The sequence below is a fragment of the Acrocarpospora macrocephala genome, from assembly GCF_009687865.1.
GTDB lineage: Bacteria > Actinomycetota > Actinomycetes > Streptosporangiales > Streptosporangiaceae > Acrocarpospora > Acrocarpospora macrocephala.
Genome location: NZ_BLAE01000003.1, coordinates 297,921 through 352,435, shown reverse-complemented (window position 1 = coordinate 352,435; position 54,515 = coordinate 297,921). Strand labels below are relative to the sequence as shown.

43 protein-coding genes and 1 pseudogene are annotated in these 54,515 nt (G+C 69.5%); 19 read left to right on the top strand and 25 right to left on the bottom strand.

Annotation, left to right across the window (positions count from 1 at the left end; all coding sequences use genetic code 11):
• Positions 1-183: hypothetical protein (locus Amac_RS53475; protein ID WP_218040821.1), on the top strand; the 183-nt coding region annotated here is incomplete at its 5' end.
• A gap of 585 nt (positions 184-768) precedes the next feature.
• Here Amac_RS53475 and Amac_RS01555 read toward each other — a convergent pair.
• A complete protein-coding gene (locus Amac_RS01555; RefSeq protein ID WP_155352430.1) occupies positions 769-1,434 on the bottom strand; it encodes an NAD(P)-dependent oxidoreductase in 666 nt (221 codons plus the stop codon).
• A gap of 62 nt (positions 1,435-1,496) precedes the next feature.
• Between Amac_RS01555 and Amac_RS01550 the strand changes: the two genes are divergently transcribed.
• Positions 1,497-1,874, top strand: coding sequence for a winged helix-turn-helix transcriptional regulator (locus tag Amac_RS01550; RefSeq protein ID WP_155352429.1), 378 nt, complete (start codon positions 1,497-1,499; stop codon positions 1,872-1,874).
• Positions 1,875-1,990: 116 nt separating this feature from the next.
• On the opposite strand, the gene Amac_RS01545 is transcribed toward Amac_RS01550, so the two are convergent.
• The 3 genes from Amac_RS01545 to Amac_RS01535 all read right to left on the bottom strand — a co-directional run bounded on the left by Amac_RS01545 (position 1,991) and on the right by Amac_RS01535 (position 4,170).
• Positions 1,991-2,734, bottom strand: coding sequence for a class I SAM-dependent DNA methyltransferase (locus Amac_RS01545; protein ID WP_155352428.1), 744 nt, complete (start codon positions 2,732-2,734; stop codon positions 1,991-1,993).
• 221 nt (positions 2,735-2,955) lie between these two features.
• The gene (locus tag Amac_RS01540) at positions 2,956-3,465 is read right to left on the bottom strand and encodes a DinB family protein (protein ID WP_155352427.1); all 510 of its coding nucleotides are present in this window, start codon (positions 3,463-3,465) and stop codon (positions 2,956-2,958) included.
• A gap of 42 nt (positions 3,466-3,507) precedes the next feature.
• Entirely contained in the window at positions 3,508-4,170 is a 663-nt protein-coding gene (locus tag Amac_RS01535; protein WP_155352426.1) for a class I SAM-dependent methyltransferase, read from the bottom strand.
• Positions 4,171-4,294: 124 nt separating this feature from the next.
• On the opposite strand from Amac_RS01535, the gene Amac_RS01530 reads away from it, so the two are divergent.
• Positions 4,295-4,873 carry a helix-turn-helix domain-containing protein gene (locus Amac_RS01530; RefSeq protein ID WP_155352425.1) on the top strand — a complete coding sequence of 193 codons (579 nt, stop codon included), beginning with the start codon at positions 4,295-4,297 and terminating at the stop codon, positions 4,871-4,873.
• A gap of 266 nt (positions 4,874-5,139) precedes the next feature.
• On the opposite strand, the pseudogene Amac_RS01525 reads toward Amac_RS01530, so the two are convergent.
• Positions 5,140-5,649 (bottom strand): annotated as a pseudogene (locus tag Amac_RS01525) (UDP binding domain-containing protein); the annotation flags it as partial.
• 233 nt (positions 5,650-5,882) lie between these two features.
• On the bottom strand, positions 5,883-6,545 hold the full coding sequence (locus Amac_RS01520) for an NAD(P)-dependent oxidoreductase (protein ID WP_155352424.1): 663 nt from the start codon (positions 6,543-6,545) through the stop codon (positions 5,883-5,885).
• Positions 6,546-6,607: 62 nt separating this feature from the next.
• Here Amac_RS01520 and Amac_RS01515 point away from each other — a divergent pair, with 62 nt between their 5' ends.
• Both Amac_RS01515 and Amac_RS01510 read left to right on the top strand, forming a co-directional pair.
• On the top strand, positions 6,608-7,054 hold the full coding sequence (locus Amac_RS01515; protein ID WP_155352423.1) for a winged helix-turn-helix transcriptional regulator: 447 nt from the start codon (positions 6,608-6,610) through the stop codon (positions 7,052-7,054).
• 52 nt (positions 7,055-7,106) lie between these two features.
• Positions 7,107-8,627, top strand: a complete 1,521-nt coding sequence (locus Amac_RS01510) for an SDR family oxidoreductase (RefSeq protein WP_155352422.1) — start codon at positions 7,107-7,109, stop codon at positions 8,625-8,627.
• Positions 8,628-8,693: 66 nt separating this feature from the next.
• Here the strand turns inward: Amac_RS01510 and Amac_RS01505 are convergent, their stop codons facing one another.
• Both Amac_RS01505 and Amac_RS01500 read right to left on the bottom strand, forming a co-directional pair.
• Positions 8,694-15,254 carry a polymorphic toxin-type HINT domain-containing protein gene (locus Amac_RS01505; protein WP_155352421.1) on the bottom strand — a complete coding sequence of 2,187 codons (6,561 nt, stop codon included), beginning with the start codon at positions 15,252-15,254 and terminating at the stop codon, positions 8,694-8,696.
• Between the two features lie 30 nt (positions 15,255-15,284).
• Positions 15,285-18,167, bottom strand: a complete 2,883-nt coding sequence (locus tag Amac_RS01500; RefSeq protein ID WP_170322255.1) for an RICIN domain-containing protein — start codon at positions 18,165-18,167, stop codon at positions 15,285-15,287.
• Between the two features lie 161 nt (positions 18,168-18,328).
• On the opposite strand from Amac_RS01500, the gene Amac_RS01495 reads away from it, so the two are divergent.
• The gene (locus tag Amac_RS01495; RefSeq protein WP_155352419.1) at positions 18,329-22,519 is read left to right on the top strand and encodes an nSTAND1 domain-containing NTPase; all 4,191 of its coding nucleotides are present in this window, start codon (positions 18,329-18,331) and stop codon (positions 22,517-22,519) included.
• Here the strand turns inward: Amac_RS01495 and Amac_RS01490 are convergent, their stop codons facing one another.
• From Amac_RS01490 to Amac_RS01470, 5 genes are read right to left on the bottom strand one after another with little or no spacing between them, the layout of a single operon-like run.
• Positions 22,520-23,851, bottom strand: a complete 1,332-nt coding sequence (locus Amac_RS01490; protein WP_155352418.1) for a UDP-glucose dehydrogenase family protein — start codon at positions 23,849-23,851, stop codon at positions 22,520-22,522.
• A gap of 38 nt (positions 23,852-23,889) precedes the next feature.
• On the bottom strand, positions 23,890-25,059 hold the full coding sequence (locus Amac_RS01485) for a NosD domain-containing protein (protein WP_155352417.1): 1,170 nt from the start codon (positions 25,057-25,059) through the stop codon (positions 23,890-23,892).
• A 3-nt stretch (positions 25,060-25,062) separates the two neighbouring features.
• Entirely contained in the window at positions 25,063-27,000 is a 1,938-nt protein-coding gene (locus Amac_RS01480) for a right-handed parallel beta-helix repeat-containing protein (protein WP_155352416.1), read from the bottom strand.
• Entirely contained in the window at positions 26,997-28,970 is a 1,974-nt protein-coding gene (locus Amac_RS01475) for a right-handed parallel beta-helix repeat-containing protein (protein ID WP_155352415.1), read from the bottom strand. The genes Amac_RS01480 and Amac_RS01475 overlap by 4 nt, the downstream gene beginning before the upstream one ends.
• Position 28,971: 1 nt before the next feature.
• The gene (locus Amac_RS01470) at positions 28,972-30,234 is read right to left on the bottom strand and encodes a glycosyltransferase family 2 protein (RefSeq protein ID WP_218040820.1); all 1,263 of its coding nucleotides are present in this window, start codon (positions 30,232-30,234) and stop codon (positions 28,972-28,974) included.
• A gap of 485 nt (positions 30,235-30,719) precedes the next feature.
• Here Amac_RS01470 and Amac_RS01465 point away from each other — a divergent pair, with 485 nt between their 5' ends.
• The 3 genes from Amac_RS01465 to Amac_RS55805 are packed head-to-tail and all read left to right on the top strand — an operon-like array spanning position 30,720 to position 32,752.
• A complete protein-coding gene (locus Amac_RS01465; RefSeq protein ID WP_155352413.1) occupies positions 30,720-31,622 on the top strand; it encodes an ADP-ribosylglycohydrolase family protein in 903 nt (300 codons plus the stop codon).
• A 42-nt stretch (positions 31,623-31,664) separates the two neighbouring features.
• The gene (locus Amac_RS01460) at positions 31,665-32,234 is read left to right on the top strand and encodes a DUF4291 domain-containing protein (protein WP_155352412.1); all 570 of its coding nucleotides are present in this window, start codon (positions 31,665-31,667) and stop codon (positions 32,232-32,234) included.
• Positions 32,231-32,752, top strand: coding sequence for a hypothetical protein (locus tag Amac_RS55805; RefSeq protein ID WP_155352411.1), 522 nt, complete (start codon positions 32,231-32,233; stop codon positions 32,750-32,752). The genes Amac_RS01460 and Amac_RS55805 overlap by 4 nt, the downstream gene beginning before the upstream one ends.
• Before the next feature lie 29 nt (positions 32,753-32,781).
• On the opposite strand, the gene Amac_RS55800 is transcribed toward Amac_RS55805, so the two are convergent.
• Both Amac_RS55800 and Amac_RS01445 read right to left on the bottom strand, forming a co-directional pair.
• Positions 32,782-32,994, bottom strand: a complete 213-nt coding sequence (locus tag Amac_RS55800; RefSeq protein ID WP_373869792.1) for a carbamoyltransferase C-terminal domain-containing protein — start codon at positions 32,992-32,994, stop codon at positions 32,782-32,784.
• Positions 32,995-32,996: 2 nt separating this feature from the next.
• Positions 32,997-33,188, bottom strand: coding sequence for a hypothetical protein (locus Amac_RS01445; protein ID WP_155352410.1), 192 nt, complete (start codon positions 33,186-33,188; stop codon positions 32,997-32,999).
• A gap of 101 nt (positions 33,189-33,289) precedes the next feature.
• Here Amac_RS01445 and Amac_RS01440 point away from each other — a divergent pair, with 101 nt between their 5' ends.
• From Amac_RS01440 to Amac_RS01410, 7 genes are all read left to right on the top strand, one after another.
• Positions 33,290-35,350, top strand: coding sequence for a M6 family metalloprotease domain-containing protein (locus Amac_RS01440; RefSeq protein WP_218040819.1), 2,061 nt, complete (start codon positions 33,290-33,292; stop codon positions 35,348-35,350).
• 140 nt (positions 35,351-35,490) lie between these two features.
• Positions 35,491-35,934, top strand: a complete 444-nt coding sequence (locus tag Amac_RS01435) for a hypothetical protein (protein WP_155352409.1) — start codon at positions 35,491-35,493, stop codon at positions 35,932-35,934.
• 144 nt (positions 35,935-36,078) lie between these two features.
• Positions 36,079-36,669, top strand: coding sequence for an RNA polymerase sigma factor (locus tag Amac_RS01430; protein ID WP_307729685.1), 591 nt, complete (start codon positions 36,079-36,081; stop codon positions 36,667-36,669).
• Positions 36,662-37,666: a CU044_5270 family protein gene (locus tag Amac_RS01425; protein ID WP_155352408.1), complete on the top strand. Its 1,005-nt coding sequence runs from the start codon at positions 36,662-36,664 to the stop codon at positions 37,664-37,666. Before Amac_RS01430 ends, Amac_RS01425 begins: the two co-directional genes overlap by 8 nt.
• A 390-nt stretch (positions 37,667-38,056) precedes the next feature.
• Positions 38,057-39,595, top strand: coding sequence for a heparinase II/III domain-containing protein (locus Amac_RS01420; protein WP_246268001.1), 1,539 nt, complete (start codon positions 38,057-38,059; stop codon positions 39,593-39,595).
• A 34-nt stretch (positions 39,596-39,629) separates the two neighbouring features.
• Complete coding sequence (locus Amac_RS01415; RefSeq protein ID WP_155352406.1) at positions 39,630-39,935, top strand: hypothetical protein; 306 nt, start codon at positions 39,630-39,632, stop codon at positions 39,933-39,935.
• 279 nt (positions 39,936-40,214) lie between these two features.
• On the top strand, positions 40,215-40,736 hold the full coding sequence (locus Amac_RS01410; protein WP_155352405.1) for an XdhC family protein: 522 nt from the start codon (positions 40,215-40,217) through the stop codon (positions 40,734-40,736).
• A 29-nt stretch (positions 40,737-40,765) separates the two neighbouring features.
• Here the strand turns inward: Amac_RS01410 and Amac_RS01405 are convergent, their stop codons facing one another.
• Entirely contained in the window at positions 40,766-41,623 is an 858-nt protein-coding gene (locus tag Amac_RS01405) for a helix-turn-helix transcriptional regulator (protein ID WP_155352404.1), read from the bottom strand.
• Between the two features lie 86 nt (positions 41,624-41,709).
• Between Amac_RS01405 and Amac_RS01400 the strand changes: the two genes are divergently transcribed.
• Positions 41,710-42,495, top strand: coding sequence for an SDR family NAD(P)-dependent oxidoreductase (locus Amac_RS01400; protein WP_155352403.1), 786 nt, complete (start codon positions 41,710-41,712; stop codon positions 42,493-42,495).
• Positions 42,496-42,602: 107 nt separating this feature from the next.
• On the opposite strand, the gene Amac_RS01395 is transcribed toward Amac_RS01400, so the two are convergent.
• From Amac_RS01395 to Amac_RS53465, 4 genes are read right to left on the bottom strand one after another with little or no spacing between them, the layout of a single operon-like run.
• Positions 42,603-43,235: a hypothetical protein gene (locus tag Amac_RS01395; protein WP_155352402.1), complete on the bottom strand. Its 633-nt coding sequence runs from the start codon at positions 43,233-43,235 to the stop codon at positions 42,603-42,605.
• Positions 43,232-43,420, bottom strand: coding sequence for a hypothetical protein (locus Amac_RS01390; RefSeq protein WP_155352401.1), 189 nt, complete (start codon positions 43,418-43,420; stop codon positions 43,232-43,234). Before Amac_RS01390 ends, Amac_RS01395 begins: the two co-directional genes overlap by 4 nt.
• Positions 43,421-43,472: 52 nt before the next feature.
• Complete coding sequence (locus tag Amac_RS01385) at positions 43,473-44,735, bottom strand: phytase (protein WP_170322254.1); 1,263 nt, start codon at positions 44,733-44,735, stop codon at positions 43,473-43,475.
• 5 nt (positions 44,736-44,740) lie between these two features.
• Positions 44,741-44,911 (bottom strand): hypothetical protein, encoded by a 171-nt coding sequence (locus Amac_RS53465; protein ID WP_170322253.1) that lies wholly within the window; start codon positions 44,909-44,911, stop codon positions 44,741-44,743.
• A gap of 326 nt (positions 44,912-45,237) precedes the next feature.
• On the opposite strand from Amac_RS53465, the gene Amac_RS01380 reads away from it, so the two are divergent.
• The gene (locus tag Amac_RS01380) at positions 45,238-46,104 is read left to right on the top strand and encodes a class I SAM-dependent methyltransferase (protein WP_155352399.1); all 867 of its coding nucleotides are present in this window, start codon (positions 45,238-45,240) and stop codon (positions 46,102-46,104) included.
• A 24-nt stretch (positions 46,105-46,128) separates the two neighbouring features.
• Here Amac_RS01380 and Amac_RS01375 read toward each other — a convergent pair whose 3' ends face one another.
• The 5 genes from Amac_RS01375 to pstC form a co-directional block, all read right to left on the bottom strand.
• Positions 46,129-48,483, bottom strand: coding sequence for an Ig-like domain-containing protein (locus tag Amac_RS01375; RefSeq protein WP_155352398.1), 2,355 nt, complete (start codon positions 48,481-48,483; stop codon positions 46,129-46,131).
• 10 nt (positions 48,484-48,493) lie between these two features.
• Entirely contained in the window at positions 48,494-50,419 is a 1,926-nt protein-coding gene (locus Amac_RS01370; protein ID WP_155352397.1) for a phosphate ABC transporter substrate-binding protein PstS, read from the bottom strand.
• Positions 50,416-51,201 (bottom strand): phosphate ABC transporter ATP-binding protein, encoded by a 786-nt coding sequence (locus Amac_RS01365; RefSeq protein WP_218040828.1) that lies wholly within the window; start codon positions 51,199-51,201, stop codon positions 50,416-50,418. Before Amac_RS01365 ends, Amac_RS01370 begins: the two co-directional genes overlap by 4 nt.
• Positions 51,202-51,263: 62 nt before the next feature.
• A complete protein-coding gene (pstA, locus tag Amac_RS01360) occupies positions 51,264-52,352 on the bottom strand; it encodes a phosphate ABC transporter permease PstA (RefSeq protein ID WP_170322252.1) in 1,089 nt (362 codons plus the stop codon).
• Between the two features lie 64 nt (positions 52,353-52,416).
• Positions 52,417-53,502, bottom strand: a complete 1,086-nt coding sequence (gene pstC / locus Amac_RS01355; protein WP_218040818.1) for a phosphate ABC transporter permease subunit PstC — start codon at positions 53,500-53,502, stop codon at positions 52,417-52,419.
• A gap of 309 nt (positions 53,503-53,811) precedes the next feature.
• Here pstC and Amac_RS53460 point away from each other — a divergent pair.
• Positions 53,812-54,515: hypothetical protein (locus Amac_RS53460; protein ID WP_170322251.1), on the top strand; the 704-nt coding region annotated here is incomplete at its 3' end.

Sequence of the window (54,515 nt, the reverse complement as noted above, 5' to 3'; positions counted from 1 at the left end):
GTCCAAGGCTGGGCCGACGGCGGCACCACCGACCTCGACCAACTCGCCCCCGCCTGCACCTGGCACAACCGCGACAAAGCAACCCACCCCGACCGCTACCGCACCCGCCGCAACCACGACGGCACCTGGACCCTCCTCTACCACGGCAAACGAAACCGCTTCGCCGGACGGTTCCGACGCTGAACCGAACCGGCACGAGAGCGCCACCCACCCAGGCCGGGAACCCCGGGGGTTGAGGGAGTTCCCCGATCCTGGGACAGCGCGTGAAGAGTCGATCCTGGCCGCCGCGCGTAGCTACGCGATCGGCGCGCCACCATGCGTAGCCACGCGATCGGCGCGCTACGCCTGCTGAACTTCACCGACATCGCCGAAGGCACCCGCTGGGCACACGACGACTTCCACAACCCGCTCATCGCCCTCGGCCTCACAAGGCGAGAATTCCTTCGACCCTGGGCGGCCCGCTACCTGCTCGGCTGGCTGCACTGGAGCCGCTGGCCATCCAGCACACCCGCCATCACGCACCCCACAACCCCGCACTGTGGGCCGCCCCCCTTCACGCGGGCGCGTAGTGTCAGTCGTCGATCAATTCGGGGTCCGCGACACAGCTGGCCGGTTGACTGGACGGCACGCGGTGGCACGCAGTTCGGCGGCGGTCGGTTCAGCTGCTACGGCCCCAGTGTGGGCATGGGAGACGGGCGAGGACCACCCGCGCAGGTGGTCGGCAGCGGCCCTGGTGGCGCACTCTATAGATCTTGTACGTCATGTCGATCAATGACTGTAGACGGGGACGCGGATCCTGTGGTGGGCCGGTCGTTCGATCTCGTCGACGATCGCGACGGCCAGGTCCGCGTAGGACAGTTGGCCGTCCTCCATGTACGGCTCCGTGGTGAGGCGATAGGAACCGGTCCGCGGGAGGTCGAGCGACAGGTTGGCGGGCGGGGTCAGCATGAGCCAGTCGAGCGGGGTGTCCGCCATGTTTAGACGGTCGAAGCCGTCGGCGTGGGCGCGGGCGAACGGTTTGATCTCCGGCGGGAAGGCGGCGGGATCGTCCATGATCAACCCGCCGGACCTGTCGGGCATGGTGGCGAATAGGCCGATCACCAGCAGCCTTCCGACTCTCTCCGCGGTCAGTCCCTCCAGCAGGGCGTCTGCGGCCTTCACGAAGAACGCGGGATCTAGGGTGTCGAAACCCTGCTCTGGACCGGAGAACGGGGACACCGCGTGGACGACAGCGTCCGCGCCTCGGGCGGCTTCCGCGATGGAGGCGGCGTCCGTCACGTCCGCGCGGACCAGGATGACGTCCTCCGTCTCCAGGTCTGGGTATTTGGCCGTGTCCCGTACGGCGGCCGTGACGCGGTGACCCCGCGACAACGCCTCGTCGACCACCGCGCGACCCGCGCGGCCACCCGCTCCGAAAACAACGATCATGCTCATGGCCATGACGGTATCCACGGGATACTGGTTACTTCAACGATACTGGCCTATGCTGCGGGACCATGATCGAGCCACTTGATCCGGACATGTTCGACCCCATGTGCCCGTCCAGTGCGATCCCCTTTCAAATCGGCGACAAGTGGACGGGAATGATCGTTAGGTGCCTCGCCGATGGACCGAGGCGCTTCACCGAACTACGGGTTCCGCTTCGTACGATCACCCCCAAAGTGCTCACCGCGACTCTGCGCGCCATGCAACGCGATGGACTGGTGACCAGGACCGCCTACGACGAGAATCCTCCGCGGGTCGAATACGAGCTCACCGAACTCGGGCGGAGCATGTTGATCCTCATCGACGCGGCCCGCACCTGGAGCGAGCAGTACCTACCGGCGATTCTCGCGGCCCGGCGAGCCAGCGAAGAGCTGACCACCTTCCGATGAGTACGCGGAACGAGCTGCCCAAAGTGGTGTTCTCAAAGTCGTCGAAACCGCCCCTGACGTGGAGCAACACCTCGTTGGTAGCCGAGAACGTCGTGGCGGCCGTCGCGATGGTTGTCTCACGAGCCATCCCGTGGCGTCTTTTGCCAGACCGAAATGTGACTTGTGCTGTCGCTGGTGAAGGGCTCGCGCTTCCAGTCGGCCCATCGCTCGTGCAAGGTCATTCCGGCGAGTCGGGCCATGAGGTCCAGTTCGGACGGCCATACGTAGCGGTGCGGCGACGATCGGGTCTCCAGCTGGCCGTCCACCACCCAGTAGTGATGGGAGACCGCGATCTGCGACGCGACGTCGTACTCCTCGAAACCGAGGTGGGCCGGGGTCACGGTGAACGGGTGGATGGTCTGGCCGGGCGGGAGACGCCGAAGTTCTGGGATGTAGACCTCGATGACGAAGCAGCCGCCGGGTTCGAGATGCGCCGCCACGTTGCGGAAGGTCTCAACCTGTTCGTCTTGCGTGGTCAGGTTCGTGATCGTGTTGCGTACCAAGTAGGCGAGCTGGAAGGTGCCGCCAGGCCCGGTGGTCGCGAAGTCGCCGATGGTCACGCCGATGCTCTGCGCGCCGGGTTTGGCCCGCAACTGCGCCACCATGGCGGGCGACAGCTCGATTCCGTGCACGCGAACGCCTCGCCGGCTGAGCGGCAACGCGATGCGGCCAGTACCGATGCCGAGTTCAAGAGCGGCGCCTGATCCTGCTAGATCGGCGAGGAAACTGACAGCCGGGTCGACGACCGCCGGGTCAAATAGTTCCGGCCACTTGGCCTCATACGTTTCCGCTGTCCGTTCATCAAAGTTGTTCTCCGGCACAGACCCACTGTGACCACAGACCCTCCAGAGCCGCCACCCATTAACCCCGGCCGCCACCGCGCCATGCTCACCTGGCTCACATCGCCGCAGCGTTCCGGCCCTTCCGACCGACCCTGTCCGCCTGGTGGCGGCGACCGCTGCCGGGTTACCCGCCACGCGGTGAACGCCGAAACCTCCACGGCCGGACCGATCACGAAGCGGCCCAGTGCGCCGCGCGCTTGTCAGCGGCCGGTGGATCCGTCAATCTGCTCGCGGAGGATGTCGGCGTGGCCGGCGTGGCGGCCGGTCTCTTCAATCATGTGCACCAGGACCCATCGCATCGATGGTGCCGGCCCTGGGCGCGGGGGTCGCGGGGCGGGAAGGGCCAGGTCTGGGCAGGCGTCGATGACCTGATTCGCTCGCTCGACGGTCTTCCGGTAGTCGGCGAGCACGCCGTCGATGGTGTCCTCCGCGGACGGCCGCATGGTCGCGCGCCAGTCGCCGACATCCTCGCCGAGGAAGTAGAACCGTTCGACGAACGCCAGATGCTTGAGCAGCCCGAGAAGGTTGGTGCCCGAGGGCACTCCGCCCGTTCGGACCTGCGGTTCCGGCACGCCCGCGACCTTGTCCGCGACCGCGTTCCGCAGATAGTCGAGGAAGCCCCGCAGGGTGGCCTTCTCGTCGGCGCCGGTGCGCGGAGGCGTGGTGTCCTTCGCCCGCGTCCTGGATCGCTGCGCGTGGTTTCCTGGCATCGAGGCACTCCGTCCCGACGTGACGTCGTGTGGTTCAGGCGGTCATCCGGCGGTTCGCTGGACGAGCAGGATGTTGTCGATGACGGTGGCGGTCTCACCGGCGGGTCCGGTGGCCCGGCGGCGGGGCATGTCGGCGCGCAGGACGGACCAGTGCGCGGGGTCGAGATCAAGTTCGGCGGCGATCTCGGTGGGTGTGGGGTAGTGGATGTCGGGGTCCTGGTTCCACGACCAGGGCGCGGTGGAGCCGTGGTCGACGATCAGCAGCAGACCGCCGGGGCGCAGGGCCCGTGCGGCGGTGCGCAGGACTCGGCTGCGGAGCAACGGGAACGGGGTGTGGAAGTACTGGGCGGTGACGAGATCGAACTGGCCGGCCGGGAAGCTTCTGGCCAGATCGTGCTGTTCGGTGGCGACCCGGTCCGCGACGCCGAGATCGCGGGCGCGTTCCCGCACCCGTTCGACGGCGGTAGTGGAGATGTCCACGGCGGTGACGTGCCAGCCCCGCTGGGCGAGCCAGATGGCGTCACCGCCGGCGCCGCAGCCCAGATCCAGGGCGGTGCCGGGGCGCAGCGGTGCGGCGGTCTCGGCGAGCAGCGGGTTGACGTGTGCGTCCCAGGTACGCCGGGTGCGGTAGTGCCGCTCCCAGAACAACTCGGCGTCCTCGTCCGCGGCGTCGGCGGTGGGTCGTCGGCGTCGGGTGGAATCCATCTGAGTTGCCCCTTCGTCGGCCGGCGTGCTCCGATACGCACCTTCGATGCCGGAGATGTACCGACAGCATCGCCACCGCCGTTTCCCCCTTGCAAGAAAAGTTGCGGATCCGCATCATCGGGGGATGGACAACCCCGCAGGAGACGTTTTGGCCGGAGTCGGGCCGCGTCTGCGTGACCTGCGCCGGGCGCGGAGCGCCACGCTGGCGGCGCTGGCAAACGAAACCGGTCTCACAGCGAGCACCCTGTCCCGTCTCGAGAACGGCAAGCTCCGCCCCACGCTGGAGCAGCTACTGCCGCTGGCCCGGGCGCACGGCGTCCCGCTCGATGATCTCGTCGCGGCGCCGCCCACCGGCGACCCGCGCATCCACCTGCGACCAGTACGGCGATCCGGGCTGGTGATGGTGCCACTGACCAGGCGGGCCGGCGGTATCCAGGCCTACAAGGTGATCTATCCACCCGCCGGCCGAGCGCCCACGATGGACCTGCGGACCCACGAGGGATACGAGTGGTTCTACGTCCTCAACGGGCACGTCAGGTTCGTGCTCGGCGAGCAGGAGTTCCGGCTCAGCGTCGGCGAGGCCGCGGAGTTCGACACCCGCATACCGCACTGGATCGGCAGCGCCGACAGCCAGCCCGCGGAGCTGCTCACCCTGTTCGGCGCGCAGGGAGAGCGCGCCCATCTGGCACCGTCCAGGAACTGACCATCTCAGCCCTCCGCCAGCCGTGCGGCGGCGGCTCCCCTCCGCCCGAACGACAGCGCTCCGACATGGTCGGCACCGTATGGCCGAGACAGAAACCACGACCACGACGCCATCCGCACCCGCGACGGCGAGATCCCGGGCAGGTCAGCCAGGCCGCGAACGCCAGTAGCCGTCCGGCGTATCTTACGAGTAACGGCTGGCAGCAGGCGGGAGGTAGGGCAGGATCCGCAAACTGCCTACCTCCCGGCTGAGCCGTAAGTCGCCTGTCAGGGGCGGCCCAGGGCGCGGTACTCCCAGCCCTCGGCGCGCCAGGCCTCCGCGTCCAGAGCATGGCGGCCGTCCACGATCCGGCGGTTCCGGACCACCTGCGCCAGCGCGGACGGCTGGATCTCCCGGAATTCGGCCCATTCGGTCAGCAGCACCACCACGTCCGCGTCCTGGGCGACGTCCAGGGCGCTGGTGCCGTACCTGAGTTCGGGGTACGCGCGGCGGGCGTTGTCGAGAGCGGCGGGGTCGTAGACGCGGACGTTCGCGCCCAGGCCGTGCATGGTGCGGGCCACGTCCAGGGCGGGGGCGTCGCGGATGTCGTCGGAGTTGGGCTTGAAGGCCGCGCCCAGGCAGGCGATCCGCTTGCCGTCGAGCTGGCCGCCGAGCAGTTCCCTGACCAGGTCGATGGTACGAGAGCGGCGGCGGCGGTTGATCGCGTCGACTGGAAGCCCGAACCGAAATTGCCGTCGGTTGTGGCGGAGCAGGGAGGCGTAGAGGTCGCCGGGAAGCCGGACCTGTTTGGCGGCTTCCCAGCGCGCGACGTCCTCCGTTTCGCGGGGAAGTCGAGTTCGCGCAGGGTGACCGTCGCGTGCGCGGCCAGCCAGCGAATCGATCCTGTACCAGGCAGCGTTGACGCGCGCGGAAGTCGCCGGGTCGGAGGTGCGGGGAGTGGCCACTCATCTGGGCCGCCTGGGACCCGCGGGAATCGGCGGGTCGCGGGCGGAGCCATCCGGGATGTCGATCAATGACTGTAGACGGGGACGCGGGTCCTGTGGTGGGTCGGGTGTTCGATCTCGTCGATGATCGCGACGGCCAGGTCCGCGTAGGATAGCTGCCCCTCCTCCGCATACGCCTGCGTGCCGATGCGGTAGGAACCGGTGCGCGGGAGGTCGATCGACAGGGCGGCGGGCGGGGTCAGCATGAGCCAGTCGAGCGGCGAGTCCGCGGCGCTCAGGTGGTCGAGACCGTCGGTATGGGCCTGGGCGAACGGTCTGATCTGCGGCGGGAGCAGAGCCGGGTCGTCCATGACCAGACCGCCTGACCTGGTGGGCATGTTGGCGAACAGGCCGACCACCAGCAGCCTGCCGACTCCCGCTGACGCGAGTCCTGTCAGCAGCGCGTCCGACGCCTTGACGAAGAACGCGGGATCAAGGGCGTCGAGGCCCTCCGGGCCAGAGAACGGCGACACCGCGTGGACTGCGGCGTCCGTGCCGTGGGCGGCCTCGGCGACGGCGGCGGCGTCCGTCACGTCCGCGCGGATCATCGAGACGCGGTCCGTCTCCAGATCTCGATATTTGGCGGGGTCCCGCACGGCGGCGACGACGCGATGATCACGCGACAGCGCCTCGTTCAGGACCGCCCGGCCTGCTCGGCCGCCTGCTCCGAAAACCACGATCACACTCATGGGCCTGACGGTATCCACGAGATACTGGTTACCCCAACGATACCGGCCTATGCTGCGGAACCATGACCGAGCCACTTGATCCGGACATGTTCGATCCCGTGTGCCCGTCCAGCGCGATGCCCTTCCAGATCGGCGACAAATGGACGGGAATGATCGTCAGATGCCTGGCCGCCGGGCCACGGCGCTTCACCGAGTTGCGGGTCCCGCTCCGGACGATCACCCCAAAGGTGCTCACCGCGACCCTGCGGGCCATGCGCCGGGACGGCCTGGTGACCAGGACCGCCTACGACGAGAACCCGCCCCGGGTCGAATACGAGCTCACCGAACTCGGCCGCAGCATGCTGATCCTCATCGACGCGGCTTGCGCCTGGAGCGAGCAGTACCTACCGGCGATCCTTGAGGCCCGCCGGGCCAGCGAACTGACCACTTCCGGCGAGCCGGAGCGCCTCAAACCTCCCATAACATCAAATAGCCAAATAAAAGCACATAAAGCCGAAATAACACGTTAGATCGCCTATATCTGGACGCAACCGTATAAAGGTGGGATGCGAAGCTAGGGTCATGGGGAATGTGCTGGTGACGGGGGCGACCGGCTACGTGGGCGGCCGGTTGGTGCCAGAGTTGATCGCCGCGGGACATGACGTCGCCTGTGTCGTACGGCGGCCGGAGCGGCTGCGTGATGTCCCGTGGGCCGGGAAGGTACGCGTGTCGGCGGGAGACGTAGCCGACCCCGAGGCGATGCGCGAGTCCCTGCGCGGCGTGGAAGTCGCCTACTACCTGGTGCATTCGATGGCGGGCGGGCCCGCTTTCGCGGAGCGGGACCGGCGGGCGGCCACGAACTTCGCCGAGGCGGCGAATTCGGCCGGGGTCCGGAGGATCGTGTACCTGGGCGGGCTGACCCACGCGCGCGAGAAGCTGTCCCCGCATATGGGGTCACGAACCGAGGTCGGAGAGATCTTCCTGGCCGCGCCCACCCCCGCCGTGGTGCTGCGAGCGGCGATGATCATCGGATCGGGGTCGGCCTCGTTCGAGATGCTGCGTCACCTGACCGAACGCCTGCCGGTGATGACCACGCCCCGCTGGGTGCACAGCCCCACCCAGCCGATCGCGATCCGCGACACCCTGCGCTACCTCGTCGGCTGGGCCTCCGTGCCGGACGAGGTGAACCGCGCCTTCGACATCGGCGGCCCCGACGTCCTGACCTATGGCGACATGATGCGGAGGTACGCCCAGGTCGCCGGGCTGCCACCTCGGGTGATCATCCCGGTGCCGGTGCTGACGCCAGGACTCTCCAGCCTCTGGGTCGGCCTCGTCACACCGGTGCCCGCGAGCCTCGCCCGCCCCCTGGTCGAGTCACTACGCCACGAAGCTGTCTGCGCGGAACACGATATTTCCACCTACATCCCCGACCCCCCGGACGGCCTGATCGGCTTCGACGAGTCGGTACGGCTCGCGCTGCGCCGCATCAAGGAAGCCGACGTCGCCACCCGCTGGTCCTCGGCCTCCACACCCGGCGCCCCCAGCGACCCCCTCCCCACCGACCCCGACTGGGCGGGCGGCAGCCTGTACGCCGACGAACGCACCCGCGAGGTGGCCGCTCCCCCCGCTGCGGTCTGGCGGGTGATCCAGGGAATCGGCGGCGCCAACGGCTGGTACTCGCTCCCCGTCGCCTGGCGGCTGCGCGGCCTGATCGACCGCCTGATGGGCGGCGTGGGCCTGCGCCGCGGCCGCCGCGACCCCGACCACCTGCGGGTCGGCGACGTGGTCGACTTCTGGCGCGTGGAGGAGATAGAACCGGGCCACCTGCTCCGGCTGCGCGCCGAGATGCTCCTCCCCGGCCTCGCGTGGCTCGAACTCGCCGCCGAACCGGGCCGCGAGCCGGGCCGGACGCTCTACCGGCAGCGCGCGATATTCCATCCACGCGGCCTGCTCGGGCACCTGTACTGGCGGGGTATCTCCCCGTTCCACCGCCTGATCTTCGGCCGGATGCCCGGCAACATCGCCCGAGCGGCGGAGTGCGGGCCGCGCTCTCCGCCGACGGCACTCGAGACTGGCACCAGCGAAAACCGGCACCGCCGATGATCGGTGAAGCGCGTCGCGCCTGTCACCTGGACGGTGACAGGCGCGATGTTCCGCGTCCAGCGAGACCTAGGACGTACCCGCTTCCAAGATCCACCTCAGAATCGGCCCCCACGGAACACGCTTGGTGTTCGCTTGGTCTCGGCCCATTACGTATTCCAGCCCCTTGATGAGGACCCAGTCGCGGGCCTTGCCGGGGAGTTCCCTTCGCATCTTGAGGAATTCGGCGGTCGGCACCGCCTCCGCCGGGAGCTGGATGACTCTCGGGGCGACCCGCATGGGCGGCCCGCCCGCGACCGGCCGCTGCCCGGCCTTGTTGGTGCTGTAGTCCTGCCTGTTCTGTTTGGCGTTGTCCTTGTGGTTGCTCCCGCCGCCGCACTTGCTCTTGCCGCCGCCGGCGTTGTGGACCAGCGCGTCGGTCCGGCCGGAGGCGACGTAGTAGGTGTGGGTGTCGGCGACTGTGAGGTTGTGCACGGTCGCGGCCTGCTCGTGGACGGTGACCGTGTTCACCCGTACCTGGTCGCCGGAGGAGTCCAGCAGCCTGTCTCCGGGCTCCAGGTCGGCGGCGTCCACCCAGGCGGACTCCCGTTCCAGCCAGAACGGATGCCCGTCGGTGGCGGTGACCGTCGCCCCGGTGGCGAAGGTGATGTCGACGAGGACCTTCGCTCCGGTGCCCTCGATGGTGGCGGTGACCGGCTTGGCCTCGGTGGCGTCGGTCTCCGGGTCGGTGGCGAGGACCTCGTCTCCGGGTTCGATCTCCTCGATCGGGCGGCGACTTCCGTCGGCCATCAGCACCAGCGTGCCGGGGGCGAAGCTGTTGGAGAGGGCACAGGATCCGCCGAGGTCGTCGACCGTCTCCGCCGCCCCTTCGACTGCCTCGTCCGCTTGTTTGGCCGCGGCCGCCGCCACGTCGTCGGCGGCTTTGGCCGTGGTCTCCGCGACCGCTTCGGCCGCCTCGTCGGCTTTGCGGGCCGCCCGGGCCAGGACGTTCCGCGCGGCGGCGAGTTTGCGGTCGAACGCCCGGTAGGCCTCGTACGCCCGATGCAGCGCCTTGGCGATCTTCCGTGCTTTGAGCAGCTTCCCTAGCGGGAACATTCCGGCCACCATCGACACGCACGCCACCACGTCGCCCTTGGTGAAGCAGTTGCGGATGTCGTTGATGCCGAGGACCTCCATCAGGATGTCGCCGCCGGTTTCGAGGACGATATCGAGCACGCCCTTCTTCGTGACCTCCTTGGCCTCTTCGATCTCCTCGTCGCTCGGGCCGGGGTCCGGGGGCGCGGACCCGCCGGCATCGCTGCGGCCGCCGCTGTCCTCGGCGACGTGCATCAGGCCGTCAGGGTCGGCGAAGGTGACGGGACTGCTGCCGGCGTACGCGTAACCATGCATCTGCTGCGGATCCGCCACGTCGATGAGCGGGTCGACGGACAGGAACCGGCCGGTGACCGGGTCGTACTCGCGCGCGCCCAGGTGGGTGAGCCCGGTCGGGTCCTGCACGCCGTCGACGAATCCGGTCGAGCCCGGCCAGGTCGTACCCGCGCCGCGTGTTTCGCCGAACGGGGTGAACCTGCGGCGGGTGACGGCCAGGTCGGTGGCGGCGAAGGCCAGCTGGGCGGTGCCGAACCGGTCGGCCGACAGCCAGGTGAGCTTGCCGTCGTCGGTGCGGACGGCGACCGTGGTGCCGCCGTGGGCGTAGTAGCGGGTGCCGGATTTCACCGTGCCCTTGGCGCGGAGTTCCTGGCCGGGCAGGTAGAGGGTGGCGGAGCCGTCCGCGTCCTTGCGGATCAGCCGGTTGCCGGCGGCGTCGTAGACGAACTCGGTCTTGGCGGCGCCCTCCTGGATGGCGCTCAACCGGCCTTCGGCGTCCCAGGTCAGGGTCTGCGGCGCGCCGGAGGCGGACGGACGGGTGGTGGTGTTGCCGTTCTTGTCGTAGTCGTAGGCGAGGGTTCTGGTGCCGGTCGAGTCGCTGACCGTCACGCCGCGCAGGGTGTGCGGCTGCGGCTCCCCGGCGGCCGGGTCCGGGTAGTCGAAGGTCTTGTCGACCTGGGTGCCGCCCGCGACGGCGTGCCGCACCTCGGAGGTGCGGTTGCCGATCTTGTCGTAGCCGTAGCTCGTCCAGTACGGCGCGGGCCCGCCGACGTTCGCCGAGGTGGGAGTGGCGCAGTTGGCGCCGTCGGGCGTCCAGGCCTCCTTCAACCGGCGCAGGTGGTCGTAGCCGAAACACTGGGTGTCGGTGGGCACGCCGGTGGCGCCGGGCGCGTCGACGACCTTGGTGACGTTCCCCGCATGGTCGTAGGTGTAGCGGACGTCGCCCTGGACGGCGCCGGCGGCCTCCCGTTTGGTGTGGATTCCGGTCAGGCGGCGCGAGCCGACCTCGTAGGTGTAGGTCAGCCAGAGCCGCTTACCGCCCGTGCCGAGCGTCAGCTGACCGAGTTCGGACATGTCGCTGTACGCGCTGCCCGACACGTAGCTGGACTGGCCGGACAGGGTGAGCGGGTTGCCGAACGCGTCGTAGCCGTAGCTGAGCGTCTCCCCCGCCAGGGATCCGACGCCGGGCAGGCTCATCGTGGCGACGGTGCCGTCGGTGTTGAAGGTGGAGCCGTAGGTGTAGGTCCCGGCCAGGGCGCCTTCGGAGGCGGGGATCGTCACCGTGCTTCCGGTGGGCCGGTAGCCGACGTCGTATCCGGTCACCGAGGTGCTGTACTCGTTGCCGCCGGAGAACCGGCTTGCGGAGGTGAGCATCCCGGACTCGAGCGTGTCGTACGTCCAGGAGGCGCGTTTCGGCCCGTCCAGAGTGCCCTCGTGGATGGCGGTGCGCCGTCCCAGCTTGTCGTACGCATAGGCCAGGATCTGGTGCCTGGCGTCCTCAGTGGAGATCAACCGGTCCGCGTCGTCGTAGTCGTAGCGAGTCGATCCCCGGTCGGGGTCGTCGGTGCGGATCTCCCGTCCGCGCAGGTCGTAGGCGTGCTTCCAGATGTTCCCCGCCGGGTCGGTGACGGTCTCCAGGCGTCCCGCCCTGGTGAAGGCGTATCGGGTGGTGTCGTAGGCGCCGGTCGGCGTGGCCGCCTGGTACTGCCGCAGTTCCTTCGTACGGCCCAGCGCGTCCATGATCGCCGTGGTGGCGGTGCCGCCGGCCGGTGGGGTCACGTCGACGCGGTCGGCGCCCGGGTAGGCGGTGGCGCTGCGCCACCGTTCCACCGCGAACGCGAGATGCGCTTCGGCGATCGTCCGCCCGGCGCCGTCGAAGGTCGACCGGTTCTGCCCGGGGACGTCTGCGTCCTTGACGCCGAACAGGTCGGTGACGGGGGCCGCGGCGTTCCAGTACGCGCCGTTCTGTTTGTGCGACTGGCCGAGGGAGTTGTAGAGGGTGTCGGAGATGATGCGCCCGCCGTTGGGGCCGGGGATCTGGGTCTGGCGGGTGCGCAGCAGGCCGTCGTACAGCTCGATCATGACGGTGTAGCCGCCGTCGGCGCGGAGCGAGCGGGTGGTGACGGCGGGCGGTCCCGTCCGGCCCCGGATGTCGTAGGTGTAGCGCACGTTCGGCGGCTGGCCGGTGTCACGGCCGGGTTCCCAGCCGCTGCTGATCCGGCCGAGGCCGTCGTAGACGATCTCGGTAGTACGGTCGTTGGCGTCGACGGTCTTGGTGGGCAGGCCCCAGGCGGGGTTGAGTTCGGTGCGGGTGGTGTGGTCGAGGGGGTTCGTGGAGACGTAGGCGCGGAGCGGGCCGCCGGTCGCGGGCTCGTAGGAGGTGGTCGAGCGTTCCCCCGCCTGGTCCCACGACTCGGTGACGCGGCCGTAGAGGTCGAACGCGGCCCTGCTCTTGGTGAGGTAGGTGGACGGCCAGGTCTTGAGCTCTTCGACCTTGGTGACGTCGCCCTTGGTCGCGGGGGTGTTCCAGGCGGTGGTGGCGTCGTGCCACATCCGCACGTCGGCGATCACCTGCTCGTCGCCGGTGGGGTTCTGGCCGCAGGGCAGCGCGTAGGTCTCCACCCGGCTGGTGGCCGACAGCAGCCACAGCGTCTCGTTGCGGGCGTAGGTGAAGGTGGTGCACTTCTCGTCGCCGCCGACCGCGGTGTCGCCGTGCTCGTGCACCCGCGTCGTCAGGCCCTGGTCGTTGAACTCCTTGTCCACGCGGGTCTGGAAGGTGCCGCCCCCCGCCTTGGGGGTGCGGACGCGGGTGGTGCCGACGTCGGCGAGCGAGGCGGTCACCGTCCCCCACGAGTGGACCGCCGACGCGGTCTCGCGCAGCCACGGGTCGGAGATCGTCGCCGACACCTCGGCTCCGCTGACGCCGTTGTAGGTGATCTCCTCGCGGGGCATGCCGGCGTAGCGGTCGTTGTCGGCCACCTCGACGCCCTCGGAGTCGCGGATCTTGACGGTCTTGCGCCCGCCGGAGGCCGTGCGGTCGCCGTCCATGCCGCGGAAGAACCGGCTCCGCTCGAACGTCCGCACGTCCGGTGTGACTCCCCGGGTGGTCTCGACGACCTCGTAGCCGCGCCACTGCGCCCAGGTCTTGTCCTCCTCGGCCACCAGCCCGTCGGCGTCGTCGAAGTGCCAGGCCGGGGCCTCGGGATAGTTGTAGAAGGTACGGATCTGGGCGCCGCCGCCGACGTAGTCGTTCTCGGTGACCTCGGTCACCACGTACTTGTGGAACCACTCCAGCTTGTCGGGCTGGCCGGGGTAGGCGCCCTTGACCGGGTGGCAGCGATAGGTGTTGGTGTCGGGGCTGGGCGGCATCCGGGTGCCGGAGACGCAGTCCTTGGTGGAATAGGTGACGCGCAGGTCGCCGCCGGTCTCGTTCTCGATCGCGCCCACCCGCGGCCACCGCATCGGGGGCCGCCCGTCGGGGCCGATGACGCGGTTGTCGAGCTGCTGCGGGGTGAACTTGATCTCCGGCATGACCGCGTCGCCGGTCCCGGCGTGGGTGAGCCCGGCCAGCCACAGCCCGGCCCGGGTTCCGTCACCGGGGTCGGGGAAGGTGTGCCGCAGCGTCCAGGTGTCGACGGGGGTGAAGCCCGTGCCGTTCCAGATCTGGGTGGTGACGGAGGCCAGGCGTTTCTGGGACCAGAACGTCGGGGTCAGCACGCCGGTGCAGGGGGCGGCGGCGCAGCGCTGGTCGAGCGGGGTGTCCGACCACTGCTCCGGCTTGGTGATGTCGCAGGCTGTGCCGGGCAGGCAGCGGTCGGCGGCGGTGAAGACGACCTGGGCGGCCGGGGTTCCGGCGTACTCCTGGCCGGTGCGCAGGCCGTAGTCGATTCTGGCCAGGGTGCCGCCGCGCACGTACTCGGTGGCCTTGGCGGGATCGGCGTCGCGGCCGTAGAGGTTCTTCTCCTGGTTGTACCAGTACGTCATCACGTTGCCGTGCGGATCCACGACATAGTCGAGGTTCCACCGCCAGGCCTGCGTGCAGTACGTGATGGCGTGGCAGGGTTCGCCGGTCTCGTTGCCGTACACCGGGAGCGTCCAGGTGGAGCCGGTCTCGGTCTTGCCGGTCGTCCAGCTGGGCAGGCGGTTCATGCCGAAGTAGTACTGGGTGCCGTCGGTGGTGGTGACCCGCCAGTACTCGCCGTCGTTGTCGCCGTTGGCCCGGGTCGTGTCGGTGAGCCGCTCGATCCGGGAGCCGTCGTCGTTGCGGGGCCGCCAGACGCCGGTCTTGTCGTCCTTGACCAGTTCGCTGCCGCCGCCGTTCAGCGACAACGTCGCGTTGTCGGTCTCCCAGCACTGGTCGCCGACGCCGTCCTTGCCGTCCTCGGAGCAGGGCTTGTACCGGCGCTCGATGAAGCCCGGCCACCACTCGAAGCCCTCACCGACCCAGGAGGGCTGGTTGTTGGTGGCGACCGTCCTGCCGTCGACGCTGCCCGAGGAGTAGGAGAGCGCGATCGACGGGGTCGGCCCGCCGAGGCCCGGCGGGACCCGGAGCGGGTAGTTCCAGGTGAAGTCGCCGGTCGAACCGCCCGCGCCCCAGGTCGAGGAGGGGGAAAGGCCGGTGGCGGCGAACGTGCCCGCGCTGCCGGAGGGGGCCGCGGCCAGCGCGTACAGCCCGCCGAGCGGCAGCTCGGAACTGATCTTGCCCGCCTTGACGTCGTTCTGGGCCGGTACGGCCCTGCCCTGGCATTTGGGCAGCCCCGGCGTGGTCAGCGCGCACTCGGGGAGCGTCCGTAACTCCAGCCGGGAGGCCCAGTCACCGCCGAACGCGCCACGGAAACCCGAGTAGTCCACCTCGAAGGCGGCTGTCGCAGGGGTCTCGTCGATCTTGCTCGTGCGGAACAGCAGGCCGTCACCGGCGCGCGGCAGAACCTCCACCCGGACCCGGCTGGGCGGCGCGTTCTGCTTCGAGGCGGCGGGCGCGACGGAGATCGGCAACGCTCCAGCCTTGGTGAAAGCCGTCCCGGTCTGCACCGTGACGGCGCCAGGTTTTGGCCAGGTGACCGCGCGTGTCCCGGATAGCTCGGGCACCTTCGGCAATGGTGCGGGAATGGCGGGCAGGATCTTCGACCCCGGCACGGACTTCTCCCGCTGCACCGCCGGAGCGGACAGATCCTCAGGGTCGGGCAGAACCCCGGCGGCAGCCGTTGGGGAAAGGGTCAGGACGAGTAGACAGGCGACCGCGGGCGCGAGCCAGCGCTTCATGTGATTTCTCCTGGAGTTTCGGTGCTCGCGTCAGGATCGGCGCAGGTAGAACTCTTGGTTCGGGGTGTTCAGGCAGGCCCACTGGTGGATCAGCGCGTTGTTGAGCAGGTTCGCGCCCGCCACGTCCAGGCAGTTGCCGGAGTGCATCGGCCGCAGCCGCACCAGGGTGTCGTCGCCGGAACCGGCCACGTATTCGAGCCGGTACGCCTGGTCGCCCGACGGCGCCGCGCACGTGTACTGGACGGCCTTCGTGCCGGGAGCGGAGGAGGCTCCGGCGGTCACGCACTTGCCGGTGACGTGGGCCGGTTGCAGCATGAACTGGGCGGCTCCGGTGGCCACCACCCGGAATCGCTGGTTGGCGCCGCCAGGGCAGTCGTACTGGATCATGGCCGCGTTGTCGGCGGTGCCGGCGTTGGCGACGGCCACGCACCGGCCCGAGTGGGAGGCCACCAGCTGGTAGGTCGCGGCCGGGTCGACCTCGACCCCGGACCTGCCGGTGGTGCTCAACGCGCCGCGCCAGTACTGCTGCGGAGCCGCCACCGTGCCTGCGGCGGCGGTGAACCGCCACAGCACGTGCTGCGCCGATCCGCAGCAGGCGTAGTCGACGATCAGGTCCTCGTCGTTGTCGCCGTCCAGGTCCCCGGCCGTGGGCTCGACGAGGTGCCAGTTCCAGGAGTGGTCGCCGGACTGCCAGAGCGGGATCGTGGGCGGGGGGACGAATCCGGTGCCCGTGTTGGCGAACAGGTAGAGGGAGGTTTGATTGGCTTCGCTGTACCGGTAGAAGGCGGCGATCTCCGCGCGGCCGTCCCCGGTCACGTCGGCGCCGACCAGCTTGGTCTTGGCCCAGCTCCAGCCACGGCTCGGGTCGTCGTACCAGGTGGCGGGGGCGGCGAAGGACGAGCGGGTGGAGGGCAGGATGTAGATGCCGATCCTGCTGCCCAGATCCCTGATCTCGGCGAGGTCGTGGGCGCCGTCCCCGTCGAAGTCACCCGCGACGAGCTTGATCTTGGTGGCGTCCCTGGCGGCGCTCCCCCACGCGGCGGGCGCGGCGAATCCGTCGCCGGTGCCGAGGAAGACGCGCAGGTCCAGCGTGGCACCGCCCAGGTCGTACATGACGGCCAGGTCGTCGCGCTTCGCCTCGTCGCCGTCGAAGTTGCCCGCCACGACCTTCGTCTTGGCCCAGTCCCAGGTGGCCGACTCCCACACCTGGGTTCCGGTCAGCGCGTTGCCGTCCGAAGCCAGCAGGTGCAGGGTGGTACGGCCGCCGCCCTCGTCACGGAACATCGCCAGATCGGTCCGGCCGTCCCCGTCGAAGTCACCGGCGGCGCTCTTCACCTTGTCCAGCGGGAAGGCGCCCGCGTCGAACACGTTGACCGGGCTCGCACCGGTCAGGTTCCACACCTGGGCGCGGCCCCGGTCGCCGTCGGTCAGCACGGTGAGGTCGGCGCCGCCGTCGCCGTTGAGGTCGCCGCGCTCGTGCGGGATCTGGCCGCTGCCGTCGACCGCCTGGAACGGGTAGCGGGCGATGCCGGAGGCGGGGTCGCCGTCCGGGCCGACGCTCTTGTTCCCGGCCCGGTCCACGGCCTGGACCCACAGTTCGGCCGGGTCGCCGTGCCACATGGTGATCGGCACTTCGGCGGTGCCGTCCGGCCTGGCCGGGACCGTCATGGCCAGGGCGTCCTGGCGGAAGCCGTACCGGAAGGCGACCACGTCGGTGCCCGAGAACGTGACCTTGCCGGGCACGCCGATCGCGGTGGGGCCGAAGTCGTCCCTGGCGAAGTCGGTGGAGCTGATCGACGGGAGCGGCGGGCTGTTGGCCGGGCCCGGGGTCTCGACGGTGAACTCGCAGGCGCGCGACCAGGCGCCGTTGTCGGTGCCGTACGCGCCGAGCAGGTCGTATCCGCGGACCCGCCAGGAGTAGGTGTGCCCTTCCTGGAACGTACCGGCGGGGATGGTGGCGCTCGCGTTGGCGCCATCGGCGACCAGGCCCGTCGTCGTCCCGCCGATCCGGCCGACGCCGACCTCCGACCATTCGAACTCGGCGTGCGTGGATCCGTCGCCGTCGATCATCTTGGCGCTCAGCTTCGGCGTCGCCGAGGTGATCGCCGGGCGGGCGGGGCCGGCCACGCACACCGCGTCGTCGGTGGCGTCACCGGGCGCGGAGTCGTCATCGGTGACCAGGGCGGCGGGAGCGGCCGGGAGGGTGTTGTAGCCGATGTCCAGGTTGGGGTTCTTGCCGTTGGCGCCCCCGAATATCAGGTAACGCTTCCAGCTGTACTCGTCGCTCTCGTTCTCGGCCCTGAGCCCGAGCGAGATCGACGTGTCGCCCGCCTCCGCGACCTTGCGGACCGCGCCGGTGACGTCGAAGGCCACCCAGTCATCTGGGCAGCGGCCCTGGTAGCCGCCTCCGTAGCGGCGCACGGCCTTGCTGTTGCCGCCCAGGTTGGTGGCCCACGCGGTCGTGTTCCAGGTCGCGTTCCAGGTCGTGCCGGAGTTGAAGGCGGGCACCTGGTAGACGTCCACCGCCCCGCCGGACTCGTTGCCGTTGCCGCAGTCCTTGGACGACCACGCCTGCCAGAGGCGCAGCTTGGCCCACAGGATGTGGGTCCTGGCCACCCGGGAGGTGTCCAGCTGCAGGATGGTCCTGGCGGTGGTGCCGCCGCCGTCGGAGTTGTGACCGGCGCGCAGCGTTCCCCTGGTCGTGTCGTCGGACTCGATCGTCGCCTTGTCGTAGTAGCTGTTGTTGCCGAACTGCTTCCGCAGCACGTTCCAGTGCTGGCGGACGCCGGTGAACTTCCGCGTCTCGTCCGCCAGCACGGTCGCGGCGGCCGTCTGGGCCATGATCGGCGGTGCGCCGGTCCCCGCCAGCAGCAGCCCGAGCGCGCTCGCGCACGCCGCCTTCGCCAATCTCATAGGTGCTCCCCGTAGTCGTGACATGCGGGGATCAGTTTGTGGAGGCGGGCGTGGAGGAGGCGTATATAGGCCGTATATCGACTCTTGTCGGGCGTACATTGGCTCGATAACGTGCGGCGACGCTGGAAATCGACGACGGGGGAACCACAGTGGAGTTCCGCGTGCTCGGCCCGCTTGCCGTGGAAATCGACGGGGCCGCGCTCCCGCTGCGATCGACCAAGCAGCGGATCCTGCTGGGCGTGCTGGTGAGCCAGGCCAACACGCCTGTCCCGCGCGCGCGGCTGGCCGAGGCGCTGTGGGAACGACCACCGGCCTCAGCGGCGGAGAACCTGCGGCTGTACGTCCACCAGCTGCGCCGCACCCTCTGGGACGGGGAGCGCATCACCCGCGACACGTACGGCTACTCGATCAGGGTCGGGCCCGGCGAGCTCGACGCGGACCGGTTCGACCGGGACGTGGCCGCCGCGGCGCTGGCCGAGGACCCGGCCGCCGCCCGCGACCTGCTGGACCGGGCGCTGGCCCTGTGGCGCGGCCCCGCCTACGGCGACCTCGCCGAGACGCCGGTGATCAGGCAGGCGGCGCTCAAACTGGAGGAGTCCCGGCTGCGCGCCGGCGAGGATCGGGTGCTGGCCGACCTGAAGCTGGGCCGCCATGCCGACGTCGTCGCCGAACTGACGGCGATGACGGAAACGTTCCCCTTCCGGGAGTCGATCCGCGGGCACCTCATGGTCGCCCTCTACCGGTCCGGCCGTCAGGCCGAGGCGCTGGAGGTCTTCCGGCGGACCAGGGCGCTGCTGGCCGACCAGCTCGGCGTCGAACCGGGCCTGGAGCTGCGGCGGCTGCACGAGGCGGTGCTGCGCGGCGACCGGCGGCTCGCCGCCCCGCAGCGATCTCGCCAGGTGGCCGTGACCGCCGGGACGCAGCCGCCGTTCCAGGGCATGCGGGCGTTCGGGCCCGAGCAGGAGGAGTGGTTCTTCGGCCGCGCCCAGGCGGCCGAACGGCTGCTCGACCGGGTCGGGCGGCTGCCGATCGTGAGCGTGCTCGGCGCGTCGGGCAGCGGCAAGTCCTCGCTGCTGCGGGCCGGGCTGCTCGGTCCGGCCAGCCGGGATCCGCGCTGGCAGACCTTGCTGATGACACCGGGCGACCGCCCGCTGGAGGCGCTGGCCAGGCAGGTCGCCAAGCTGGCCGACCTGGACGCCGACCGGCTGCGCGAGGATCTGGCGCGCGACCCGTCCCAGCTGGACATCGCCCTCAGGAACGCGATGGCCCCTGGCCCGCCGGAGACCCGGGTGCTGCTGGTGGTGGACCAGTTCGAAGAGGTCTTCACCCTCTGCGCCGACCCCGCGGAACGCGACCTGTTCATCCGGGCCCTGCTCGACGCCGCCCTCGGACCCGACCGGCGCACCACCGTAGTACAGGGCGTGCGCGCCGACTTCCTGGCCCAGCTGTCCCGGCACGCGGACCTGGTGGCGGCGCTGGCGGACGAGGCGACCCTGCTCATCGGCCCGCCCGCGCTCGCCGACCTGCGCGAGATGATCACAGGTCCGGCCGCGCGGGCCGGGCTGACCGTGGACGCCGAACTGCTCGCCACGATCGTGGCCGAGACCGGCACAGCACCCGGCTCGCTGCCGCTGCTGTCCCACGCCCTGCTGGAGACCTGGCGGAACCGCACCGGAACCGCCCTCAGCCTGGCCGCCTACCAGGCCGGCGGCGGCGTGCGCGGCGCCATCGCGCAGACCGCGGAACGCGAGTACGACCTGCTCGACGACACCGGACGCCGGATCGCGCGCCGGATCTTCCTGCGGCTCACCGCGCTCGGCGAGGGCACCGACGACACCCGCAGGCCCGTGGACCGGGCCGAACTCGACGGCATCGCCGACCCCGAGGCCGTCGACGGCGTCCTGGACGCCCTCGCGGCGGCCCGCCTGATCGTCCTGGCGGCCGACCGGGTCGAGGTGGCGCACGAGGCGCTCATCCGAGCCTGGCCCCGGCTGCACCGCTGGCTCACCGACGACCGGGCCGACCTGCTGGCGCACCGGCGGCTCACCGAGGACGCCCGCACCTGGGCGGAGCTCGGCCGCGACCCCGGCGTCCTCTACCGGGGCCTGCGGCTGCTCACCGCGGGAAGCTGGGCCGAGGAGAACCCGCAGGAGCTGAACCAGCGCGAAGCCGCCTTCCTCGCGGCGGGACGCGCCCTCGCCGACACCGAACGCCTGGCCTCGGCACGCCGAACCCGCCTGTTCAAACGCCTGGCCGCCGGACTGGCCGTCATGCTGGTGCTCGCGATCGCGGGCGCCGTCACCGCCGTACGGCAGGGCGGGGAGGCCCGGCTGCGGCAGCTCGTCGAAAGCTCCCACCAGCTCGCCCTCACCTCCCGGCAGCTGCTGGCCACCGACCCCGACACGGCCGGGCTGCTGGCCGTCGAGGCCCACCGCCTGCGCCCCGACCCGCAGACCCTGGGCGCGATGCTGAGCGCCGCCGCCGTGGCCCGGCGGCGGATCGACCTCAACACCGGCGGCACGCCGGTCTTCGACATCGCGCTGAGCCCCGACGGCAAGCTGGCCGCCTCAGCGGGGCGGGACGGGACCATCGGCCTGTGGGACCCCGCCCGCCGCACCCTCCTGGCCAGCCTCACCGGCCACGCCGACGGTGTGGACCACTACGCCAGGGACGTGGCCTTCAGCGCCGACTCCACCCTGCTGGCCTCGGTCGCCAGCGCCGCCGCCATCGGGCCCAGCGCCGGATCGCTGATCGTCTGGGACGTGCGCGCCCGCCGGGCCCTGTTCAAGCAGGCGTACGACCGGCTGAGCGGCGCGCTGGCCTTCAGCTCCGACGGGACCACGGTCGCGGTCGGCACGGACACCGGGATCGAGGTCCGCGACATCGGCGGGCAGCACCGCCGGACCCTCACGACCGGGCACGAGGTCCTCTCCCTGGCGTTCAGCCCCGACCGGCGGCTGCTCGTCTCCGCCGACGGGAAGGGCGAGCCGATCGTGTGGGGCGCCGCCACCGGCGAGCGCGTCACCACCGTCCCCGCGCCCGGGGCGCACACCGTCGACTTCGACGCCGGGACCGGCCGCCTCGCCACCAGCACCACCGATGGCGGCGTGCACTTCTGGGACGTCGGGGCGAGCAAGGTGAAGGCGCTCGGCGACATCCCCGCGCAGGAAGCGCTCGCCTGGGTGGTCTCCGCTCCCGCCAACGGCAGAATCGCCGTCGCCAACGAATACGGATATATCACCATCTGGGATGTGGCGCGGCGGCTGCCGCTCGCCACCTACCAGGATCGGGGCCGCGCCGAGGCCCGCTCGGTGGCGTTGAGCCGGGACGGCGCCGCCCTCGCCTCCGCCGGGCTCGGCCGCACCATCGTGATCCGCGAGCACGCCGTGCCGCCCTTCATCGGCCACAGCGGAGCCGTCAACGACATCGAGACCAGCTCCGACGGATTGCTCACCGCCAGCGCGGGATCGGACGGCACCGTCCGCCTCTGGGACCAGGACGGAACACCACTGGCCGTTCTCGCCGACCACTCCGACCACGTGCAGGCGATCGCCTTCAGCCCCGGCGGCGAACGCCTCCTCGCCCTCACCCGCGACCACACCATCGTCGTCTGGGACGTGGCCCTCCGGCGCCGGATCGCCACCGTCCCGTACGCGGGCCTGGCCGCCTCCACGGACATCGCCCACCATCCGGACGGCCGCTCCGTCGCCACCGCCTCCCAGGGGCGGTTCCGCTGGGACACCCCCGCGATGTCGGAACGGCCGATTCCCGGCCTGCCGTACATCGCGACCACGCTGGAGTACAGCCGGGACGGGCGGCTGCTCGTCTCCGGCAGCCCGGCGGGCAGCGTCCTGGTCTGGGACACCGCCACCGACACCCGGCTGCTCGACTGGGCCACCGGCCAGGGCGAGGTGCGCGACGTCAGCCTCAGCCCCGACGGCAAGCTGGCCGCCACCGCCGGAGCCGATCGGACGGTGAAGATCTGGAACGTCCGGTCGGGTACGGCCGTGGCCACCCTGACCGGGCACACCGCCTCCGTCCAGGTGGTCGCCTTCAGCCGGAACGGGCGTTTCCTGGCCGCGGCGGGCGACGACCACACGATCAGCGTGTGGGACACCGCCACCTGGACCCGCGTCGCCGTGCTGACCGGCCACGACGCACCCGTACGCGCCCTGGCCTTCACCTCGGGCGGCGACCTGCTCTCCGGCGGCGACGACGGAAAGGTGATCCGCTGGTCGCTGTCGGCCGACGCCGCCAGGGCGCGGATCTGCCGGGAGGTAGGCCGCGACCTGCCGTACGCGGAGTGGAGCACCTACCTCCCGGTCGAGCCGTACCACGCCACCTGCGGGTGACTAGGGGCGGCCCAGAGCGCGGTACTCCCAGCCCTCGGCGCGCCAGGCCTCCGCGTCCAGAGCATGGCGGCCGTCCACGATCCGGCGGTTCCGGACCACCTGCGCCAGCGCGGACGGCTGAATCTCCCGGAACTCGGCCCATTCGGTCAGCAGCACCACCACGTCCGCGTCCTGGGCCACGTCGAGAGCGCTGGTGCCGTACCTGAGTTCGGGGTACGCGCGGCGGGCGTTGTCGAGAGCCGCAGGGTCGTAGACACGGACGTTCGCGCCCAGGCCGTGCATGGTGCGGGCCACGTCCAGGGCGGGGGCGTCGCGGATGTCGTCGGAGTTGGGCTTGAAGGCCGCGCCCAGGCAGGCGACGCGCTTGCCGTCGAGCTGGCCGCCGAGGAGTTCCCTGACCAGGTCGATGGTACGAGAGCGGCGGCGGCGGTTGATGGCGTCGACTTCGCGGAGGAAGGAGACGGCCTGGCCGACGCCGATCTCCTCGGCGCGGTGGGCGAAGGCGCGGATGTCCTTGGGCAGGCAGCCGCCGCCGAAGCCGAGGCCGGGCTGGAGGAAGCGGCCGCCGATGCGGTCGTCGTAGGCGAGGGCCTTGGCCAGGTCGCGTACGTCGGCGCCGGTGGCCTCGCAGACCTCGGCCATCGCGTTGATGTAGGAGATCTTGGTGGCCAGGAAGGAGTTGGCGGCCACCTTGACGAGTTCGGCGGTGGACAGGTCGGTGACGACGGTGGGGGTCCCCAGGTCGAGGATCGGCCGGAAGGCCGCGGTGAGCTGGTCGCGGGCCCAGTCGGAGGCGACGCCGAAGACGAGGCGGTCGGGGCGCAGGGTGTCGTCGACGGCGAAGCCTTCGCGCAGGAACTCGGGGTTCCAGGCCAGTTCGACCTCGTCCCCGGCGGGGGCCAGCTCGCGGAGCATGTCGCCGAGCCGGGCGGCCGTGCCGACGGGGACGGTCGACTTGCCGACGACCAGGCAGCGGCGGGTCAGGCGGGCGGCCAGGGCGCGGACGGTGGCGTCGACGTAGGTGAGGTCGCAGGCGTCGGAGCCGGGCTGCTGGGGGGTGCCGACGCAGATGAAGTGCACGTCGCCGTGGGCGGCGGCCTCCTCGTAGGAGGTGGTGAAGCGGAGCCGGCCGGATTCCATGGTCTTGGCCAGCAGTTCGGGCAGTCCGGGCTCGAAGAACGGCACTTCGCCGGACTGCAATTTCTTGATCTTGTTGGCGTCCACGTCGAGGCCTACCACCTCGTAGCCCAGTGACGCCATGCAGATGGCGTGCGTCGCCCCGAGGTAGCCGGTTCCGATGACCGTCAGCCGTGGGAGTGCGGCGTCGCTCATGTCTGTACTTTCCTTTCGCGTGTGGTTGAGCTCGGTGCTCAGGAACAGCTGCCCTTTTTGACGAGCGTGCCGCCGGTGACCTTGTTGTCGCAGGCGATGGTGTTTCCGCCGACGGTGTCGTTGACGCCGTATCCGCCGGAGTTGCCGAGATCGATGATGTTGGCGCGGAACACGTTGCCGGTGCCCCAGCCGTCCACGATCTTGTGGGTCTGGAAGCCGTCCGCGTTGGTGTTGCTGCCGGTGTTGGCCTCGATGACGTAGCCGTTGCCCTTGACGTCGACCCAGGAGTCGTTGTGCTTGGAACCGCCGAGGACGGAGCCGTCGAAGATGTTGCCGACGACGCGGCCGTCGGAGGTGCCTTCCTTGATGTCGATCGCCTCGGCGGTGGCCCTGATGACGTTGCCGCGCACGAGGTTGCGGTCGCTGCGGTCCATCTGGCCGCCGGAGAAGGTCGCCCAGTTGCTCTCGGCGGTGCCGAGGTAGACGCCCTCGCCGAACTTCTCCCGGCGCAGGCCGGTGGCGTAGATCATGTTGTACTGGACGATGTTGTCGCTGCTGAAGTTGCGCAGGTGGATGGCTTCGTCGCCGATGTGGTGCACGGTCAGGCCCTGGATGATCGTGTGGCTGGTCTTGTCGGCCATCACGCCCTTCTGGCTGTTGCGGACCGTGAAGCCGATCAGCCGCCAGTGGCTGACCTCGTTGAGGTGGAAGGCGTAGCCCTTCTTGACGCCGCCGCCGTCGATGATCGCCTCGGGCGAGCCGCAGACGAAGATCGGGTCGGATTCGGTGCCGGGGACCGTGGCCACGAAGCGGCCCGCGTACACGCCGGGCTCCAGCTTGATCACGGTGCCGGGTTCGGCCGCCTCGATCGCCTCGGCGAGGCCGGCGGCGTCGGTGACGGTCACCGTGGCCTCCGGGCAGTCGATCGTTCCCTCGCCGGTGGGGACGGGGATGGCGGGGGGCTGTTGCAGGGCAACGAACGGTTCCACGTCATCCTCCTCTTGGTCCTCCACCTGCGATTCCTGTGGTACCTGGGACGTTTGGGAGGAGTCGGTCGTTCCACCGCTTTGCGGATGAATGTCCTCAACTTGCATGCTCGGCTCGCTGGAGCCGCCGAAAATCCCGCGTACCAGCACCACGATGATCACCGTGATGACGGCCCCGGCCAGCATTCCCACCAGGGTCTTTCTGTCGATGTCCAGGCGCATCGCTCAGCTCCTCCCCGCCGGAGTGCGGGCGGTGGCGGTCCTCAGGACCTGCGCCGGCCGCTCCTCCAGCAGTGTCTGCTTCTCGTACGGATGGACGATTCTGCGGCCGACCCGCGGGCCGTCACCGCGCATGGCCCGCAGGGCCGAGATCACGATCAGCGCGATCACCGCGAACCAGATGATGTTCATCGGCTTGGCGATCCGCTTCACCATCGTCCAGAACCCGGCCGTGTCCTGCCAGCCGTCGACGTTGTTGGCCGTGGGGGTCTCGATGCCCTTCGCCCGGCTGCTGTCGATGGCGCTGCGGCCCGCGCCGCCCAGGGTGTTTCCGGTGATCTTGGTGCCGTCGGCGTTGCCCAGCAGGGAGATCGCGTGCAGGGACGCGGACTGGACCGTGTTGCCGGAGATGGTGGCCTCGGCGTCCCTGAGGAAGATCGCGGTCGCGGTGTCGCGGACGATGTTGCCGCTGACCCGGGCCGACCGCACGCCGTCGCGGAGCGCGATCCCCTGGATGCGCTGGCCGGTGAGCCGGTTGCCGGAGACCTGCACCCCGGTGGCGTCCTGGCTCACCACGATGCCCATCTCTCCGCCGATCACCTCGCTGGTCTGTACGGCCAGCTTGACCCCGCCCTGGATCTCCACACCGTAGCGCCCGTTCTCCCGGGCCACGCTGCTGGTCACCGAGCTGCCGCCGAAGCTGCGCAGCGACTCCCCCGACGCCGACGGACCCCGGGCCAGCGGCAGGCCGCTGATGGTGAAGCCGTTGCCGGCGTTGTGCTCGGACGTGGACCCGGTGATCGTGACGTTCTGGGTGCCCCGGGACAGCACGAACCCGTCGCCTCGGCTGTTGCTCACGGTGGTGTTCTCGATGGTGGCGTTGCGGGCGAACCGGTGCAGCAGCACGCCGTCGACCAGGCTGCCGCTCACCCTGACGTTGGTGATCCTGGTCTCGTTGGAGGCCGTGATGAAGATCCCGTACGCGTTGCCCGTGATCGTGGTGTCGGTGATGTCGCCGGTGACCAGGTTGGCCTCCGGCAGCTGGAAGGTGGCCTTCCCGCCGCCCGTGCCGTCGGTGACCACGATCTCGTCGTCGCCGCCGTCGCTCGGCACGAGCTGGCCGTTGGGCATGAGCACCTTCGACTGCCGCTCCCCCGCGGCGGTGGGCGTGGGCGTGGGCGAGACCGTGGGGGTGACGGTGCCCGCCGGGAGCGTGGGAGGCAGCTGACGCTTGGCGGTCTGGCTGGGCCGGTCGCTGCCGGTCATGGCCACCCCGCCGGTCGGGCCGCTCCAGAAGCCGAGATGCTCGACCATGGCGTAGCTCATCTTGAGCTCCCCGCCGACCGCGCGCAGGTAGGCCCGCCCGTCGGCGACCTTGGTGTCCACCGTCCTGGTGTGGGTGTCCCAGCTGCTGAGCCGGACCGGGTTCTGGGCCGATCCGTTGATGCGGATGCTCGCGCCGAAGCTCACGATCGACACGAAGGTGCCGGGCTCGCTGCGCATCCGGATCACCAGCGGCCCGGTCGCGTTCTGGAGCACCAGTTTGGATCCCGGGCCGAGGAACACGTTGATGCCCAGCACGTACGAATTGTCGTCCTGCTTCTGGAACTCCTCGCCACCCAGCTTCTCCAGGTCCGCCACCCGGTACGGCTCACGCCGCTGCGGCAGCACCAGCGTCCGGCCATTGGCCGAACTGGAGATGTGCGGCACCCGGGCGGCCGCGGCGGCCGGACCGCCCCGCGCCATCGCGGAGGACAGCGTGGCCCGAGTCTGCATGATCCGCAAATCCTCCTGGTCGACCAGGGTCGACTGCTGCTGCGCATCCGCCGCGGACACCTCGTTGACGCCCGGCGTCGGCGGCGGGCGGTCGATGTAGGACAGGTACGCCCAGGTGCCGACCGCGGACAGGGTCAGCGCCATGAGGATGAGGAACAGGCGCTTCATCCTCTGCCCCCGATCGTCGGGGTCGAACCCGCGTGCGCCGGCGGCCGATGCCTGCTCGCCCGGCCGGGCATGGGCACGGGCGCGGTGTTCTCGGACTGGTCCTGACCCCGCGCCGCGTGGCGCAGCAGCATGAGCGGCCGCTCCTCCATCGGCTTCTGCAGCTCGTACGGGTCGCGGATCTTGCCGCGCCGCCGCCTCTCCATGATGCCGCGGGACCGGATCGCCGAGACGATGACCAGCAGGAGGACGCACGCCCAGATCACGTTCATGGGTTTGACGTAGCGCTTGGCCTTGACCCAGAACGTCGAGGTGTCCTTCCAGCCGTCCTCGTCGTTGTTGTGCTTGTTCAGCTTGCCGGAGGAGCGCGCGATGCTGATCGCGCTGGTGCCGGAGCCGATGAGGGTGTTGCGGGTGATCTCGGACCCGTCCGCCTGCCCGACCACGGTGATGCCGTGCGCCTTCGGGTCCGTGATCGTCGTGACCTTGTTTCCGACGACCGTGCCGTCGGAGTCGCGCAGGTAGATGCCGGTGGTCGTGCCCTTGATGGTGTTGCCCGCCACGTGCGCGCCGGTCGCGCCGTCGCGCAGGGCGATCGCCTGGCGGCGCTGGTTGGTCAGCTTGTTGCCGGAGATCTGCACGCCGCTGGCGCCCTCGCGGACCACGATGCCCATGTCGCCGCCGATGATTTCGCTGGTCTGCACGGCCAGCCGGCTGCCGCCGAGCACCTCGATGCCGTAGCGGCCGTTGTCGCGGGCGATGCTGCTGTTGATCGAGCTGTCGCCGTACACGGCCAGCGACTCGCCGCTCGCGGACGGGCCCTGCGCGAGGGCCCGGCCGTTGACGGTGAAGCCGTTGCGGCCGTTGCCCTGGGCCAGGCAGTCGGTGACCCTGACCTTCTCCGTGGCCCGCGACAGCACGAAGCCGTCACCGCCGCTGCCGATCACCTCGGTCTTCTCGATCGTGGCGTTCTTGGCGAACCGGTGCATGAACACGCCGTGCACCAGGCTGTCGACGATCTTGTTGTCGATGATCTGCGTCTGGTTCGAGCCGGACACGAACAGCCCGAACGCGTCACCGGTGATCACGCTGTTCTTGATCGATCCGGACACCAGCTCGTCGGCGAGCACGTGGGAGGCGGTGCCGGGGCCGACCGGGATGGTCTCCACGTCGCCGAAGTTGCCGCCGCCCTTGTCGGGGTTGTTGTTGGCGGCCAGGCGTTTGGCCTTGTCCTGGTGGCGCTGCGCCTTGGTCCTGTGCCGGTAGGCGCTGGCCGGCCGCTCGGTGCCGGTGAGCGCGATGCCCCCGGTGCGGCCGCTCCAGAACCCGAGATCCGAGACCTGCGCGTAGGCCATCTCGAACTCGCCGCCGACCGCGCGGATGTAGGCCCGCCCGTCGACCGTGGAACGGTCCGGTTGCTGGGTACGGACATCCCAGCTCGTGATGCGCACCGGATTTTTGGCGGTGCCCTTGATCTCGATGCTGCCGCCGAACGTGACGATCGAGCTGAACGAGCCGGGCAGGCTGCCCATCCGCAGCGTCAGCGGTCCGCGCAGCTGCAGGCGGGCGCCGTCGGCCACGAAGACGTGGATGCCGAGCAGGACCGAGCCGTCCTTCATCTGGCGGACGTACCGGCCCTTTTCGACCGCCGCCAGGTCCCTGAGCGTGTACGGGGCATTGGTGTTGCGCGCGGGCAGCACCAGCGTCCGGCCGTGCGACGAGACGAAGACCTGGGGTTGCTTGCGCTGGGCGGCCTCGATGCCGCCGGTCTGCAGCAGGGCGGTGAGCGCGGCGCGGGTCTGGACCAGCCGCTGGTCCTCCATGTCCACCAGAGCCGCCTGGGCTTCGGCTTCGTCGGCGGTGAACGTGGTGGGCGCCGGGTCGCGGGCGGCGGGAGGTGCTGCGGCGGCGGGAGCCGTACCGAGACCGAACGCCAGCGCCGCGATGAGGGTCAGTGGGGCAAAACGCGCCATCTCAGGCCATCCCCTTGAGCGTGGCGGCGCTCTGGCCGGCCCCGCCTACCTGGTCGGACGTGCGGGTAAGCCAGCCCTGCTTGTTCATGGTCAGGAACGCCCACAGCTTGATCGGCAGGGCGATCATGATGACCACCAGGCAGAGGAGTGGTAGCAGCAGGATCTCCGCGGGGTGGCGGCGCAGGTGCGACCAGCCGCGTACGCCCCGGCCCAGCAGCAGCCAGCCGACGGCCAGCCCGATGCCCCACGGGGTGAGCTCCAGCCTGCTGAAGAACAGGTAGGCGAGCGTGACGCCCATGGTCACCGGGGTGAGCAGGATCTGCAGCACGGTGACCTTGGTGACCAGCGGGGTCTTCCACAGCCACCCCTTCCACAGCGCCGTCAGGTAGCACCGGTAGGAGTTGCGGCTCCACCGGACGCGCTGCTTGACGAAGGCGCGGAAGGAGTCGGGGAACATCGAGATGGCCCGGGCCGAGGACTGGTGCACGGTCTTGTATCCGGAGGCGAGGACCAGCCAGGTCAGGCGGCCGTCGTCGCCGGCGATGCACCGGCGGCCGAGGAAGAACTCGTTCTCCAGGTTGTGGACCACCGGGAGGATGGCCGCGCGCCGGTAGGCGGCGGTCCGGCCGGACAGGCAGGCCACCCCGCCCCGGCTGCCCATCGCGGGCACGTAGTCGTAGTAGCGCAGGTTGACCAGCCAGTCGGCGATGCGCCGCCAGATGCTGCTGGTCCGCTGGTAGACGTTCTGCTGGGTGCCGACGCCGCCGACCGAGGGATCCTCGAACGGCATCTGGACGGCGGCCAGCAGGCCCGGCTGCCACCAGGTGTCGGAGTCGGCGAAGACCACGACCTCGCCGCGGGCCGCCCGGATGCCCACGCCCAGCGCGGAGCGTTTGCCGGAGTGCTCGTAGATGAGGACCTTCAGCCGGGGGTCCACCACCTCGTGCAGTTTCGTGTGGCATTCGGTGTCGCCGACGTCCACCACGATGATCACTTCGTACGGATCCTGGGCCAGCCAGCTGGCCAGGCAGCGGACCAGGATCTCGGCGTCCTCCCGGTAGGACGGGACGACGACGGAGACCGTGGTCCGGTAGCTGTTCACGACCGGCTTGGCCAGCCGGGACAGCACCACCCGGTAGAGCCACAGCCCCCAGACGAGGAGGCCGGCCAGTCCTAGGGGGATCAGGTCGCGCCAGGTGCCGTTGGCACTGGAGCGAACGAACCATTCGTAGGCAGCATCAAACCAGTTTGCATCGGACGCCACGTGATCCTCCTGGGCGATTTGCCCCCACATGCCCAGTTTTACCTGGGCAAACTAGCCCTTCTCAGACAAGGGGAGAACCTACGGGTTGGCGCACCGCAAAACGTCCGGAACGGTGCAATTGTTATAAGCCTGAAGAAATTTGCACCGGGGGCAGGTGAGACCGATGAGGCGACCGATATGGATCATCGCGATTTGGGCGAGCTTGCGTTACGGAGAGAGTTGGTAAGAAACCTTTTTTATGACAAGGAATCCTTACTCCGAGAATGGGATCATGGTCAAAGGTGTCCACCATCCTGCCACTGGCTCATGTTTGCGACAACCCGAGCATGAGAACCTTATTCGGATCACCGGCTCGGAATGGTAACTATTCCGACTCAATGATTTAGCAGGAAATTTCACGACATGGTGTCGGCTGGACTCAGGCGGATGCTATGGCCTAAACGCGAAGGACCCGATTGGGAAGATCGGTGCCACAATGGAGGGCGATGCTGACCGAATCCCGATCACGCGCGACCGCCTCCCTGCACGGCCTGGCCCTCGGCGACGCACTCGGCTCCCAGTTCTACGTCCCCGCCAACCGCCAAGCCCTCACCGACCGCTCCCTGCCGCCCGGACCCTGGCAGTGGACCGACGACACCGAGATGGCCTGCTCCATCCACCGCGTCCTCACCGACCACGGCACCATCGACCAGGACGAACTCGCCGCGAGCTTCGCCGCGCGCCACGATTTCGACCGCGGGTACGGCCCCGCCACCAACCGCATGCTGCGCCTGGTCCGCGAAGGCGGCGACTGGCGAACCCTGGCCACCGGCATGTTCGACGGCAGCGGCTCGTGGGGCAACGGCGCCGCCATGCGGGTGGCGCCGCTCGGCGCGTGGTTCGCCGGCGACCCGGCCCGAGCCGTACGGGAGGCGAAGGCGTCGGCCCAGGTCACCCACACCCACCCGGAAGCCGTCGCGGGCGCCGTCGCCATCGCCGTGGCCGCCGCCACCGCCGCGGCGACACCCGACCTCACCCCCGGCCGCTTCCTCGACCAGGTCCTCCACCACACCCCACCCAGCCAGGTCCGCGACGGAATCACCGAAGCCCGCCGCCTCCTCCCCCTCACCGACCCCGTCCTGGCCGCCCACACCCTGGGCAACGGACGCGCCGTCTCCGCCCAGGACACCGTCCCCTTCACCCTGTGGTCCGCCGCCCGCCACCTCGACAACTACGAACAGGCCTTCTGGACCACCGCCACCGCCGGCGGCGACATCGACACCACCTGCGCCATCGTCGGCGGCATCATCGCCACCCGCTCCCCCCTCCCAAGCCACTGGCCGCCCTCCCGCGAACCCTTGCCCGCCTGGGCCAACGTCCCAGCCCGGCCGTCCCCGAGCGATGACTAATCTGGTTGCCGGTCGCGAGCCCGGGTCGTCACGCTGGGGCGCATGAACATGCCCTATCGGCAGATCCGGGCCGTCTACACCGAGGAGGCGGTCACGGTCTACCAGGCCTATGACCCGGCCATCGCCACTCCGGCGCTCGCCGCCCAGCGATTCGTCGCGCCGTTCAAACGCGAGCGGATGACCTGGATCAAACCCTCGTTTCTGTGGATGATGTACCGCTGCGGGTACGCCACCAAGCCCGGTCAGACCCGGGTTCTGGCCATCGAGTTGTCCCGCGACGCCTTCGAATGGGCGCTCGCGCACTCCTGCCTCAGCCACGGCGCGCAGCACAAGCGGGACTATCCCGTACGCGTCCAGTGGGATCCCGAGCGTGACGTGCACCTGAACGCCCTGCCGTACCGATCCATCCAGATCGGGCTGTCCGGCCAGGCTGTCGACCGCTACCTCGACGGCACGCTGACGATCACCGACGTCACCCAGCGAGCGCACGACATCCACCAGGCACTCCGCGACGGCGCGGACGTCACCCCGCTCCTTCCGGCCGAGCGCCCCTATCCGCTCTCCGACGACCTGAAGACGGTAATCGGCGCCACGATGGCGTCCGAGGCATGATGCTGATCGTGCAGCGGATCGTGATCCGGTGGACCAAGCGGGGCCGTGGCGCGGAGGAAGCGGCCAAGCGGCGGGGGGTGCCCACCGCCTGCTCGCTCCCACCGCCGCCGGATGCCCAGCTGACCTGCCATGACATCCTCGCGGACCAGCGAACCGGCTACGAGCCGGTCGGCGTTCTCGACGGCTTGGATCTTCCCGCCCAGCTCAACGGCCTGCGTTTCGAACAGGCCGGACCGGACATGCGTGTGATGCGCGCTCCGGTTTGGGCCTCCTACCCGACCAACCGCCACCCCGGCCAGGTCTTTCTACTCAATCCAGGCTCGCGGGCTCGCTACCAGGCCAACTTTCGCTTCAGCGGCTCCAGCACCGAGTGGTACTACGAACAGTGGACGATCAACATCGCCCTCTCCCCGTTCCGCCACGACCTGTTCCTCGACGAGAAGTTCGACTTCACCAAGGACGAACGCGTCTCCCTGTACGGCGGAAGATCCACCCAGCAATCCGGAAAAGATCTTTAACAAACGATTCTGGGTGGCGGTGTCATGGATCACGACCATCGACGAGCTGAGCGCCCCGTACACCCGCGAGTCGCGCCCTTTCTGCACGAGGTAGTCGCCCAAGCACAGGGCGTCCAAATCGGTGGCCTGGAGGTGGCCAGGGCATCGGCGGGGGTCTCGACCATGGGTTCTCGGTCGTTGAAAGATGTGTTGAGCACGACAGGCACGCCGGTGATCTTCCCGAAGGCCAGGCAGCCCGCCACGGTCAGGGCTGGGACGGAACGCCGATCGCGTCAGTCCACGCGAGGATCGCCTCGTCGTAGCCCGTGAAGTTCCTGCGCTGGATGATGCCGGCCGGGTCGATGTGACGCGACTTGGGGCGGCGCTCGCACTGGTCAAGGGCACCATCGAGGTCACGGCTCCCCGTGCCGGGTTCTTCTGATGCCGACGCATCCAAAACTGTTTCGACACTCCTAACAAAGTGTCAATTGATCTCTAAATATGGCCTATATAACGTGACATAGTATGAGACGCCCCCTCAGGTTGCTCCTGGCGACCGTGGCACTGTTGCCCCTCTCGTTACTTTCGGTGACCCCTGTTTCCGCTGAGCCCGCACCCGACCCCGAGTTCCCCTGGCGCTACGACCACTGGCCGCAAACCCAGCCGTGGCAGCAGGACGAACCCGGCGCGGCCCAGCTCCGCTCCCTGGGCGGTCAGCAGGGGCACCCCGCCCCGATCGACCCGCAGAACTGGAAGAACCCGGACCACATGACGTGGGCCGACTACAAGAAGGTGCCGGGCACCAACTGGGCCGACCCCTCCACGCCCGGCTCGGTGCGCACCTTCAAGGGCGCCCTGGTCCTGCTGGACTACCCCAACCAGCCCTTCGTCGTCACCCAACCCAAGGGCTCGACCGTATTCAAGAACCCCACCGCGGAAGCCCACGACATCCCGCGCGACCAGGTCGCCAAGTTCTACCAGGACTTCCTCAACACCCCGAACGACCTCAACCGCGGTCACACCATCCACGAATACTGGATGGAGGACTCCGGCGGCCGGTACGGCGTGAACCTCACCGGTTTCGGCCCTTACACAATGCCGGGCAAGGACCACGAGTACGCGCTGGAGTACCAGCGCAACTCCTGCCCGGCCGGGGACACCTGCAACAAGAACCTGCGCGCCGACGGCAACGCGGCCTGGCTGGCGGCGGTCGGCCCGGAGACCGCGGCCCAGTTCGACTTCATCTTCTACGTCAGCGCCGGCCAGGACGAGTCGTCCACCTGGCAGGAGTTCGGCATGATGAAGTTCCCGACCAAGGAAGAGGTCACCGACGAGTGGGGCCCGGACGACCCGGCCCTGCCGAACTGGTCGCCCACCCGCTACGTGGAGTGGACGTCCTGGCAGGCGGGTTCGACCTTCTGGCCCAACGCCCGCTTCGGCGTCGACTCGGTCCAGGCGGAGAGCTCCGGCATGGGCGTGTACGCCCACGAACTGAGCCACATCATGGGCGTCGGCGACAACTACAACAACCCGTACGCGGTTCCGGTGCGTCGCGCGTACACCGGGATCTGGGAGATGCTCAGCCGGGGCAGTTTCAACGGCCCGGGCGGCCCGCACAGCCGCTGGCTGATCCCGCCCACCTCGGGCGGTTCGATGGGCGCCCAGCACATGCTCCGCAACAAGATCAAGCTGAACATGGTCGACGAGGCGAACGTGCTGCGGCTGAACCGGGACGCGCTGGACGAGTCCGGGCTCGTGGTGGCGGAGGTGACGGCTCGGGCCGTACAGCCGGGGTCGAACGGGCTGATGGGCGTCAACATCGCGATGGGCGCGGACCTGAGCCCCGCCTGTTCGACCAGCACCGACCCGCTCTGTGACGGCGGACGCTACAACAACTACACGGTCGAGGTCGTGGACCGGATGGGCGCCGACTCGTTCACGCCCGACTCCGGGGTGCTGCTGGCCAAGACCAAGGACCAGGACCAGGCCCCGTTCGAGTGGGTCATCGACGCCAACCCGCAGGACATCGGCATGACCGACTACGTCCTGCCGGACGGCACCCAGGTCCCGATCACGATCGGCGACTACCGGCAGCTGTCGGACGCGCTATTCCACGCCGGCGCCGACTCCGGCAGCGAGTTCGAGTTCACCGACGAGGCCAACCGCCTGCACTTCTACGTCCTGGACGTGAAGCGCAGCAAGGGCGTGCTCTCCTACCGGGTGGCGATCCGCTCGCTGGACGGCTCAGGACCGCAGAAGCGCGGCGTCCAGGTGCTGCCCAGCATCGGCATCACCGCCGGCGACAGCATCGCCACCTGCAAGTTCCCGGTGCTCAACACCGGCAAGAAGGCCGCCACCACGGCCCAGCACCCCGAGGACGTGTCCGCCTACCTCAACAATGACGTCTACCGCCTGACCGCCGAGGTGGAGGGCCGCGGCTGGACGGTCTCCCTGCCCAACCAGCTCGCCACCGCCGAGTTCGGCAAGAAGGTCACCGTGCCCGTCCACGTCCTGCGGGCCAAGGGCGGCGCCCTGCTCGCCAAGGTCAACCTGACGGCCACCTCGGAGAGCGACCCCACCAAGAAGTCCAAGTCCACCTGCCTCGCCGTAGGCCGCTAAATCCCCTTTGAGGGGTACGGCGATTGCCGTACCCCTCAAAGCATCTGACCAGGACCCTAGGGAACTTCCCGGCACAACCCCCGAGGCCACGCGATGCCGTCCTTTCCTACCGTTTCGGATATCAGACAACGGGAGGAACCATGGCATTCACCTCTGGCAGTTTCCAGATTCCGTTCGGGCTGGCCCCGGCCCTGCTCAGCGGAAAGATCCAGGCCGAACTGGTCGACGTGGGCGGCGGCCCACCCGCCGACGTCCTCAAGGCGGGAGACCCCTTCCAGGTCAACCTCACCTGGGAGCTCACCGGCTCCCTCGCACCCATGATCGGCGGCACCTGGCAACTCCGCCTGCTGATCGACGAGATCGGCGGCCCGCACGACGCGCCCTTCCCCGCGGCCCCCCAGACCAAGCCCCTCACCGGCCTCAACGCCTACTCCGACGCCATCGTCGTCACCACCGGCCTCCCCGCCGGCCCCGGCGGCAGCAGCTACGCGATCGTCGCCTCCCTCAGCTACCTCAACGTCGCCGGCACCCCCGGCGCCATGGGCGGCTACGTGGACCTCGGCCTCGTGAGCGTCATCGCCTGACATCCCAGGGAGGCGACGACTATAGGGGGACGTCGCCTCCCACCGAAATCGGCTGCGGGCAGCGTGAAAGTGGATGGGCGGATCGGGAGATACAGGGTGTCCGACGCTCGTAGCCGAAGGAACGCACATGACGGGAAGACCATCGTGACCACGGTGTCCTGGGCCGGGCATCGGGGTGGGGATGCCGAGGTGGTGCGGCGGTCGCTGGCCGAGTCCGAGCGGTTCAGTGTGATCTTCGATGCGTATTTCGCGGAGATCCATCGGTATGTGACGCAGCGGCTCGGGCCCGACAGCGCGGAGGACGTGGTCGCGGAGACGTTTCTCACCGCGTTCCGGAAGCGGGCGCGGTATGACCCGTCTCGGGCGAGTGTCCGGGTCTGGTTGTACGGCATCGCCAGCAATCTCATCCGCCGCCACCATCGAACCGAGGTCCGCACCCTGCGAGCTCTCGGACGGCACGGGCCAGATCCTGATTTTCCGGGACATGAGGAAGAGGTCTCCACGCAGGTGAGCGCGCAGAGTCTGCGTCCGGACATCGCGGCGGCCGTCGCTGAGTTGCATCAGCGGGATCGTGACGTGTTGCTGCTGGTCGCGCTGGCAGAGCTTAGTCACGAGGAGATCGCCGCCGCGCTGGGGATTCCGTACGGGACGGTGGGCTCGCGGCTGAATCGCGCCCGGCGCAAGCTGCGGGCGGCGCTGGGCGACAGCAACCCGATGGGGGGCGACCATGGATGAGCTGACGCGGGTCCGGGAGCTGTACGGCGAGCCGAAACCCGACCCGGTTCTCAAGGCCAGAGTGGGCGCCCTGCTCGAAGCCGAAGCGCGGCGGCGATTGCGGAGGCCGTGGACGGCCGCGGTGGCCGGGCTGGCAGCGGCCGTGGCGACGGCGGCGGTCATCGCGCTGCCGGGAGGATCTCCGGGCGTTCCTGGAGCGACTCCCACGTTGGAGCCCGCGGGGCGGTCGATTCTGCTGGCGGCGGCGGTCACCGCGGAATCGGGGACGGTGCAGGCTGGGGCGTACTGGCGGGTCAGGAAGCTGGTGCGGCAGCGGTATCCGGAGATGCTGGGCGAGGGCGGGAGCCGGTATTGGATGGTTGATCGCCGTATTTCGGAGCAGTGGGTTTCCCGGAATGGGAACGTCTGGGCTGGTGCGGTCTCGCTGGGGGCGGAACCGGCTGGGCCGGCCGACCGGGAGGCCTGGCTCCAGGAAGGCTCGCCCGCCGAGTGGCCTGGGCACCAGGTGTTCACGGCGCCGGGGCCGAGCACGCTCGCGGTCGTGCGTGGCGGGGTGGCGTTCAGCATGGCGGGGCGGCCGATGACGTTCGCGCAGATCAGGAGCCTTCCGGTCGACCCCGTGGCGCTTCGTGCCCACGTCGCGGAGATCGTGTCGGCGGACGAGGGTGTGGTGGCGGACGCGCTCAGTGGTCTGCTCTGGAGCAAACCGTCTCCCCCTGATGTACGGGCCGCAGCGTACCGTGCTCTCGCAGACCTCCCGAATGTCACCTACCTCGGCACGCAAACCGACGAATCGGGCAGAGCTGGAGCGGCGTTCTCCTTCACGCTGCGGGAGCCGTCTGGGCTGGTCCGCCGGACATTGATCATCGACACCGGGAGCTCCCAGGTCATCTCCTCCACCACCGACGCGGCCGGAGTGAAGAACGACCGGGTCGAACTCGTCCTGGAAGCCGGTTGGACAAACGAAAGACCATCGGCCCCGCATCCCCCGGGATGACCGCTTAACGACCAAGCCCGAACTGGTCCCGGAAGCCGGTTGAACGAACGAAAGATCATCCGCGCCGCACCCCCCGGGATGACCGCATAACGACCAAGCCCGAACTGGACCCGGAAGCCGGTTGAACGAACGAAAGACCATCCGCGCCGCACCCCCCGGAATGACCGCATAACGACCAAGCCGGAACCGGTCCCGGAAGTTGGTTGAACGAACGGCTCCCCCGTAACGACCAAGCCGAACTGGCCCCGGAGGCCGATCGAGCGAACGCCGGGCATGCCCGATGACTGTCGTTCGCCTGTAATTCCCCGGCCCTCGGGGTCCCATTCTCTCGTTTGGAGCAATCGCTTGTTTTGGCATGCCCTCATGACGATGGTGGATTCGCGTCTTTCGTTGGCTACGAGCGACGGGCCGGTGGTCGCGGGTCCTGGTGGGATTTCGATCGATGTGGAGCAGGTGATGGCCGGGCGGGTGGGATTCGTTGGGTTGCCTGTCGTTGATCTGGGGCGGGATATCGACTGGCGGGCCGATCCGCATCGCAACCGGTCGTGGATGTTGAATCTGCACGCGTTGCGATGGATGGGCGGGCTTGTCGTCGCGTACGAGAAGGGCGGGGATCGGGCGCTGCTGGAGCGTGCGGCCGAGATCGCCGAGGACTGGGTGCGGAAGAACTCGCGGCGCTGGGCGGGGGTCAGCGCGTGGGCGTGGGCTGAGCATTCGGTGGCGCTGCGGGCGCCCGCGCTGGTCCGGCTGAGCGCGCATGTGCGGGCGAACTGGCTGTCCAGAAGCCTGATCGAGCATGCTCGCGTGCTGTCCGATCCCGCGCTCTACCGGCCCGGCCACAACCACGGTTTGGACCAGGACATCGCGCTGCTGGCGATCGGCTGCCGCTTCCGCCGAAGGCGGTGGACAGACCTGGCGATCAGCCGGATGGCGGCGTCGGCGGAACTCGCGATCGACGACCAGGGCGCACTGCACGAGCAGGCCCCCAGGTACGGCCTCTACGTGCACAGACGCCTGGGTGTCGCGCTGGACGCGATCAGAGGATGTGGGGCCGCGATCCCTGAAGGTCTGGAGGAGCGGCGCCGGTCGCTGGAGACCTACGTGAGCCACGCCACCCAACCGGACGGGCGTCTGGTGCCGATCGGGGACAGTCCCGCGGACACCCGCCCGGTGGGCTTCCGGAACGAGGAGGCGACGGTCAAGGTTTTCGACAGTGGTTATGTGTTCGGGCGTACCCGATGGAATGACCGCAGGTCGGCGTATTACTCGATCAGGTTCGGGCCGGGGCGGAAGTTGCACGGTCATGAGGATCATCTGGGTGTGACGTATCACGCGCATGGCCGGGACATTCTGGTGGAGGCGGGGTTCCATTCGTACGAGAAGGACGCCTACCGGGAGTGGACGACCTCGCCGGAGGCACACAATGTCCCGGTCGTGGTCGGCGGGGAGTTCCGTCCGGGTACGGCTACGTGTCTGGAGCACTCCGATGTGGGGGCGACGCGGCAGAGCTTCCGGCTGGCCGACGACGCGTATGGGGTAGTGCGCACGAGGTCGGTGCTGGTCAATCATGGTCCGGATCTGATGGTCGTGCTTGATGAGGTCCCGGAAGGCGCTCAGCTGCGTAGTCTGTGGCATCTCGCGCCGTCGCTTCGGGTGATCTCGAACCGCAATGGCCGGGTGGTGCTGGCGGACGGGGACTGGCGGGCGACCATGGTGTTCCTCCCAGCCGGAGAGCCGGAGGTCCGCCAGGACACGGTCTCCCCTGGCTATCTGCGTAAAGTCGAGACGACAACGGTGCTCTCACTGCCGGGCACCCGGGTGCTGACCTTGATCGTGCCGGGCACCGACAATCCGGAGATCTCCTTCCGTGACGGCGGAATCACGGTCGGCGGTGTCTCCTTTCCCGCGTGGCAGTTGACGACGGCATAGAAGCTCCCGCAGCGGGCGACCTATCGTGACTGTCATGAGTGACCCCTGCCCATGTGGTTACGACTCCCGCACGCAACCCATCACGTGGGAGGACGGATACGCCTTGTCACTCCACTACGACAAGATCAGGAAATTTCTGGACATCGTGGTGCGGGACAACTCTCGTTGGCTCGGGGTGCTGCGGTGCACGAACTGCGGGCGGTTATGGGGCGAGGACGCCATCAGCTCCGGCCAGGCCGACTTCCACTACGTGTATCCGATCGCAGCCACAAACCCCGAGGCATGGCTCGCATCCGCCGAACCACTCGTCCTTCCCCACCGCCGCGACAAATCGTCATGAAGCACCATCGCCAACACAGCTCTTCACGACACGCTCGACCGCCGCTACGAATCTTCATGACCTACTCGACCGCCGCCGCGACCCTTCATGACCCGCTCAACCGGCGAAACGCCCCCTGGATGACCCGTCCCACCGCCGACACGACCCTTCACGATCCGCTCAACCGCCGACGCAACCCCTGATGACCCGCCGTGTCCCTTCCCGGCATTCCATCGCGGCGTACCCTGAGATGACCGGTCGTGAAATAACCGGCTGTCGGCTACGTGAGAAGGTTCTGAGATGGCCCACGTTCACGACGCGTCCTGCGCGGTCGCTCACGGGGAAGCGGCTCCGGTCGAGGAGACGCGCACGCTTGTCGCGGTCTTCGCCTCCCCCATGGCCGGATTTCTCCTGAAATATGGCACCGATCTGGGCTACCGGCCAATCTTGTTCGAGCCGGATCCGGATCGGATCGTCGAGTTCCCCGGCGTGAAGCGAGTCACCGAGCCCACCGCGGAGTTCGACGAAACGGCCGACGTCGTCGTCACCGACCACCACCGGGACGAGATCGGGCCGATACTCCGCGATGTCCTCGGATACCCGGTCCGGTGGATCGGAATCATCGGCAGCCCTCGCCACCAAGGACCCCACGTCCAGGCACTCACCGAACTGGGAGTCGCCGAGTCGGAAATCGCCCGGGTCCATCGACCGATCGGGCTCGACATCGGATCACGCACCCCACCGGAGATCGCCATCGCCACCCTCGCCGGACTGATCGCCGACCGCAACAACCGCCCAGGCGGATTCGCCTTCGCCCGATAACCGCTCGCCGGGTAATTGTTCCGGCTCCGTCAGAGCGACCTGCTCGCATTGACGCACTCGGCTCCAAGGACATTCAGAAGAGCCAAAGCCTCGGCGCCAGGGGATCCTGGCGGCGCGCTGTAGAGCACGAGGTGCTGGTCGCGGTCCGTGAGCGTGAGCGAGTCGCAGTCGACGGTGATTTCCCCGACGACCGGGTGACGGAAAGTCTTCGTGAGCATCGGCGCAGCCTGCACGTCGTGCCGCTCCCAGAGCCGGGCGAACTCGGGGCTGGCGTCGCGGAGCTCGTCGACGAGTTTGATCACGGCGGGGTCGGATGGGTACCGGGCGAGGGTGGATCGGAGCCCCGTGACGACGTGGTGCCGGAACTCCGCGGCGTCGGAGATCCCGTATGGCGTCGCATCGGCACGCGCCGACCCGAGGAATGCCCGGCGCGCGAGATTGCGGTCCTCCGGAGCGAGCTCAGCGAAGTCCTCCATGAGCGCGGCCGCGAGGTCGTTCCACGCGAGCACCTCGAACGCGGCGGACGTCACGAAAGCGGCCGTCTGCGGCAGCCGCTCGAGGAGCGCGAGAATGCTCGGGCGGACGTCGCGCCGATGCAGTCCGGTACGGCTCGGCGCAGTGCCCGCGAGGACGTGGAGGTGATCGGACTCGGCGTCCGTGAGCCGCAGCGCGCCTCCGATCCCGGCGAGGACCTCGCCCGACGGTCGCGGCGCCCTGCCCTGCTCGAGCCGGACGTAGTACTCGGTGGAGATGTGCGCGAGGACCGCGACCTCCTCGCGGCGAAGACCTGGTGTCCGGCGTCGCGAGCCCGAGGGGAGGCCGACGTCCTCCGGCCGGAGCCGCTCGCGACGGCTACGGAGGAACGCCCCAAGCTCCTGCTTGTCCATACCGCAAGTCTGCACGCTGCGCGGCGACGGATCCTGGTACCGCCTGTGCCTGCATCCGGATCCCGGGCTGGCACGACGCTGTCAGCATGACAAACAACATCGACACCACCCCCATCGGCCTGCTCACCGGCAAGGTCGTATTCATCACCGGCGCCAGCCGCGGCATCGGCGCAGCTGCGGCCCGGCTCTTCGCACGGGAGGGCGCCGCTGTCGTGCTCGCCGCCCGCAGCACCAACGCTCTCGACCGCATCGTCACCGAGGTCCGCGCCGATGGGGGCGTCGCCGACGCCGTCGCCCTGGACCTCGCCGACCGCGCAAGCATCCGCGCCGCCGTCGACCGCGTCGAAGAGCTGCACGGACGGCTCGACGGAGCCTTCAACAACGGCGCGGCGATCCAGCAGCGGGTCGGCCCGCTCGACACCACGACCGACGAGGACATCGACGAGCAGTTCGCCGTGAACTTCCGCTCGCACTGGACCGCCATGACCGCCGAGGCCGCACTCATGCGACGGAACGGCGGTGGGGCGATCGTCAACACCTCGAGCATCGGCAGCCGCCGCGCGAACCCCGCCCTCCCCGCATACGGTGCCATGAAGCGCGCGCTCAACAGCATTACCGAGACCGCCGCGGTGAGCTGGGCCCGTGATGGCATCCGGGTGAACGGCATCACCCCCGGCGGCACCGCCACGGAGATGATCGACGCGTGGGAGGCGGCGACCCCCGGCATCGTCGAGCAATTGAAGGCATCGATCCCACTCGGACGGATGGCCGAGCCCCACGAAGTCGCCGAGGCGGCCGCATGGCTGCTAAGCGACCGGGCCTCGATGGTGACCGGCGCGATCGTGCCGGTGGACGGCGGCGCCGGCGCCTGAAAGGGAGAGCCCGGGCAAGCCATCAGGGACGGCCAGCCCAACTGATCGTGCGCCAGAACCTTAAATGCGTTTGGCCCCACCGAGGGCCACCGGGCGGACGGGGAGACTCAGGACCGTGCGCGTCGCGTGACGATTTCATCCAGCAGCAGGGGCAGTGCGGTTCGGGACGCGGCTATCAAATCCAAATCCTCCGTGCTCGCCGGTCCATAGTCGCGAGACACATACATGTGGGCCTCGTGCCGATCCCCCGGTCCGATCATGATGAAACTGCCACCACCTTCCGGATGGTCCCGGCCCTCGACCATCGCCCGCCACGGAAGCGGACTCCCGGCATCGCCGAGACTCCGCACCAGCTCAAGCTCGGCATCGGTCAGCCACCCGACTTCTTCGCTGATTTCCTTGTCGTTGAAATCCTCAGCGGAATCGACCAGCGGCTCCGCGGGAGCCGGAGAATCCGAGGACCGTGCGCGTCGCGTGACGATTTCATCCAGCAGCCGGGGCAGTGCGGTTCGGGCTCCGGCTGTCAAATCCAAATTCGCCGTGCCCGTCCGGCCGTATTCACGGGACACATACATGTCGTCCTCGCGCCGATCCTCCGGTCCGATCATGATGAAACTGTCGCCTGACCAGTGGTCGCGGCCCTCGACCATCGCCCGCCACGGAAGCGGACTCCCGGCATCGCCGAGATTCCGCAGCAGCCCAAGCTCGGCATCGGTCAGCCACCCGACTTCTTCGTTCATTTCTTCGCCGGATTTCTTATCGTGGGAGTGAAGACATCACTGAACTGCTCAGCCGTCAGTCCCCCGGTTAGGAAGTCCAGGCGCTCACCGAACCGGGCGTCGCCGTGCCGGAGATCGCCCGGGTGCATCGGCCGATCGGGCTCGACATCGGGTCGCGTACCGCCGCCGGAGATCGCCATCGCCATGTTCGCCGACCACAACAACCGTCCAGGCGGGTTCGCATTCGCCAGGTGAGGATCAGCCCCGGGTGTCGACGAGCAGGCCCATCCGGCGGGCCACGTCATCCCACTTCACCAGTGCGAACGCGTTCCCGCCGGTACGGGCGACCAGCAGGCCCTTGCCGTACGGCGATCCGAGGGCCAGGTTCGTGACGGCCAGGCTGCCGGTCGCCGGGACCGAGCCGATGCGGAATCTGCCCATGTACTGGACGGGCTGCCGGTTGTACACGGTGAAACGGCCGTTTCCGGGGGTGGCGGCGATCAGGTAGCCGGGGCTGCCGGGGGCGCGGTAGAGGGACAGTGCGCCGACGTCTTCGAGGCGGTCGCTGCCTTCGCCTGGGCCGCAGGTGCCGTCGGCGGCGGGTAGGGCGCCGAATCCGGAGACCACGTCGACGAGGGAGGGCTGGCCGGTGAGGTCCGGGGTGAGCTGCCAGATGCCGACGCCGCGCTGCGCGACGTAGAGGGTGGACGTGTCGGCCGCCAGGCCCACGATGGGGGCGGGACCGCAGGGGGTCCATGGGGTCAGGTCGTGGGTGACCAGGTCGGTGGGCAGATCTAGGGTGCGGACGACCTCGTACGCGACCTTGCGGCCGGCGGCGGGGACCAGCCGCACCAGCGCCAGCCGGGCGGCGCCGTCCTGGGCGACGACCGCGTACACCCCGGTGGCGTCCTGCCAGACCCTGACGTCGCGCGGGAATCCGTCGGGGAAGATCACCGGCATGTCGGGCGCGGTGACCTCCTCGATGAGCGGGTTTCCGAAACTCGCGGCCACTGGCCGGAAGGCGAGGGCGCGCAGCCTGCCGGTCGCACCGTCGGTGACCACTGCGATGTCGTTGGTCCACTCGGGGTCGAAGCGGAACCGGTAGAACACGTCCACGCCGGTCAGCCGGACTCCCGGGCCCTGCAGGCGGAGGAGGCGGCGACCGGCCAGGTTGTAGGCGGCGATGCCGCCGTCCTCGGCCGCGCCCACGACCACGCTCTTGCGCCGGTCGGTCGGATGCCGCCAGATCCCCACGCCAGCGGCCACTCCACCGGTGACCTTGGCCAGACCGGCCGGACGCACGTAGACCTGCCCCCGTGTCTGAGGCTGGGTCTCCGCCGGAGCAGCGGGAGTCGGCTGCGCGGAAGGGGCCGCGGTTGGCTGCTCTGGCGTGGGGGCCACCACGATGTCGAGCTCAGGGTCCCCCAGCAACTCGGCACCGGTCAGGTTCGCGTTGGTGGAAACCACCACAACCAAGGCGACAGCGGCCACCACGGCCCCGGCGATCGGCAGCCTTCTCACAGCGGTCACTCCACCTCGTCCGAAATCACACGGGGAAACACACGGGAAGCCGCACGGCGAACCACGCGGCGATCCAACAAGCGAAACAACAGAGAACGACCGATCATGGCGAAGCGGAGAGAACCCTCGGCGAACACCGTGACAACACCGACGCATGCGCCGGTGAAGAACTCCATGCCGAGCCACCGTGGCGCTGCGGGATCGCCACCACTGGCAACTCCTCGCTGGGAATCCCCACAAAGCGGGAGGAACCCTCAGCGAGCACCGTGACAACACCCACGCATGTGCCGGTGAAGAAACTCCATGCCGGGCCACCGTGGCGGTGCGGGATCGCCGCCCTCGCTGGGAATCCCCATAGAGCGGGAGGAACCCTAGGTGAATGCCGTGACAACATCCACACGGCTGCCGGTGAAGAACTTCATGTCGAGCGTGCGTGTCGCTGTTCCTCCGCTGTTCCCCGGCAGGATCGCCGCCGTTGGCGGGGCCTCGCTAGGAATCCCCCATGACGACCACTGGCACGCCGATCATCGGCCCGGGGCGGCTGAGCCTGTCCGCCGCCCGCCATCCCAATCCGCTCTGGTGGACCCTTGGCCTCGGCCTTGGCCTGGCTAACGCGGTACGCCATCGTGGCAAGGCTTACCGGCGGCCGAGGCCGTACACGACGGAAGAGGTGGGGCGGAGTGTGGACTATGTGGTCGCGGTCGTCGACCGGTGGGAGGAGGACGGGGTCCAGAGCTGGGAGGGCTTGCGGGTGCTCGAATTGGGGCCCGGGCCTGACCTTGGAACCGGTGCGGTGATCCTTTCTCGTGGCGCGGCCTCGTACACGGCGGCGGACCTTTTTCCGCTCGCCGACGACGCGGGCTCGCGCTACTACGACGCCCTCGGGGAACGCCTGGGCGTGCCGGTGGATCTGGATCGGATCGGCTACCACGTGACCGCGTTTCCCGGGCTGCCGGGGCTGGACGGCCCTTATGACGTGGTGGTGAGCAGTGCCGCGCTGGAGCATTTCGACGACGTGCCCGCCACGTTCGCGCGGCTGGGCGAGCTGGCCGCGCCGAACGCGACCATGACCCATCATGTGGATGGCATGGTGCACATGCGCGGCATCCGTCCCCGCGACCCGCTCAACCTGCTCCGCTACTCGGACTGGACCTACCGGCGGATGAGCTTCCCCGGCGTGCCCAACCGGCTGCGCGCGAGCGACTACCTGGCGGCGGCCGAGGAGACGGGCTGGCGGGCGCGCATCGTGCCCGGCCGCGTCGCCACGGACGCCTACGTCGAGCGGGTACGACCCGGTCTGGCCAGGCCATTCCGGGATCGCACCGATCTGGCCACGCTGACCTTCAGCGTGGTCTGCGCGCGTGACTAGCGCGCAGCTGTCGAGACAACGGCTTCAGGGACTCCCCCGGCCCCACGCGGTCGCCACGGTCGCCGGATCCGCGTACGTGGCGCCGCGCGCCTGGTTGAGGGCGGTGGTGAAGTCGTTCGCGCAGTACGACTCGCCGTCGCTGGTCCAGTGGGTCCGCCAGTCGCCGGTGCAGTCCCACTGGGTGCCGGTGCCGCCCAGGCGTTTGCCGCGCAGGAACTTGTAGATCTGAAGGATGCGCCACTGCCCCGCCACGCCCGACAGCATCGCGGCTACCTGATCCGGCGGGGTGTAGCGGGTGCCGTCGGTACGCGTCCCCAGCACCGGAACCCAGTGGTAGCAGGTGAGGGCGGGGTCGTTGCACCAGTTCCCGGCCAGGCCCTGCACGCTCACGAAGTAGGGCGAGAGCGCCTGCTCGCGCAGGTTGACGCCGTAGCCGTACTGGCGGGCGTAGGCGAAGCAGGTGGCCACCGGGTCGAGCTGGACCGCGGTGGTGGGCGGGCTGCCCGTGTACCCCGGGTAGAGGAACAGGCCCCAGGCCCGGCTGTGGCCGTGCGCGGCGAAGGCGTCGAGCGAGCCGCAGGTCTCCGCGCGCAGGGTCTGCGGGGACGGCTGGGGTTGCCCGGCCGGCGGGGTCAGGTTGATGTAGCTGGCGCTGTGGCTGACAAAGCTCCAGCCGTACTCGTCGCGGAGGCGCTCGGTCTCCGGCCAGGTGGCGTAGTCGGCCAGGGTCGGGTCGCAGAAGTTCTCGTCGGCGTAGCGGACCACGACCGACCCCGTGACAGGGATGTTCCGGGCGCGCAGGTCGTCGGCGAGGTCTCCGAAGAGGGGGACGGAGCCGCGTCTGAGCTGGCAGTTCTGGTCGACGGCGCCGAGTTGCGAGCGGCTCGCCAGCAGCGTGACGTAGCCGGCGCCCGCGCCGCTGCCCCGGCTGAACGGCACCGCGAGCGAGGCGGTGAGTCCCCGGTCGTCGGCCGCTTCGGCGCGCAGGGTGAAGTTGCCGTACGACGGCGGGGTCCAGGTGGCCGACCAGGCCGAACCCTGGAGCGCGGGCCGGAAGGCGACGGCGGCCGCGCCCCAGCCTCCGGTGGGCTGCCAGTACTGGCCGGTGTCCCGGCTGATGACGTAGAGGCGCACCTCGCGTACCGAGGTGTCGTCGGTGGCCGTGCCGGAGAACGTGATCGGGCCGGTGCCGTACCCCTTGCCGAGGATCGGCGCGGTGATCGTGACCTCGGGGGCGAACGCGGCCGAGTCGGGGCCGCCGACCGTGAAGGGCACGCGGGGGTAGGCCGGGTCCTCCTGGCCGGCCGCGTCGATGGCGGTGAACTCAGCCTGATAGCTGCCGGGGCCTGGTGGCGTCCACGCGAAGGACCAGCCGGTCCTGGTGAAGAGCTGCTGCCCGTTGGCCACCGACGCCTTCCCGCCGTCACGTGGGCCGGTCAGCGTGACCGCGCGCCGCTGGTAGGCGCCCCAGGTCCCGTCGGTGCGCAGCCATTTACCGGTGCCCCGGTCGAGCAGGGCCACCATGACGGAGCCGACGCCGCGCGCGTCGTCGGCCACACCCTCCCATTTCACCGGCCCGCCGCTCGGGAAGGCCCGGCGGGTGGTCGTGACCGTCGTGGTGGGCGCGTTGCCGTCGGCGAAGAACGTCCGGCTGATGTCGCGGGCGGCGCCGGATCCGTCCCGCACCTTGACGGCGAAGGTGTACTGGCCGTCTTCGGGCGGGGTCCACCGGAAGGTCCACGCGAAGGTCCCGCTGCCGCTGAAGGGCGTGGCCTGGAGGGCTTCGTAGTTCGTGTCCCAGGTCCCGTTCGGATGCCACCACTGCTGGGTGCCCACGTTGCGTACGGCCACCCGGACGTCGGTGACCGACACGTCGTCGACGGCCAGGCCGCGCAGGACCACCTCCCGGCCCCGGGGCACGATCGCGTCCTTGGCGGGCTCGGCGATCGCCGCGTCCGGCTGCGCCGAGACCGCGGCGGGCAGTTCGGTGACGGTGAAGCGGCGGAACGGCAGCGCGGGGTCGGTGGAGCCATCGGCGGCTGTCGCCACGGCCTGGACCAGGTAGTCGCCCGGCTCGCCGCCCGGCCAGGTGTAGCTCCACGCGCCACCGGGGCCGACGGGCACGACGGGAGCGCTGTAGTCACCCCAGGTGCCCGGCCGCCACCAGAGCTTCCCGGCGCGGTCCTGGATGCCGACCCGGACGGAGACCGCCCCGGTCGCGGTGCCGCTGACGGTGATGGGGGCGCGCGAGTGCAGCGTCCCCTCCCCCGGGGTGCTGATCTGCGCCGCGGGCGCGGCGACAGCGCTCCCGGCGAACGGCGGGACCACGATGACCGATCCACCCAGGAGGGCGGCGACGGCCAGCCGTCGGATTCTCATAGGTTCTCTCTCAGTGCTGGCGGGAGCGGCGCAGGCGGGCCGCCATCCCGGCCACGGCGGGACCGAAGACGACCGCGATCAGCGCGAGGACCATCGCGAGCAGCGTCCAGGGCGTGCTGGCGGCCTCCGCGACCTTCTTGACCTCGGTCGCGGCGCCCCCGGCGAGTTGCGGGTTGATGCTGGCGTTGCCGCCGCTGGTACCCGAGCTGTCGGCCAGCGGGAGGACCTGCCCGTCGGGGGAGACGCCGGGCGTGGTTCCGTCGCTAGTGCCGGTCGTCGTCGACATGTCCCCGCCGGTCGGCGTACCGCTGCCCGGGCCACCGGTCTCACCGTCGCCACCGCCGTCCCCGGCTCCCGGCGTGCCACTGCCCGGGCCGCCCGTGGCCGACTTGCTGGAACCGCCGGTCGGGTTGGACTTACCGCCGGACTTGGGAGAATTGCTGGGACTGGCACTCGACCCGCCGCCGCCACCGCTGGGATTGCTGGCCCCCGGCGAAGGACTGGCGCTCGGGCTGGGCGAGTTGCTGTTGTTGTTATTATTGTTGTTGTTATTGCTATTGTTGTTGCTATTGTTGTTCTGGTTATTATTATTGTTGTTGTTCTGGTTATCGTTGTTGTTGTTATTGCTATTCGGGGGGTTCTCCTCGACCGCCTTCTCGCCTTCCTCGGCGCACTTCTTCCCGTCCGGCAGGGAGAGGCTCTTGTAGTACGCGCCCCACTGAGCTCCGCTGGTTGGCAGCGTCGGATGGCCGGGCACCGAGTTGAGCGCGGTCAGGCCCTGCTCGATGAGTTCCTGCGGGAGCTGGGAGTAGCCGATCGCGTCGACGTTCTTCTGCCCCTCGGTGATCGCGTGCAGGGTGAACTTGCTGATCACCTCGCCCTTGGCGGCGTCGTACCCGTCGGTCGGCACGATGATGTAGTTGTAGCTGGAGATCGGGTAGGCGTTGGGGTGCGTGTGCGCGTACACGTCGGTCAGGTCGTAGGTGCCGTCCGGCTTACGGCGCGCCGCGGTCAGCGCGATCGCCTGGCTGCAGGCGGTCGGCTCGGCGTAGTTGCCGGAGGCGTTCTTCAGCTTGACCACTGACAGCCCGGCCTGGATGGCGTAGGCGTACTCGGCGTAGCCGATGGCGCCCTTGCCCGCCGGTCCCTGCTGGACGGCGATCGCGACGGTGTCGGAGCCGCTCTTGTACTCCACGCCCGACCCCCGGCCGTCCGGCCACTCGTCGGTGGCCCCGCAGGTGGCGCCCTTGCAGTCCTCCGACGGTGCGGCGGGCGGCAGGCCGGTGCAGCCTTCGGGTTTGGTGCACCCGCCCTCCATGTAGCCCTTCCACCGGTCCCCCGCCTGCTTGCTGAGGTATTCGGTGAACACCGAGGTGGTCCCGGACCCACCCTTGCGCACCACCGGGTAGATCGGCGCGTGCGGCAGCCGGGCCTGGATGTCGGGGTTCTCCGCCTTGATGTCGTTATCGTCCCAGAACATCTCCGGCTCGCCCCGATACTGCGTGTAGTACGCGCTGGTGAAGATCTTCACCAGCAGCGGCCCCGACAGCCGAAGCCCGGTGATGGGCTGCCCGGCGTTGTCCTTGATGCTGTACATGACGGCGGTGCCACCCCCGACCAGCGGCATGTACGTGTACGGAAAGTTCGGCAAGGCCTCCGTGCCGAGGTTGTCGGGGAACCGGTAGGACACGTCGCTGGAGGCGAAGTCGGCGTTCTCCCTCTTCGAGAACCGGTCCCGCCCCGCGGTGGATCCCACCTGCTGGTAGTTGATCGACAGCCCCTGCCGCCGCACGTCCACGGTCCACTGCTGGATCGCCAGATACGCGAACGTGGACCCGGCCCCGTTCACGGTCGGCAGGTCCGCGCCGCTCGCGGGGGAGGGCCCGGTTCCCAGGAAGACCAGGACCATCAACAGCGAAATCGCGACCCGGCTCATCCGAACCTCCCGTTGACGTAGTCGGCGGTGCGCGGGTCCTCGGGCGAGCCGAAGATGTGCTCGGTGGCGCCCTGCTCGACCACCCGGCCCGGCTCGTCCTCGGCCGCCAGGAAGAACGCGCAGTGCTGGGAGACCCGCTGCGCCTGCTGCATGTTGTGGGTGACGATCACGATCGTCACCTGGTCCTTGAGTTCATGGATGGTCTCCTCGATCCGGCGGGTGGAGGTCGGGTCGAGCGCCGAGCAGGGCTCGTCCATGAGCAGCACGTCCGGCCGGACGGCCAGCGACCTGGCGATGCAGAGCCGCTGCTGCTGGCCGCCGGAGAGCCCGCCCGCCGGGGCGCTCAGGCGGTTGCGCACCTCGTTCCAGAGACCGGCGCGGCGCAGGCTCTCCTCGATGAGCTGCTCCCGGTTGGCGGCCTTGCGGCCGGTGAGTTTCAGCCCGGCCATCACGTTGTCGCCGATGGTCATGGCGGGGAACGGGTTGGGCTTCTGGAAGACCATGCCGATCCGCCGCCGCACCTCGGTGATGGGCAGCGCCGTGCCGTAGATGTCGTCGCCGTCCAGCAGTACGCTCCCGGCCAGCGAGGCGATGGGGACGAGCTCGTGCATGCGGTTGAGGATGCGCAGGAAGGTGGACTTGCCGCAGCCGGAGGGGCCGATCAGCGCCGTCACCACCCCGGCGCGCATGTCGATGTTGACGCCTTCCAGCACCCGGCGCGCACCGAACCAGGCCGACACCCCGACCCCGCGCAGCGTGCCCCCGGCCGGCTGGACCGGCATCGTGGCCGTGGTGGTCATGGTGGCCGTGGTGGTCTCGGTCTCCTTCTCGGTCTCCTGGGTGCTCACTTCGCCGCCCCCTTCCGACGGCGGCTCCGGCCCCCGCCGGGACCGGCGCCGCCGGCCAGCCGGGCCAGCACGAAGAGTATGAGCACGAGCACGAGCAGGAGCAGCGCGCCACCCCAGGCACGTTCCACAAAGGTCTCCTTGGAGCTTCTGATCTGGTTGAACACGAAGAGCGGGATGTTGTCCTGGTAGTCGGAGAACGGATTGACGTTGAGGACGTTGGTCCCGCCCACCGTGAGCAGAACCGGCGCGGTCTCCCCCACCACCCGGGCCATGCCGAGGATCACCGCGGTCGCCAGCCCCGCCCGCGCGGTCGGCAACACCACCAGCAGCACACTCCGCCAGTACGGCGAGCCCAGCGCCAGCGCCGCCTCCCGCAGGCTGCCGGGCACCACCCGGAGCACCTGCTCGGCCGCGATGGTCACCGTGGGCAGCATCAGGATGGTCAGCGCCAGGCTGCCCGCGAAGCCGGAGAACCCCCACCCGGTGCGGATGACCACGATCGAGTACACGAACAGTCCGGCCACGATCGACGGCAGCGCGGTCATCGCGTCGGCCACCAGCCGGGTGGGCCGGGCCAGCGGGCCGGAGATCTCGCTCAGGTAGACGGCGGTCAGCACGCCGAGCGGGACCGCGATCAGGGTGGCGATGCCGAGCTGCTCCAGGGTGCCGATGAGCGAGTGCAGCAGGCCGCCGTCATCGGCCTCCGAGAGCGGGCCGGTCAACTCCATGGTCTCGGCCAGGAAGCTGAAGTCGATCACGCCGAGGCCGCGGACGGTGACGTACCCGACCACCAGGAAGATCGGCGAGAGGGCCACCGCCGCGCCGGTGGTGATCAGGAGGGAGGCCAGCCGGTCGCGGGCGGTCACCGGGCCGTGGCCGTCCCGGACGACCAGCCAGTAGATGGGCAGGGTCAGCACATACCAGGCGACGACGAACGCCACGCCCTGGATCCGGAACGGCAGGAATCTGTCGAAGATCAGCCAGGTCAGCAGCAGCGCGGAGGCGGCCGATCCGGCGAACTCCCCGATGTCGGCCCACCGCCAGGCCCGGGGCCGCCGCCGCGGCGCCGCCTTCGCCGCATCCACCGCTTTATCCGGAATATCCTGCTTTTCGGCGGGCTTTTGCTCGATAGCCCGGGTCGCCGCCATGTCAGGCCACCGACTTCGCGCGCTCGACCACGATCGCGGCCAGCAGGTTGATCACGATGGTCACCAGGAAGAGCGAGAGCCCGGCCGCCATGAGCGCGCTCAGGCCCAGCTCCTGCGCGTCGAAGAACTCCACCGCGATCCCGCTGGCCACGGTGATGCCGCCGGTCTCGAAGATCTGCGGCTTGATCTCGAAGCGGATGTTGAGGATCAGCGTGGCCGCGATGGTCTCGCCGAGCGCGCGGCCGAGGCCGAGCATGGAGCCGCCGATGATGCCGGTGCGCCCGAACGGCAGGATGACCGTAGTGATCATCCCCCACCGGGTGCCGCCGAGCGCCAGCGCGCCCTCGCACTCGTGCCGGGGGGCCTGCGAGAGCACCTCGCGGATGATCGAGGTGGTGATCGGGATCGCCATCAGCGCGATCACCAGGCCCGCGTTGAAGAGCGAGGAGCCGGTGGCGACGGCCCGCATGAACGGCAGCGAGCCGCCCAGCTGCGCCACCAGCCAGCCCTCGATCGGCTGGAGCCACGGGACCAGGAAGAACAACCCCCAGAGGGCGAAGATCAGGCTGGGGATGGCCGCCATCAGGTCGACCAGCGAGGTGAGCGCGGCGCGGATGGCGCGCGGGGCGTACTCGTTGATGAACACGGCCGTGGCCAGGGCCAGCGGCACAGTCACCAGCATGGCCACGATCGCGGTGATGGCGGTGCCGAACATCATGGCGGCGACGCCGAATTCGGGCGGCACCGAGTCGGGGTTCCAGGGCTGGGTGGTCAGGAAGCCGAACCCGGCGGACTGGAACGCGGGCAGCGCTTCCAGGAGCAGGAAGACGCCGATCAGCACGATGATCAGCAGCGTGATCCCGGCGCCGGTGCTGGCCAGCGCCCGGTAGAAGCGGTCGCTCCCGCTCAGCCTCGCCTCGATGCGGCGAGGTCCCTCGTCGGCCAGGGGACCCTCGTCGGCCGGAGGTCCCGGAGGACCTGGCGGACTCGGGGGGTCCGAGGGATTCGAAGGACCTGGAGGGTCCGGAGGTTCACCTAAGCCGAGGGCCGCGAGGCCCGTCGATCCCTCGGCGTCGTTCGATTCCACCGTGCTCCTATTGCTGAGGCTCTCATCGCTGAGGCTCTTGGTGCTGAGCGCTCCCCTTCGCGGGCATATGTCAGACCGAAGTGTCGCCATGCCGACCTGTCCGCATCACCAATCCCGGGTTAACGAGAACCGGCGCGACAATTGCCAGTCGCGGCGAATCGCGAGGTCAGGTGAATTCCGCCGGGCCTCCCGTGTCCACGGCACGACGTGCCAGTGAACACTCATGTCCGCCCCCCGATGCCATTGCCGGACGGGCACCCGAACGCTTTCCTTTTGGGGGATTACTGCCATTTGCAAGTGGAGAGCACTGTGTTGCGAGCGTCACGCAGGACCCTGGCCGCCGTGGGGGCGATCGCGATCGCCGCGGCCCTGCTGACATTTCCCGCCCCGGGACCGACGAGCGCCATGGCGGCGGCCGAACTGCCGACAGTGGAAGTCTGGACCGCCGCGACCGGCGGCACCAGAGTCGACGGCCCCGACGTCGTGGACCTCGACCCCGGCCAGACGGTGACGGTCCGGTGGCGCAACTTCGCCCCGAACTCCCCGGTCTCCCTCACCCAGTGCATCAACCCGTCCCGGATGTACTTCACCGTCGCCGGCCAGCTCCCGGTCTGGGACGACCGCAAGGGCTGCGCCCACCAGACCCGCGTCCGCGGCGTGACCGGCCCCGACGGCGCCGGCTCCGCCGCCTTCCCCGTCCAGGTCGGCATCATCGACCCAAGCGTGATCTCCAAGTGGGAGGGCGGCAGCCAGGCCGACAACATCCCGTTCCCGTGCAACGGTCAGAACAAGGCCAAGCCGCAGGAGCCGACCTGCACGATCGTGGTTAGCGAATGCGAGTGGAGCCAGCCGCTCGACTTGATCCCCGGCACCCCGCCGACCGCCCGAACCCGCGCCACCGCCCCCAGCGACCCGGCAGGTACGGCTGTCGCCGCCATCAGCGGCCTGCTCCGCTTCAAGAACGACACCGCCGGAGCACCCATCACCACCCACATCCCGCCGCTGGCGCCCCC

Bases quoted from the DNA above. Each gene is read 5' to 3' on its own strand.
- Amac_RS01555 (WP_155352430.1), bottom strand. From the start codon at position 1,434: ATGAGCATGATCGTTGTTTTCGGAGCGGGTGGCCGCGCGGGTCGCGCG.
- Amac_RS01550 (WP_155352429.1), top strand. From the start codon at position 1,497: ATGATCGAGCCACTTGATCCGGACATGTTCGACCCCATGTGCCCGTCC.
- Amac_RS01540 (WP_155352427.1), bottom strand. From the start codon at position 3,465: ATGCCAGGAAACCACGCGCAGCGATCCAGGACGCGGGCGAAGGACACC.
- Amac_RS01535 (WP_155352426.1), bottom strand. From the start codon at position 4,170: ATGGATTCCACCCGACGCCGACGACCCACCGCCGACGCCGCGGACGAG.
- Amac_RS01530 (WP_155352425.1), top strand. From the start codon at position 4,295: ATGGACAACCCCGCAGGAGACGTTTTGGCCGGAGTCGGGCCGCGTCTG.
- Amac_RS01520 (WP_155352424.1), bottom strand. From the start codon at position 6,545: ATGAGTGTGATCGTGGTTTTCGGAGCAGGCGGCCGAGCAGGCCGGGCG.
- Amac_RS01515 (WP_155352423.1), top strand. From the start codon at position 6,608: ATGACCGAGCCACTTGATCCGGACATGTTCGATCCCGTGTGCCCGTCC.
- Amac_RS01510 (WP_155352422.1), top strand. From the start codon at position 7,107: ATGGGGAATGTGCTGGTGACGGGGGCGACCGGCTACGTGGGCGGCCGG.
- Amac_RS01505 (WP_155352421.1), bottom strand. From the start codon at position 15,254: ATGAAGCGCTGGCTCGCGCCCGCGGTCGCCTGTCTACTCGTCCTGACC.
- Amac_RS01500 (WP_170322255.1), bottom strand. From the start codon at position 18,167: ATGAGATTGGCGAAGGCGGCGTGCGCGAGCGCGCTCGGGCTGCTGCTG.
- Amac_RS01490 (WP_155352418.1), bottom strand. From the start codon at position 23,851: ATGAGCGACGCCGCACTCCCACGGCTGACGGTCATCGGAACCGGCTAC.
- Amac_RS01485 (WP_155352417.1), bottom strand. From the start codon at position 25,059: ATGCGCCTGGACATCGACAGAAAGACCCTGGTGGGAATGCTGGCCGGG.
- Amac_RS01480 (WP_155352416.1), bottom strand. From the start codon at position 27,000: ATGAAGCGCCTGTTCCTCATCCTCATGGCGCTGACCCTGTCCGCGGTC.
- Amac_RS01475 (WP_155352415.1), bottom strand. From the start codon at position 28,970: ATGGCGCGTTTTGCCCCACTGACCCTCATCGCGGCGCTGGCGTTCGGT.
- Amac_RS01465 (WP_155352413.1), top strand. From the start codon at position 30,720: ATGCTGACCGAATCCCGATCACGCGCGACCGCCTCCCTGCACGGCCTG.
- Amac_RS01460 (WP_155352412.1), top strand. From the start codon at position 31,665: ATGAACATGCCCTATCGGCAGATCCGGGCCGTCTACACCGAGGAGGCG.
- Amac_RS55805 (WP_155352411.1), top strand. From the start codon at position 32,231: ATGATGCTGATCGTGCAGCGGATCGTGATCCGGTGGACCAAGCGGGGC.
- Amac_RS01435 (WP_155352409.1), top strand. From the start codon at position 35,491: ATGGCATTCACCTCTGGCAGTTTCCAGATTCCGTTCGGGCTGGCCCCG.
- Amac_RS01425 (WP_155352408.1), top strand. From the start codon at position 36,662: ATGGATGAGCTGACGCGGGTCCGGGAGCTGTACGGCGAGCCGAAACCC.
- Amac_RS01415 (WP_155352406.1), top strand. From the start codon at position 39,630: ATGAGTGACCCCTGCCCATGTGGTTACGACTCCCGCACGCAACCCATC.
- Amac_RS01410 (WP_155352405.1), top strand. From the start codon at position 40,215: ATGGCCCACGTTCACGACGCGTCCTGCGCGGTCGCTCACGGGGAAGCG.
- Amac_RS01405 (WP_155352404.1), bottom strand. From the start codon at position 41,623: ATGGACAAGCAGGAGCTTGGGGCGTTCCTCCGTAGCCGTCGCGAGCGG.
- Amac_RS01400 (WP_155352403.1), top strand. From the start codon at position 41,710: ATGACAAACAACATCGACACCACCCCCATCGGCCTGCTCACCGGCAAG.
- Amac_RS01395 (WP_155352402.1), bottom strand. From the start codon at position 43,235: ATGAACGAAGAAGTCGGGTGGCTGACCGATGCCGAGCTTGGGCTGCTG.
- Amac_RS01390 (WP_155352401.1), bottom strand. From the start codon at position 43,420: ATGGCGATGGCGATCTCCGGCGGCGGTACGCGACCCGATGTCGAGCCC.
- Amac_RS53465 (WP_170322253.1), bottom strand. From the start codon at position 44,911: ATGGAGTTCTTCACCGGCGCATGCGTCGGTGTTGTCACGGTGTTCGCC.
- Amac_RS01380 (WP_155352399.1), top strand. From the start codon at position 45,238: ATGACGACCACTGGCACGCCGATCATCGGCCCGGGGCGGCTGAGCCTG.
- Amac_RS01375 (WP_155352398.1), bottom strand. From the start codon at position 48,483: ATGAGAATCCGACGGCTGGCCGTCGCCGCCCTCCTGGGTGGATCGGTC.
- Amac_RS01370 (WP_155352397.1), bottom strand. From the start codon at position 50,419: ATGAGCCGGGTCGCGATTTCGCTGTTGATGGTCCTGGTCTTCCTGGGA.
- Amac_RS01365 (WP_218040828.1), bottom strand. From the start codon at position 51,201: ATGCCGGTCCAGCCGGCCGGGGGCACGCTGCGCGGGGTCGGGGTGTCG.